The 57,671-nt window shown below is 32.8% G+C and carries 62 protein-coding genes; 37 read left to right on the top strand and 25 right to left on the bottom strand.

The window, feature by feature from the left end; translation table 11 throughout:
• Positions 1-2: 2 nt before the first annotated feature.
• Positions 3-500 carry a BlaI/MecI/CopY family transcriptional regulator gene (locus ACKI42_RS09360; RefSeq protein WP_407404734.1) on the bottom strand — a complete coding sequence of 166 codons (498 nt, stop codon included), beginning with the start codon at positions 498-500 and terminating at the stop codon, positions 3-5.
• Positions 501-512: 12 nt separating this feature from the next.
• Positions 513-770: a phosphatase PAP2 family protein gene (locus ACKI42_RS09355; protein ID WP_407404733.1), complete on the bottom strand. Its 258-nt coding sequence runs from the start codon at positions 768-770 to the stop codon at positions 513-515.
• 468 nt (positions 771-1,238) lie between these two features.
• Between ACKI42_RS09355 and pdhA the strand changes: the two genes are divergently transcribed.
• From pdhA to ACKI42_RS09335, 4 genes are all read left to right on the top strand, one after another.
• On the top strand, positions 1,239-2,240 hold the full coding sequence (pdhA, locus tag ACKI42_RS09350) for a pyruvate dehydrogenase (acetyl-transferring) E1 component subunit alpha (RefSeq protein ID WP_407404731.1): 1,002 nt from the start codon (positions 1,239-1,241) through the stop codon (positions 2,238-2,240).
• A gap of 110 nt (positions 2,241-2,350) precedes the next feature.
• The gene (locus ACKI42_RS09345) at positions 2,351-3,955 is read left to right on the top strand and encodes a 2-oxo acid dehydrogenase subunit E2 (RefSeq protein WP_407404729.1); all 1,605 of its coding nucleotides are present in this window, start codon (positions 2,351-2,353) and stop codon (positions 3,953-3,955) included.
• 131 nt (positions 3,956-4,086) lie between these two features.
• Positions 4,087-4,929, top strand: a complete 843-nt coding sequence (locus ACKI42_RS09340; protein WP_407404727.1) for a GLPGLI family protein — start codon at positions 4,087-4,089, stop codon at positions 4,927-4,929.
• A gap of 61 nt (positions 4,930-4,990) precedes the next feature.
• Positions 4,991-5,842: a GLPGLI family protein gene (locus tag ACKI42_RS09335; protein ID WP_407404725.1), complete on the top strand. Its 852-nt coding sequence runs from the start codon at positions 4,991-4,993 to the stop codon at positions 5,840-5,842.
• A 53-nt stretch (positions 5,843-5,895) separates the two neighbouring features.
• Here the strand turns inward: ACKI42_RS09335 and fsa are convergent, their stop codons facing one another.
• Positions 5,896-6,549 carry a fructose-6-phosphate aldolase gene (gene fsa / locus ACKI42_RS09330; RefSeq protein ID WP_407404723.1) on the bottom strand — a complete coding sequence of 218 codons (654 nt, stop codon included), beginning with the start codon at positions 6,547-6,549 and terminating at the stop codon, positions 5,896-5,898.
• A 210-nt stretch (positions 6,550-6,759) separates the two neighbouring features.
• Between fsa and pepE the strand changes: the two genes are divergently transcribed.
• From pepE to ACKI42_RS09290, 8 genes are all read left to right on the top strand, one after another.
• Positions 6,760-7,452, top strand: coding sequence for a dipeptidase PepE (gene pepE, locus ACKI42_RS09325; RefSeq protein ID WP_407404721.1), 693 nt, complete (start codon positions 6,760-6,762; stop codon positions 7,450-7,452).
• Between the two features lie 14 nt (positions 7,453-7,466).
• A complete protein-coding gene (gene dacB, locus ACKI42_RS09320; protein WP_407404719.1) occupies positions 7,467-8,837 on the top strand; it encodes a D-alanyl-D-alanine carboxypeptidase/D-alanyl-D-alanine-endopeptidase in 1,371 nt (456 codons plus the stop codon).
• A gap of 4 nt (positions 8,838-8,841) precedes the next feature.
• The gene (locus ACKI42_RS09315) at positions 8,842-10,014 is read left to right on the top strand and encodes a sensor histidine kinase (RefSeq protein ID WP_407404717.1); all 1,173 of its coding nucleotides are present in this window, start codon (positions 8,842-8,844) and stop codon (positions 10,012-10,014) included.
• A gap of 55 nt (positions 10,015-10,069) precedes the next feature.
• A complete protein-coding gene (locus tag ACKI42_RS09310; RefSeq protein ID WP_407404715.1) occupies positions 10,070-10,738 on the top strand; it encodes an ABC transporter ATP-binding protein in 669 nt (222 codons plus the stop codon).
• Positions 10,739-10,749: 11 nt separating this feature from the next.
• Positions 10,750-11,322 (top strand): murein L,D-transpeptidase catalytic domain-containing protein, encoded by a 573-nt coding sequence (locus tag ACKI42_RS09305; RefSeq protein ID WP_407404713.1) that lies wholly within the window; start codon positions 10,750-10,752, stop codon positions 11,320-11,322.
• 23 nt (positions 11,323-11,345) lie between these two features.
• Positions 11,346-12,023 carry a DNA repair protein RadC gene (gene radC / locus ACKI42_RS09300; RefSeq protein WP_407404711.1) on the top strand — a complete coding sequence of 226 codons (678 nt, stop codon included), beginning with the start codon at positions 11,346-11,348 and terminating at the stop codon, positions 12,021-12,023.
• On the top strand, positions 12,020-12,940 hold the full coding sequence (locus ACKI42_RS09295) for a hypothetical protein (protein WP_407404709.1): 921 nt from the start codon (positions 12,020-12,022) through the stop codon (positions 12,938-12,940). The genes radC and ACKI42_RS09295 overlap by 4 nt, the downstream gene beginning before the upstream one ends.
• A 68-nt stretch (positions 12,941-13,008) precedes the next feature.
• Complete coding sequence (locus ACKI42_RS09290; RefSeq protein ID WP_407404707.1) at positions 13,009-13,941, top strand: phytanoyl-CoA dioxygenase family protein; 933 nt, start codon at positions 13,009-13,011, stop codon at positions 13,939-13,941.
• A gap of 7 nt (positions 13,942-13,948) precedes the next feature.
• Here ACKI42_RS09290 and ACKI42_RS09285 read toward each other — a convergent pair whose 3' ends face one another.
• Positions 13,949-14,290, bottom strand: a complete 342-nt coding sequence (locus ACKI42_RS09285; RefSeq protein WP_407404705.1) for an alpha/beta fold hydrolase — start codon at positions 14,288-14,290, stop codon at positions 13,949-13,951.
• Between the two features lie 9 nt (positions 14,291-14,299).
• On the bottom strand, positions 14,300-14,872 hold the full coding sequence (locus ACKI42_RS09280; RefSeq protein WP_407404703.1) for an alpha/beta fold hydrolase: 573 nt from the start codon (positions 14,870-14,872) through the stop codon (positions 14,300-14,302).
• Positions 14,873-15,078: 206 nt separating this feature from the next.
• Between ACKI42_RS09280 and ytxJ the strand changes: the two genes are divergently transcribed.
• Both ytxJ and ACKI42_RS09270 read left to right on the top strand, forming a co-directional pair.
• Positions 15,079-15,459: a bacillithiol system redox-active protein YtxJ gene (gene ytxJ / locus ACKI42_RS09275; protein WP_407404701.1), complete on the top strand. Its 381-nt coding sequence runs from the start codon at positions 15,079-15,081 to the stop codon at positions 15,457-15,459.
• Between the two features lie 5 nt (positions 15,460-15,464).
• Entirely contained in the window at positions 15,465-16,055 is a 591-nt protein-coding gene (locus tag ACKI42_RS09270) for a Crp/Fnr family transcriptional regulator (protein WP_407404699.1), read from the top strand.
• 43 nt (positions 16,056-16,098) lie between these two features.
• Here ACKI42_RS09270 and pdeM read toward each other — a convergent pair whose 3' ends face one another.
• The 6 genes from pdeM to ACKI42_RS09240 form a co-directional block, all read right to left on the bottom strand.
• Positions 16,099-16,743 carry a ligase-associated DNA damage response endonuclease PdeM gene (pdeM, locus tag ACKI42_RS09265; RefSeq protein WP_407404697.1) on the bottom strand — a complete coding sequence of 215 codons (645 nt, stop codon included), beginning with the start codon at positions 16,741-16,743 and terminating at the stop codon, positions 16,099-16,101.
• Between the two features lie 21 nt (positions 16,744-16,764).
• Entirely contained in the window at positions 16,765-19,212 is a 2,448-nt protein-coding gene (locus tag ACKI42_RS09260) for a ligase-associated DNA damage response DEXH box helicase (protein ID WP_407404695.1), read from the bottom strand.
• A gap of 2 nt (positions 19,213-19,214) precedes the next feature.
• Positions 19,215-20,795 carry an ATP-dependent DNA ligase gene (locus tag ACKI42_RS09255; protein WP_407404693.1) on the bottom strand — a complete coding sequence of 527 codons (1,581 nt, stop codon included), beginning with the start codon at positions 20,793-20,795 and terminating at the stop codon, positions 19,215-19,217.
• Positions 20,792-21,835: a ligase-associated DNA damage response exonuclease gene (locus ACKI42_RS09250; protein WP_407404691.1), complete on the bottom strand. Its 1,044-nt coding sequence runs from the start codon at positions 21,833-21,835 to the stop codon at positions 20,792-20,794. Before ACKI42_RS09250 ends, ACKI42_RS09255 begins: the two co-directional genes overlap by 4 nt.
• Before the next feature lie 163 nt (positions 21,836-21,998).
• Positions 21,999-22,874, bottom strand: a complete 876-nt coding sequence (locus ACKI42_RS09245; protein ID WP_407404689.1) for a GLPGLI family protein — start codon at positions 22,872-22,874, stop codon at positions 21,999-22,001.
• A 31-nt stretch (positions 22,875-22,905) separates the two neighbouring features.
• On the bottom strand, positions 22,906-23,949 hold the full coding sequence (locus ACKI42_RS09240; protein WP_407404687.1) for a serine hydrolase domain-containing protein: 1,044 nt from the start codon (positions 23,947-23,949) through the stop codon (positions 22,906-22,908).
• Positions 23,950-24,089: 140 nt separating this feature from the next.
• Here ACKI42_RS09240 and ACKI42_RS09235 point away from each other — a divergent pair, with 140 nt between their 5' ends.
• The gene (locus ACKI42_RS09235; protein ID WP_407404685.1) at positions 24,090-24,674 is read left to right on the top strand and encodes a nucleosidase; all 585 of its coding nucleotides are present in this window, start codon (positions 24,090-24,092) and stop codon (positions 24,672-24,674) included.
• Positions 24,675-25,032: 358 nt separating this feature from the next.
• On the opposite strand, the gene ACKI42_RS09230 is transcribed toward ACKI42_RS09235, so the two are convergent.
• On the bottom strand, positions 25,033-26,061 hold the full coding sequence (locus ACKI42_RS09230; protein WP_407404683.1) for a threonine aldolase family protein: 1,029 nt from the start codon (positions 26,059-26,061) through the stop codon (positions 25,033-25,035).
• 83 nt (positions 26,062-26,144) lie between these two features.
• Between ACKI42_RS09230 and ACKI42_RS09225 the strand changes: the two genes are divergently transcribed.
• Positions 26,145-26,798, top strand: a complete 654-nt coding sequence (locus tag ACKI42_RS09225) for a metal-dependent transcriptional regulator (RefSeq protein ID WP_407404681.1) — start codon at positions 26,145-26,147, stop codon at positions 26,796-26,798.
• A gap of 183 nt (positions 26,799-26,981) precedes the next feature.
• Here the strand turns inward: ACKI42_RS09225 and ACKI42_RS09220 are convergent, their stop codons facing one another.
• The 3 genes from ACKI42_RS09220 to ACKI42_RS09210 are packed head-to-tail and all read right to left on the bottom strand — an operon-like array spanning position 26,982 to position 30,050.
• Positions 26,982-28,127 (bottom strand): hypothetical protein, encoded by a 1,146-nt coding sequence (locus tag ACKI42_RS09220; protein ID WP_407404679.1) that lies wholly within the window; start codon positions 28,125-28,127, stop codon positions 26,982-26,984.
• Between the two features lie 31 nt (positions 28,128-28,158).
• Entirely contained in the window at positions 28,159-29,055 is an 897-nt protein-coding gene (locus ACKI42_RS09215) for a TssN family type VI secretion system protein (RefSeq protein WP_407404677.1), read from the bottom strand.
• A gap of 53 nt (positions 29,056-29,108) precedes the next feature.
• Entirely contained in the window at positions 29,109-30,050 is a 942-nt protein-coding gene (locus ACKI42_RS09210) for a type VI secretion system baseplate subunit TssG (RefSeq protein WP_407404675.1), read from the bottom strand.
• A 260-nt stretch (positions 30,051-30,310) separates the two neighbouring features.
• Here ACKI42_RS09210 and ACKI42_RS09205 point away from each other — a divergent pair, with 260 nt between their 5' ends.
• Together ACKI42_RS09205 and ACKI42_RS09200 are read left to right on the top strand one after the other, a co-directional pair.
• Positions 30,311-31,102: a S1/P1 nuclease gene (locus ACKI42_RS09205; RefSeq protein WP_407404673.1), complete on the top strand. Its 792-nt coding sequence runs from the start codon at positions 30,311-30,313 to the stop codon at positions 31,100-31,102.
• Between the two features lie 155 nt (positions 31,103-31,257).
• Entirely contained in the window at positions 31,258-32,124 is an 867-nt protein-coding gene (locus tag ACKI42_RS09200; RefSeq protein ID WP_034757900.1) for an RNA polymerase sigma factor RpoD/SigA, read from the top strand.
• Between the two features lie 73 nt (positions 32,125-32,197).
• Here ACKI42_RS09200 and ACKI42_RS09195 read toward each other — a convergent pair whose 3' ends face one another.
• Both ACKI42_RS09195 and ACKI42_RS09190 read right to left on the bottom strand, forming a co-directional pair.
• Positions 32,198-32,809 (bottom strand): inorganic pyrophosphatase, encoded by a 612-nt coding sequence (locus ACKI42_RS09195; protein WP_407404671.1) that lies wholly within the window; start codon positions 32,807-32,809, stop codon positions 32,198-32,200.
• Positions 32,810-32,827: 18 nt separating this feature from the next.
• A complete protein-coding gene (locus ACKI42_RS09190) occupies positions 32,828-33,340 on the bottom strand; it encodes a hypothetical protein (RefSeq protein ID WP_407404669.1) in 513 nt (170 codons plus the stop codon).
• A 501-nt stretch (positions 33,341-33,841) separates the two neighbouring features.
• Here ACKI42_RS09190 and ACKI42_RS09185 point away from each other — a divergent pair.
• From ACKI42_RS09185 to purF, 4 genes are all read left to right on the top strand, one after another.
• A complete protein-coding gene (locus ACKI42_RS09185; RefSeq protein ID WP_407404667.1) occupies positions 33,842-34,447 on the top strand; it encodes a SatD family protein in 606 nt (201 codons plus the stop codon).
• Position 34,448: 1 nt separating this feature from the next.
• Entirely contained in the window at positions 34,449-35,150 is a 702-nt protein-coding gene (locus tag ACKI42_RS09180; protein ID WP_407404665.1) for a DUF3307 domain-containing protein, read from the top strand.
• A gap of 27 nt (positions 35,151-35,177) precedes the next feature.
• Entirely contained in the window at positions 35,178-35,897 is a 720-nt protein-coding gene (purC, locus tag ACKI42_RS09175; protein ID WP_407404663.1) for a phosphoribosylaminoimidazolesuccinocarboxamide synthase, read from the top strand.
• 143 nt (positions 35,898-36,040) lie between these two features.
• Positions 36,041-37,540, top strand: coding sequence for an amidophosphoribosyltransferase (purF, locus tag ACKI42_RS09170; RefSeq protein ID WP_407404661.1), 1,500 nt, complete (start codon positions 36,041-36,043; stop codon positions 37,538-37,540).
• Positions 37,541-37,613: 73 nt separating this feature from the next.
• On the opposite strand, the gene ACKI42_RS09165 is transcribed toward purF, so the two are convergent.
• The 3 genes from ACKI42_RS09165 to aroB form a co-directional block, all read right to left on the bottom strand.
• A complete protein-coding gene (locus ACKI42_RS09165) occupies positions 37,614-38,321 on the bottom strand; it encodes a porin family protein (RefSeq protein WP_407404659.1) in 708 nt (235 codons plus the stop codon).
• A gap of 208 nt (positions 38,322-38,529) precedes the next feature.
• Positions 38,530-39,171, bottom strand: a complete 642-nt coding sequence (locus tag ACKI42_RS09160) for a porin family protein (protein ID WP_407404657.1) — start codon at positions 39,169-39,171, stop codon at positions 38,530-38,532.
• 245 nt (positions 39,172-39,416) lie between these two features.
• Entirely contained in the window at positions 39,417-40,463 is a 1,047-nt protein-coding gene (gene aroB / locus ACKI42_RS09155) for a 3-dehydroquinate synthase (RefSeq protein WP_407404655.1), read from the bottom strand.
• Between the two features lie 471 nt (positions 40,464-40,934).
• Between aroB and ACKI42_RS09150 the strand changes: the two genes are divergently transcribed.
• Positions 40,935-41,816 (top strand): pseudouridine synthase, encoded by an 882-nt coding sequence (locus ACKI42_RS09150; protein ID WP_407404768.1) that lies wholly within the window; start codon positions 40,935-40,937, stop codon positions 41,814-41,816.
• Positions 41,817-41,894: 78 nt separating this feature from the next.
• Here ACKI42_RS09150 and pncA read toward each other — a convergent pair whose 3' ends face one another.
• Complete coding sequence (gene pncA, locus ACKI42_RS09145) at positions 41,895-42,500, bottom strand: bifunctional nicotinamidase/pyrazinamidase (RefSeq protein ID WP_407404653.1); 606 nt, start codon at positions 42,498-42,500, stop codon at positions 41,895-41,897.
• A gap of 362 nt (positions 42,501-42,862) precedes the next feature.
• On the opposite strand from pncA, the gene ACKI42_RS09140 reads away from it, so the two are divergent.
• From ACKI42_RS09140 to ACKI42_RS09075, 14 genes are all read left to right on the top strand, one after another.
• Complete coding sequence (locus ACKI42_RS09140) at positions 42,863-44,002, top strand: acyl-CoA dehydrogenase family protein (RefSeq protein ID WP_407404651.1); 1,140 nt, start codon at positions 42,863-42,865, stop codon at positions 44,000-44,002.
• A 147-nt stretch (positions 44,003-44,149) separates the two neighbouring features.
• Positions 44,150-44,617, top strand: a complete 468-nt coding sequence (locus ACKI42_RS09135) for a hypothetical protein (protein WP_407404649.1) — start codon at positions 44,150-44,152, stop codon at positions 44,615-44,617.
• Entirely contained in the window at positions 44,618-45,184 is a 567-nt protein-coding gene (locus tag ACKI42_RS09130; RefSeq protein WP_407404647.1) for a thioredoxin family protein, read from the top strand.
• A gap of 2 nt (positions 45,185-45,186) precedes the next feature.
• Positions 45,187-45,792, top strand: a complete 606-nt coding sequence (locus ACKI42_RS09125) for a DUF4230 domain-containing protein (protein ID WP_407404645.1) — start codon at positions 45,187-45,189, stop codon at positions 45,790-45,792.
• 13 nt (positions 45,793-45,805) lie between these two features.
• The gene (locus ACKI42_RS09120; RefSeq protein ID WP_407404643.1) at positions 45,806-45,988 is read left to right on the top strand and encodes a hypothetical protein; all 183 of its coding nucleotides are present in this window, start codon (positions 45,806-45,808) and stop codon (positions 45,986-45,988) included.
• Positions 45,989-46,410: 422 nt separating this feature from the next.
• Entirely contained in the window at positions 46,411-47,103 is a 693-nt protein-coding gene (locus tag ACKI42_RS09115) for a hypothetical protein (protein ID WP_407404641.1), read from the top strand.
• Position 47,104: 1 nt separating this feature from the next.
• Positions 47,105-47,779: a hypothetical protein gene (locus tag ACKI42_RS09110; protein ID WP_407404639.1), complete on the top strand. Its 675-nt coding sequence runs from the start codon at positions 47,105-47,107 to the stop codon at positions 47,777-47,779.
• 4 nt (positions 47,780-47,783) lie between these two features.
• Positions 47,784-48,458 (top strand): hypothetical protein, encoded by a 675-nt coding sequence (locus ACKI42_RS09105; RefSeq protein WP_407404637.1) that lies wholly within the window; start codon positions 47,784-47,786, stop codon positions 48,456-48,458.
• Positions 48,459-48,626: 168 nt separating this feature from the next.
• Positions 48,627-50,546, top strand: coding sequence for a threonine--tRNA ligase (thrS, locus tag ACKI42_RS09100; protein WP_407404635.1), 1,920 nt, complete (start codon positions 48,627-48,629; stop codon positions 50,544-50,546).
• A 100-nt stretch (positions 50,547-50,646) separates the two neighbouring features.
• A complete protein-coding gene (gene infC / locus ACKI42_RS09095) occupies positions 50,647-51,147 on the top strand; it encodes a translation initiation factor IF-3 (protein WP_407404633.1) in 501 nt (166 codons plus the stop codon).
• A gap of 365 nt (positions 51,148-51,512) precedes the next feature.
• The gene (gene rpmI, locus ACKI42_RS09090; RefSeq protein WP_034758008.1) at positions 51,513-51,710 is read left to right on the top strand and encodes a 50S ribosomal protein L35; all 198 of its coding nucleotides are present in this window, start codon (positions 51,513-51,515) and stop codon (positions 51,708-51,710) included.
• Positions 51,711-51,885: 175 nt separating this feature from the next.
• A complete protein-coding gene (gene rplT / locus ACKI42_RS09085) occupies positions 51,886-52,230 on the top strand; it encodes a 50S ribosomal protein L20 (RefSeq protein WP_407404631.1) in 345 nt (114 codons plus the stop codon).
• 87 nt (positions 52,231-52,317) lie between these two features.
• Entirely contained in the window at positions 52,318-53,490 is a 1,173-nt protein-coding gene (locus ACKI42_RS09080; RefSeq protein WP_407404629.1) for a M28 family peptidase, read from the top strand.
• Positions 53,491-53,598: 108 nt separating this feature from the next.
• Positions 53,599-54,390, top strand: a complete 792-nt coding sequence (locus ACKI42_RS09075; RefSeq protein ID WP_407404627.1) for a DUF2490 domain-containing protein — start codon at positions 53,599-53,601, stop codon at positions 54,388-54,390.
• Between the two features lie 271 nt (positions 54,391-54,661).
• On the opposite strand, the gene ACKI42_RS09070 is transcribed toward ACKI42_RS09075, so the two are convergent.
• The 4 genes from ACKI42_RS09070 to ACKI42_RS09055 form a co-directional block, all read right to left on the bottom strand.
• Positions 54,662-55,870, bottom strand: coding sequence for an acyltransferase family protein (locus ACKI42_RS09070; protein ID WP_407404625.1), 1,209 nt, complete (start codon positions 55,868-55,870; stop codon positions 54,662-54,664).
• Positions 55,871-55,947: 77 nt separating this feature from the next.
• Entirely contained in the window at positions 55,948-56,559 is a 612-nt protein-coding gene (hisIE, locus tag ACKI42_RS09065) for a bifunctional phosphoribosyl-AMP cyclohydrolase/phosphoribosyl-ATP diphosphatase HisIE (RefSeq protein ID WP_407404623.1), read from the bottom strand.
• Positions 56,556-57,308, bottom strand: a complete 753-nt coding sequence (gene hisF / locus ACKI42_RS09060; RefSeq protein WP_407404621.1) for an imidazole glycerol phosphate synthase subunit HisF — start codon at positions 57,306-57,308, stop codon at positions 56,556-56,558. The genes hisIE and hisF overlap by 4 nt, the downstream gene beginning before the upstream one ends.
• A 1-nt stretch (position 57,309) precedes the next feature.
• Positions 57,310-57,671, bottom strand: a 362-nt coding sequence (locus ACKI42_RS09055; RefSeq protein ID WP_407404619.1) for a HisA/HisF-related TIM barrel protein, incomplete at its 5' end; no start/stop codon positions are given.

Here is a 57,671-nt window from a genome sequence, read left to right as displayed (position 1 = left end):
ATTTAGTTTTTCTTCTTCTTTTTCTTTTTGTCACCAGTTTTGTCTTTTTCTTTACTCTCTTTAGATTTCTTTATCTTTTTAGGTGCAAGTATCTCTTCCACAATAGAATTTTGTTTGCTTACTTTGGCTTTGGTAGGTAGATCATCAATGCTGATATTGATAAATCCTTTTAGGTTTTCTTGAGTGATCAGTTTCTCATTTAATAAAAATTCCACCATTTCAATCCCAGAATGGTCAAAAAAGTTCCTAGATAATTCGTTTAGTAAAAATCTTTTATATTCTTCAATTGGTAGTACTACTGAGTATCTAAAAATACGTCCTTCTTTTTCTGTAGATAAATATCCTTTTTCAACCAAAATTTTCAAATACGTAGAAACTGTATTTTGATGGGGTTTTGGCTCAGCATGTTTTTCCATAACATCCTTAAGGTAAAAGGAATTCAGATCCCAAAAAAGCTTCATTAGATTTTCTTCTGCGGACGTAAGATGATTAATTTTCATAAGGTCTTATTATTATTGAAATTGTATATTGCAATAAAGATATAGAAAAGAAACCAAAAAAGCGATACCAGCGCCCATAAATACTTCTTTTACGGTGTGTCTTTTCAAAATAATTCTAGTAATACCAACCAAAAGAGCAATTCCCAGCCACGCTATACCATAATAGATATCGTTAGCAAAAAATAGTGCTGCCACCAAAACATTAAATGCAGTATGCATAGAGCTTTTTATATAAAGATTACTCCACTGTAGAGCAAATAATAAAGTCATAATAAATAGCATTACAAAATCCAGATATCCGTGGACATAATAATGATAAATACTGTAAATTATTATGCAAGCTGCAATAAATAGATATAAACTTTTTCTTTGTATGCGGTCGGATACATCCATATTGGTATATCTTCCGGTTTTTACATTCCAATATATCCAAATAATTATGGGTATAGCTGTGAAAATTAAAATAGGAACAAAATATGAAATTGCCTGATGAAATGAATAATTATTTACGCCAATAAATATAAAATAGATAAATAAAGAAACCAAGGGGTTGAAAAAGTTGGAAATAATACTAGATATATAATATAAAAATGAAGTCTTTTTTTCTACCATGTTTAAATTTATGATGTAAATATAATATTATAAATAAAAAAACAATTGCTATCCATACAATAAAAACAAGTTTTTTTTTATAATTTTGCTTCACTATTTCATCATAAATAAGCAAGAAGCTAGCACATGAAAGAATTTTCTAAAGAGATATACCTAAAGTGGTATGAAGATATGACAATGTGGAGAAGGTTTGAAGACAAATGCCGTTCTCTATATCTAAAGCAAAAAATCAGAGGATTTCTGCATTTGTACAATGGTCAGGAAGCGATCCCTGCTGGGTTTACACATGCAATGGATTTATCCAAAGATAGTATGATTACAGCTTATAGATGCCACATTCATCCAATGGCGATGGGGGTAGATCCTAAAAGAATCATGGCAGAACTTTGTGGTAAAGCTACTGGTACCTCTGGAGGTATGGGTGGATCTATGCACATTTTCAGTAAAGAACACCGTTTCTATGGAGGTCATGGTATTGTTGGTGGACAAATCCCATTGGGCGCAGGTATTGCATTCGCTGATAAATATTTCGACAGAAAAGCAGTAAACATTTGTTTCTTTGGTGATGGTGCCTCCAGACAAGGATCTCTTCATGAAACCTTTAATATGGCAATGAACTGGAAGCTTCCTGTAGTATTTGTTGTAGAAAACAACCAATATGCAATGGGAACTTCCGTTAAAAGAACTGCTAACCATGAAGATATCTATAAACTAGGATTAGGATACGAAATGCCTTGTCTTGCTGTAGACGCAATGGATCCTGAGAAAGTAGCTGAAGCTGCTTATGAAGCAATAGAGAGAGCTAGAAGAGGAGACGGACCAACGTTTATTGAAGCGAGAACTTATCGATTTAGAGGTCACTCTATGTCAGATGCTGAACCGTATAGATCTAAGGAAGAAGTTGCAATTCATAAAAAAGATGATCCAATAGAATTAGTAAAAGCGAGAATCTTAGAAAATAATTGGGCTACCGAAACAGAATTGGAAGCTTTGGATAACAAATCTAGAGATTTTGTAGAGGAATGCATAGACTTTATGGAAAATTCTCCTTATCCTACAGCTGAGAAAATCTATGAGTATGTTTATTCTCAAGAAGACTATCCATTCTTAGATAAATTTGAAAACTAAAAAGATAATGAGTCAATTTGAAATTTTGAAATTTTGAAATCGATTGGTTATAATATCTTTTTTATTTTTCAAATTACCAAATTACCAAATTAGCAAATTATAAAAAAATTATGGCAGAAGTAATTACAATGCCCCGACTTTCTGATACTATGACAGAAGGAAAAGTGGCGAAGTGGCATAAAAATGTAGGAGACCAAATAAAAGAAGGTGATATCTTAGCTGAAATCGAAACAGATAAAGCAGTACAAGACTTCGAATCTGAAATAGAAGGTACTTTATTATATATTGGTGTACAAGAAGGTTCTGCAGCAGCTGTAGACTCTACCTTAGCAATCATTGGTAAAGTAGGTGAGGACATCTCTGCTTTACAAGGTGGCAGTGCATCAGCTCCAGCTGAAAAAGCGATTCCTGAAGTGAAAACTGAGGTAAAAGTAGAAGCACCAGCATTATCATCAAGCGAAGCACCTGCTGGTGTAGAAATTATCACAATGCCTAGACTTTCTGATACCATGACGGAAGGAAAAGTAGCAAAATGGCATAAAAATGTGGGTGATGCTGTGAAAGAAGGAGATTTACTAGCAGAAATTGAAACAGATAAAGCAGTACAAGATTTCGAGTCTGAATTCAATGGTATTCTATTGAAGCAAGGTGTTGAAGAAGGTGGAGCTGCGCCTGTAGATTCAGTATTAGCGATGATAGGACCAGAAGGCACCGATGTTTCTAATGTGGGTACTAGCGCTCCAAAAGCAGCTAAAACTGAAGAAACAGCTGCGCCAAAATCAGAAGTAAAAGAAGAGAATAAAGTAGCTGAATCTACACAAGCTTCTTCTACAGATCGATTAGCAATTTCTCCTTTGGCTAAAAAAATGGCTGAGGAAAAAGGAGTGGATCTTAATGCAATTCAGGGTTCTGGAGAGAATGGTAGAATTGTAAAGAAAGATGTGGAAAACTTTACTCCTAAAGCTACTGAGGCAGCTCAAACTGCACCGACTTCTGTGGAGCCTGCTGCACAAGTTGCATTAAGCTTTGTACAAGGTGAAGATACAGAAACTCCAAATTCTCAGGTAAGAAATATTATCGCAAAACGTCTTTCTGAAAGCAAATTCTCTGCGCCACATTATTATTTGATGGTAGAGATCAATATGGATAAAGCCATTGCTGCAAGAAAAGAAATCAACGCATTGCCAGATACAAAAATTTCTTTCAATGATATGATTATTAAAGCTACCGCTATGGCATTAAGAAAACACCCACAAGTGAATTCTTCTTGGGCTGTTGACAAGGTAATTCATAGAGGAAATATCAACATTGGTGTTGCGGTGGCAATTCCAGATGGATTGGTAGTTCCAGTACTGAAAAATACAGACCAAATGACCTATACTCAAATTTCTTCTGGTGTTAAAGATATGGCTTCTAGAGCTAAATCTAAAGGTCTTAAGGCGAACGAGATGGAAGGTTCTACTTTCTCTATCTCAAACCTTGGTATGTTTGGTATCGAAACATTTACAAGTATTATCAACCAACCTAACGCTGCTATCTTGTCAGTGGGAGCAATTGTTGAAAAACCAATTGTAAAAGACGGTCAAATTGTTGTAGGTAATACGATGAAGTTATCATTAGCTTGCGATCACCGTGTGGTAGACGGTGCTACTGGTGCTCAGTTCCTACAAACTTTAAGATCTTATTTAGAAAGTCCATTAACATTGTTACTGTAATTTTTAAGTAAATTAATACTTCAACCTCTCAATTTTTTGAGAGGTTTTTTTTGTTTTAAATTTAATTTTGAGAAAAACATAATAATATGAGTAAAAATTCACATCTTTAAAAAATCAAAAAACAAAATTTAATGCAAAAATTATTATTAATGGCATTGGCAATTACTAGTGCTATGGTGTTTAGCCAGAATCAAAGATTTTCTTACGATTATACATTTATTAGTGATTCTTTAAGTAGAGAAAATTCTCAAACAGAATTGATGTATCTGGATATTTCAAAAAAAGGATCGAAATTTTACAGCAGAAATAAGGCAGTAGCAGATTCTATTATTGATGAAGGAAATAGAAAAAAAGAACCTGTAAATTTTAGTGTAATAAAGTTTGGCTTGGTCTCTTTTGTAATCGAAAAATCGTACTCAGATCAAAAAGTTGTGAGCTTTGATAGATTAGAAATGGATGAATTCAAGGTATCTGATGATAGAAATATCAATTGGAAAATTCTGCCAGAGAAAGAAAAAATAGGCGAATTGATGACTCAAAAAGCTACGACTAATTTTGCAGGACGACTTTGGACAGCATGGTTTACTACAGAAATCCCTCTACAAGATGGTCCGTATAAATTTCGTGGACTTCCTGGTCTTATTGTTAAAATTGAAGATAGGACAAAATCTCATAGTTTCGTTTTAAACGGAATTAAGAACTTGGGAAGTAAAGATTGGATCAGTATTTCGGAAAAGGATCGCTTTCATCCTTTGGTGAATTTACCTATCGATAAGTTTAATAAAATGGTCATTGAATATAGAAAGAATCCCACGAAGGGAATGAGGCAAAAAATAGTAAAAATGGTTGACGAAAAGGGGAATGAACTGGATATGAATGAAATGATGCGAAAAAGGGAAAAGGATGCTGAAAAGAACAATGCCAAAAACAATAATCTGCTAGAACTTGATATTTTGCGATTGAAAACTACATAGTTTGAAATCATCTAATACTATTTTTATTCTATTTTCGTTAAATGATATATTAAACACTTTTATGAAAAATATAATAATTTTGGCACTTTCATTACTTAGTTGTGCCGTTTATTCTCAAAACCAAAGATTTATTTATGAATACAAATTTGTAAGTGATTCTACTGCAAAAGATAAAACTGAATCTGAAACAATGTATCTAGATATTTCAAAAAAAGGTTCGAAGTATTACAGTCACAATAAAGTAGTAGCCGATTCACTCATTAAAGAGATGGACAAAAAAGGGACTCATGATTTTAAAAATATTACGTTTGGAAAGGTTGATCATATTGTAGAAAAGACTTATCCAGATTATAAAATTCAGTTTTTTGACAAAGTAGATATGGATAATTATAAAATTCTGGATGATAGAGTTTTAGATTGGAAAATTTCACCAGAAAAAGAAAAAATAGGAGCGTTCAATGCACAAAAAGCGACTACCAATTTTGCAGGCAGACAATGGGTTGCATGGTTCACCACCGAAATTCCATTTCAAGATGGTCCTTATAAGTTTCGTGGACTTCCTGGTTTAATTATTAAAATTGAAGATAAAAACAAGTCGCATTCTTTTGTTTTAGCTGAAGTTAAAAATTTGAAAGCAACTGAAATTTGGATGAGTGAAAACGAAAGAAAAATGGAATTCAATCGTTCTATAGTAACGGTTGATACAGAAAAATATAAGAAAATTTACATTGATCAAAGAAATAATCCGACAAAGGGTATGAAGCAACTGCTCGCCCAAGGTGGTAAAGTAAGATTTCTTGATGAAAATGGTAAAGAACTCGATGCTACTAAAATGATGAGAGATCAGGAAAGAGCAGCAAAAGAGAAAAATAAAAAAGATAATAATCTACTAGAGTTGGATCTTCTAAAATAAAAATCGCCCGAAACTACAGTTTCGGGCGATTGTATTTAATTACTTAAAAAAATTTAAGCCATTTTCTTAGAATCTTCAATAAATTGAGCTAATCCACTGTCCGTTAATGGGTGTTTTAGTAAGCTCAAGATTGGAGGAAGTGGAGAAGTAATAACGTCTGCACCAATTTTTGCACAGTCGATAATGTGCATAGAGTTACGTATAGAAGCTGCTAAAATTTCAGTATCAAACATATAGTTATCGAATACCAAACGAATATCTTGGATAAGAGCCAAGCTATCAGTAGAGATATCATCTAATCTTCCTAAGAAAGGAGACACATAAGTAGCACCAGCTTTAGCTGCTAATAATGCCTGACCTACAGAGAAGATAAGGGTACAGTTAGTTTTGATTCCTTTATCAGAAAAATATTTTAAAGCCTTGATTCCATCTTTAATCATTGGGATTTTTACCACAATGTTTGGGTGGATAGCAGCCAATTCGTCACCTTCTTTGATCATTTCTTCATATGTTGTAGAAAGAACTTCCGCAGAAATATCTCCATCTACAATTTCGCAGATCGCTTTATAATGATTAAGGATAGCTTCAGAACCTTTAATTCCTTCTTTTGCCATTAACGATGGGTTTGTAGTTACACCATCTAAAATTCCAAGGTCTTTCGCCTCTTTGATTTGCTCTAAATTTGCTGTGTCAATAAAAAATTTCATTTTCTTAAATAGATTTATTACTACAAATATAACGATTACTTCGTGATGACGAAACCTTATAAATAGTGAATTGTATAATTTTTATCATTATTAATATTTTCTTTCTACAAGAACAGTGATGAACAATTAAAAATGTAAATTTGTATAGTTTGAAAATGAAAAATTTTTCTACAAACAACATCAATTTTTAAAATCTAATATCTTATAAAGATGAACATTTTATTAGCATCAACGTCAACGCTTTATGGCGGAAAATTTTTAGAGTATCTAAAAGACGAATTAGTAAAATTATATCAAGGAATAGAAGAAATTGTTTTCATCCCATTTGCTAGACCCGATGGTATGACGCATGAGCAGTATACATTAATGGCAAAAAATGTTTTTGAAACCATCAATATCAAAGTAAAAGGATTACATGAATATGATGATAAGATAAAAGCCATTAATGAAGCAAAAGGCTTTTTTACTGGTGGTGGAAATACTTTTTTGTTGGTAAAAACTTTGCACGAAGAAAATTTAATGTCTGTGCTAAAGGAAAATGTAGAAAAAGGAAAACCTTATTTGGGTTGTAGTGCTGGGAGTAATATCGGAGGACCCAACATGAAGACCACCAATGATATGCCCATTGTGTATCCACCAAGTTTCGATTGTTTAGGACTTGTGCCATTCAATATCAATCCGCATTATTTGGATCCAAATCCAGAGCTTAAACACAATGGTGAAACTAGAGAAACAAGAATTATAGAATTTTTGTCTCAAAATAGAACCAAAGTTGTTGGATTGAGAGAAGGCAACTGGATTAGAAAAATAGGCGACAATACAACTGTTGAGGGGACACGACAAACAAGAATTTTTGAAAACGATAAAGCACCTTATGAAATTGAAGTAGGAACATCATTGTAATTTACGCTTTACTTATGAAAAAATCTTTAATAATTCTTTTTTCTACCCAAATCGTCTTTGCTCAAAGTATCAGCCAAAAATTAGAAACGGGAACTAAGGCATTGATGAATTCTGACGCGGCAATATCGTCTAGTCTATCCTTCTACGTCGCAGATGAATCTGGACAAGTGATTTACGATTACCAAGGAAATAAAGGACTTTCAACTGCTTCTACGCAAAAAATTTTCACAGCTGCAGCCGTATTAGGAACGCTAGGGAAAGATTATACCTATCAGACTAATGGAAGTTATACGGGTACAATAGCAAATGGTACTATCTCTGGTGATTTATACATAAAATCTAATGGTGATCCTTCATTGGGAAGTTGGCGTTATGAGGGTTTTAAACCTGAAAATTTTCAGAAACAATTTTTAGAAGCTGTGAAAAAATTGGGCGTCAAAAAGGTTGTTGGAAATCTAATTATTGATGATTCTTATTACGACCATCAAACGATTCCTGGTGGTTGGCCATGGGATGATCTCGGTAATTATTATGGCGCAGGCGTATGGGGTGTCAATTGGCGAGAAAATCAGTTTGATGTAAATATCTACGGCAAAGACATTAAAAGCTTTTCCTATCCTTTGGCCAATATCTCATGGTTAAACGATCTGAAGGCAGCAGGAAGTTCAGATCAAAGCTTGATATTTACTGCGCCTCATTCTAATGTTGCACTCATTAACGGAAGCTTGCCAGCAGGAAAGTTATCTACAGTTTCTGGTTCTGTATCCAATCCACCATTACAATTGGGTTTGGAAGTTGAAAAATGGCTAAAAAGTGAGGGGATAGAAATTGGTGGTAGATTAGTTTCCAGTTCTATGCTAGAAATTGAAGGAAAACCACTTTCTGATTTTCCAGATAATACTATATTTTTTAGTTATAAATCTCCGACCTTAGATAAAATGGTCTATTGGTTTTTGAGGAAAAGCATCAATATGTATGGAGAAAGTTTTATTAAAACTTTAGCAAAAGAGAAAACAGGAAATCCTAGTTTCAAAAATGGGGTAGAATACCTTAAAAAATATTGGATATCCAAAGGAATCAATAGTAATATGATCAATTTCGCAGACGGTAGCGGATTGTCTCCGCAAAATTATGTATCAGCAAAGGCTGAAGTTCAAGCATTGTTATTTGCTAAAAAGCAATCCTGGTTCACCACCTTTTATGATGGTTTTCCTACGCAAGATAATGGGATGAAGATGAAAAGCGGGACGATGAGAGATACCAAATCTTATGCGGGTTACCACACTTCTAAAGAGGGTAAGAAATATGTATATTCTATTATTATCAATAATTATAAAGGCAGTGGAGGCGCAGAATTGCAGAAGATTTTAACTTTATTAAAATAGAAATTTGAAAAAACGTTCGATATTTACAAGATTTAATAATTGGTTTATATTTTCATTGATGACCCTCGTGGTCGTTACCATCGTTATTGCTTCCACTATGGTGATCAATTATCTATTAAAGGAGGAAATAAAACGAGTAAATATTTTGGTCAATGCAATTAAATTTCAACAAGAAGAAGTTACGCCAAGTTTAGAAGTTCAAGAATTATTATTAAGTATTTATAGTTCTAATAATACCATTCCTGTTATTATTTTAGACGAAAAGGATCATCTTATCGTTTATAAAAATTTACCTGCAGAAATAGGAGACGATGCCGAAAAAATAGTTGTGCTGGCAAAAAAAATGGCAAATAATCATCCACCAATTGAAATTAAATTTTCCAATGGAAATAATCAGTTTGTGTATTATGATAATTCGGTAATTCTGAATAACCTCCGATACTCTCCATTTTTATTAGGATTCATTGTTTTGTGTTACTTTCTATTCTCATTTTGGTTTCTGAGAACTGTCAAAAAAACAGATGAAGGATATCTCTGGGCTGGTTTGGCAAAAGAAACGGCACATCAAATAGGAACTCCATTATCCTCTATGATTGGTTGGATTGAAATCATGAAATTAGAAAACCCAGATTCTGATGGAATTGCAGAAATGGAGAAAGATATAGAACGTTTGAAAACCATCTCCGAGAGATTTTCGAAAATAGGTTCTGTTCCTGAATTGAATGACATGAATTTTAACCAAACTATTTCAGACAATTATAATTATCTAAAAACTCGGATTTCTACCAAGGTTCAGTTTACCTTACTATTACCATCTCATCTTATCCTCCTACCACACAATAAAATACTCCTAAGCTGGGTCATTGAAAATCTTGTAAAAAATGCAGTTGATGCGATGAAAGGAGCTGGAACACTTCAAATGTCTGTTTTAGAAAAAACAAAAACAATCTTGATAGAAGTAAAGGATTCTGGTAGTGGCATGACGAAATATCAAGCACAAAATGCCTTCAAACCAGGATATTCCACCAAAAAACGAGGCTGGGGATTGGGTTTATCCTTAGCACAAAGAGTCATACAAGAATATCATAAGGGTGACATTAGAATTTCGCAAACAGAAATAGGAAAGGGAACAACCTTCAGAATTATTATTAAAAAGAAAGAAACAGATTCTCATTAAATAAAATATTGAGAGAAATAGGAAATATTACAAGCAAATTTGTATTTTTGAAGTCATGATTAGAGCTAAAAATATCCATAAATCATATGGAGACGTAAAGGTATTAAAAGGGGTAGACTTGCATATACAAACTGGCGAAGTAGTATCTATCGTAGGAGAATCTGGTGCGGGAAAATCTACGCTTTTACAAATTTTGGGTACGCTAGATACACCAAGTAATATAAAAGATTATCATACCGAAATTACATTGGCAGGCGAGTCTTTCATCAATATGAATGACAAGCAAATCTCAAAATTTAGAAATCAAAATATTGGTTTTGTATTTCAGTTTCATCAATTGTTGCCAGAATTTACTGCGTTAGAAAACGTGCTTATTCCAACCAAAATTGCAGGTTCTAATGAAAGAGAAGCGATAGAAAAAGCACATAGTCTTTTCGAGGATTTGAAGATTGCACATCGTTTGTATCATAAGCCCAACCAGCTTTCTGGTGGTGAGGCACAAAGGGTAGCTGTGGCTAGAGCATTGATCAATTCTCCAAAGATTATCTACGCTGATGAACCTACTGGGAACTTGGATTCTAAAAATGCTGATGATCTTCACCGTTTGTTTTTTGATCTTAGAGATAAGTATAATCAAACCTTCGTCATTGTAACTCACAACCCTAATTTGGCTGAAATTACGGATAGAAAACTAGTGATGAAAGACGGAATGATTATAGAATAATTGAGGTCATTATGAAAGGTTTCCTTCTGATTTTTGTTTTATTTTTAAATTTTTTGAGTTGTCATTCTCCAAAAGATTCTAAGGAATTGCCAGCTCAGAAAATAGTTGAACTAAAAGAATTTATTAAAAATAAAGAGTACAATCAAGATATTGCCGTTTTTATTAATTTTAAAACTCATTCTGGGAAATATCGATATTTTGTTTATGATTTGAAAAATGATAAGATTCTTCAAAAATCTATAGTTTCTCATGGGTCTGGTTCTGTAATGGACAGCTCCAATAATCTACAATTCTCCAACACAGAGGGTTCTTACCAATCTTCCTTAGGAAAATATGTAATTAGAGAAAAATATATAGGTAAATTTGGCAAGTCTTATAGACTGGACGGATTAGATGAATTAAATAACAATGCAAGAGAAAGAGCCATTGTCATACATGCTTTAGATTGTGTACCAGATGTAGAATCTAGCCAATTGACATGTTTGAGTTTGGGATGTCCTATGCTATCGCCTAAAGCATTAGAAGCAACATCAAAATATATTGATAGATCCGCAAAACCAATCATTTTATATGCTTTCTATTAATTGTAAATAAAAAAAGCCATGCCATGTCCATAAAATTTTTAGCTGACGACGATCGTCCACGAGAAAAATTTTTACTGAAGGGTAAAGGTTCACTTTCGGACTCAGAATTATTGGCCATTATTATGGCGAGTGGAAGTAAAGATGAAACAGCTGTAGAATTGGCGAGGAGAATACTATCCTCAGTAGATCATAGTTGGCATCAGCTGAGTCTTCTCACTACGAAAGAACTCACAAAATTTAAAGGAGTTGGCGAAGTAAAAGCAATTACCATAGCAGCAGCTTTAGAAATTGGAAAAAGAAGAGCTACACAAGAAATACCAGATAAACCAAAAATAGCAGGCAGCAAAGATGCCTATCAAATCTTAAAACTTCATCTCGAAGACTTGCGAACGGAAGAATTTTGGGCGTTGTTTCTCAATCAAAGCAACAAAGTGATTCATATAGAACAGCTTACACAAGGAGGCATCAATCAATCTATTGTGGACATTAGGATTTTGTTTAAGGCCGCATTAGATCATTTTTCTACGGGCATTATTATTTCTCACAATCATCCCTCTGGTAATCTGAAACCTAGCCAAGAGGACATTTCTGTTACCAAAAAAATAAGAGAAGCAGGTACACTTCTTAATATTCAATTGTTGGATCATCTTATAATTACCCAAAATTCTTATTTAAGTTTTGCAGACGAAGGTTTACTATGATAAAGAGCGTAAAATACAAAGACATTGATTTTATAAAATATACAAACTGTTTAGAAAATTCTCAGCAAAGAAAATATTCAGCTACGAAAGAATTTTTAGATATTACAACTCAGAAAAATTGGGAGATCCTCATTTATAATGATTATGAAGCCGTAATGCCCATACCGTATATAAAAAAAATGGGATTCAAAATCGTTCATAATCCAATGCTTTGCCAGCAATTAGGTGTCTTCTCTAGCAATGATTCAATAATAATTAACGATTCTTTTTTTTCATTTTTAGAAGAAAATTATTTAGTTCGTGTATATAATTTTAATGACGAAAATAGTTTAAGCACAGACTTAAAAAAGCGAAAGAATTTTATTATTTATCCTGAAAGCTATGATATAGTATATTCAAAATATTCTCCAAAAAGGAAGAGGAAATTGCGTTTGGATCCTGAAGTAAAAGCGAGAACCAATACCAAGATCATATCGTTTGAGGAAGCAAAGCCTTTTATGAAAGAAAATCTCTTGGGCGCTAATAAAGAGAGGGATGTAGATCTTTTCCTTGATAGATTCGAAATGATGGATCGTCAAGGATTAATTGTTTGTACAGCATTTTATTATACAGGAAAACTCGTTAATCTTATCGCAACCTATGAGGATCAAAAGACAATTGCACTTCTTGGAACATTTAATAATAAGGAGTATGTAAAATTATCCGGCGCCTCTATACTCATCGATCAAACGATAAGAAATTCTATTGCCTCAAAAATTTTTGATTTCGAAGGAAGTGAACTTCCTAACGTAGAGGAGTTTTTCCGAGGATTCCGCCCAGAGTTAAAACCCTACATTGCTTACGATGTCCCAATAAAGGCTTTGATAAAAAAAGTACTCAACATTAAGTTTATTATGAAATATATAGCAAAATTGTAGAGTAGTATACCCACTAATTCTAAATGATTTCTTATTTTTATAAAGATTATAATATCAATTTCAAATCCATGTTTAAAGCCGTCAGAACCTATAAATTACCGTATGTTGTCTATAATTTTTTCAATAAAAAAAAATTAAAACACAATATTCCCATTTATAGAAAATTGGGTTTAAAAAAGCATTATTTTTCTAGCATTTCTAGTAAGGATTTTCAAAATTTACCGAATAATGAGAGAGTAGTCTACAATGAAAAATTATCAGCTACTTCTTTTTTCAAAAATTTGGATACCGAAAATCAGCAAAGTGCATTAGATTTTAAAGAAAATGGGTTTTTGGTCTTAAATAATTTTATCTCTCCAGAAATTGCCGATCAAATCAATGATGAGATTGATGGATTGGTAGCTAATGGAACGCTCAAATTTAGATACGGTGGAAAATTGATGTTCGCAATTCATCATTCAGAAATTGTTAGAAATTTGGGTGATAACAAAGATTTAATAGAGTTTTTATCCGTCTTGATGGATGGACAAGCAAAATTGTTTCAAAGCATCAATTTTATCAATGGAAGTCAGCAAAAAACACATTCTGACAGCATACATATGACCACGTATCCCTTAGGTGGACTTTTAGGCGTATGGATTGCCCTTGAAGATGTAGACGAAAATAATGGTGCGCTTCACTATATTCCTGGCAGTCAGAAGTTACCATATTTTCTCAATTCTGATTATGATAACCAAGGGAATGCTTTGAAAATTGGTAAAAAAAGCTATGCAGCCTATGAGGAATTTTTAGAACAGAAGGTAAAAGATTTAGGCTTAAAAAAAGAAATATTCCGTGCTAAAAAAGGAGATTTACTAATCTGGCATGCAAATATTTTGCATGGAGGCGAACCGCATCTAGACCAATCTAGAACCCGCAAAAGCCTTGTCTATCATTATTTTGATGAAAACAGTGTTTGCTATCATGAAGTAACCCAAAGACCAGCTTTATTCGAGTTTTAAAATAACCTTATTTCAACCATTTTTCTAGAGTTGAGATAAATTCTTCTTGTTGATCTACAAAAGGATAATGAGAACAGTTATCGATCAATTTAAAATGATTTGTAGGGACTATATCTTGTAAATCCTCAAGTTGCCTAGAGGAGAAAATCTTATCTTGCTTACCATATATGGCATAAATGGAAAGTTTTTTTGATATTTTTTTTAAAATAGGAATCGTACTAATATTGTTACTCTTTTCGTTTTTATAAAATAAGATTGGAGCATTATCATTTCTGATATTGTTTTTTCCAAAGTCGCTTTTTTCATATTCTTTTCTTAGCGCAATGGATTCTTCTGTTGGTTTGGGCATAGAAAAATACTAATTTTCACTCGCTATCTCATAACATTGTTTTCTATATTCTGCAGAATTTCTTGGAAGCTGTTCTACATCATTTATCCAATGTAATATTTTCAAATCGTGCTTTTCAGCAGCTATTTTTTTACTGCTTTCAAGAATATGTGTATACGTATCTTGCTGAGAGAATAAACCTCCTACCAATATGAGACTTTCTACTTTATACGGTTTTTTTTGCGCGAAAAGTGTTCCTACAAGTCCTCCAAAGCTATGGGAGATAAGATGAGCTTTTTGTAGATCATATTTTTTGTATATTTTAGTAAGATCTTTTATAGATTCTTTATAAGTTAACGTAGCAGCAGTGTCTGCGGATCTTCCCTCACCAAGTCTGTCATATACAATTACATAATATCCCTTTTCTGCAAGCGCCTTCGCGGTAGTTTCTTCAAATAAAGTAGAATTTCCTCTGGGGCCGCCATGAAGATAAATAAGTGCGGTATTATCTTTATTCCCATAAGCCTTAGAGTATATATTTTGAGCCTTAAAGGTCGTCATCAGTAGAAAAAAAAATATTGCAATTGAATTTTTTTTTGGCATATCAATTTGTTGATTAAGATTGTCAATTTAATGAATAATTTCATATCAATAAAAAATACATTTTTTCGTTTACATGTAGTTATTAAAAAAGGAATTCTTATTTTTGAAATAGATTATAGGGTAGTGATTATGAAAATTTTAATCTACTGTAATCTTCTATTCATTGTATATAGAGAACGGTTTTCAACTAAAAATAAGATAAAAAAATGAGTTTTTTTAATAAAATATTCGGCGACAAAAATGAGGAAAGTTCATCACAAAAATCATTCTGGAAACCCATCAATACAGAAGAAGATCTAGCCAATGCTATAGAGTTATCAAACCAAAGGAAAATAGCTATCTTCAAACATTCTACCTCATGTTTTATCAGTAAAACTGTACTGAAAAACTTTGAAAAAGAAGTAGAAGTGGGCAACGAAGAAAATTACACTTTGTTTTATCTAGACCTATTGGCACATAGAAATCTATCTAATGCCATTGCGGAACAACTGGGGATACGTCATGAGAGTCCTCAACTACTCGTTATTGAAAATGGCAAAGTGGTTTCACATGCTTCGCATCAAGATATTTCTCTCGATTTAATATAAGTTTTATGAGCGTTATCAATAATTATTTATCAAAAGTTCTTAATGTCCCTACAGAGAAAATAAATCTATGTAGCTTAGAATATGAAATAAAAAAAGTACCTAAGAATACCTTTCTTTTGCAGAGTGGCGAGATTTGTAAAAATGTCTTTTTTGTTGAAAAGGGGCTTTTGAGAATGTATTCTATCGATAAAAATGGGAAGGAACATATTATACAATTTGCTCCTGAAAGTTGGCTAATATCAGATAGAAGTAGTTTGTATTTTAATGAAAAATCTATTTACTATATAGAAGCAGTAGAGGAATCGGAAGTGATCTATCTTAATTTGGATTTCTTTAATAAACTTGTTGAGCAATATCCAGACTCTATAGAGCGAAGTGATATTTTGGTCCAAAAGCATGTAAAAAGTTTACAAGATAGAATCAACTCCTTATTGGGAGAAACTGCAGAAGAAAGATATTTGAAATTCGTAAAAATGTTTCCAGATTTACTTCTTAGAGTTCCCCAATGGATGGTTGCCTCATTTCTTGGGATTACTCCAGAAAGCTTGAGTAGAGTAAGAAAAGAATTAGCTAGAAAAAATTTTATCATCGACTAGGAACACACAATACACTTCTCCCTAATGAGGTGTATTGTTTACGTTAGACTTCGTAAATATCTGTATCTGTAAATATATAAAATTGTCCCTTTTTCGGAATATTTCTTGTGTCTAATCCTGTAAAATCACTAAATGCCGGTAATAATAGTTGATGATCTGTTTTTACAAAACAAGGTAATTTTATATTTTTAATCGGAGATTTTAAGCTGTAACCTGGATGAATATGACCCGTAATTTGGAAATCCTTATTTTTTTTATCAAAATCATGAACGAAGGAAATGTCCCTAATATTGGCTATTTCTGCTTTAAAATCTAGATTTAATTTTTTTTCTAAATTTTTTGAGATTCTATCGTGGTTTCCTTCTATCAGTTTAAATTGTATATCAGGATATTGGTCTTTCCAATGGCAAAATTCATCAACATCAGAATTATTCCCAGCATGTAAAAGATCGCCAACAATAATCAGCTGCTCAGGTTTAAAAAATTCAATTAAAATAGAAAGTCTATCCAAATCATTCTTCATAATATGACTCGCCAATGCAATGCCATTTTTCCTAAAATGAGCAGTTTTGCCAATATGTAAATCCGATAAAATCAAGGCTTTTTCTTGTTTCCAAAATGCAGCACGCTGGTTTGTAAGTGTAATTATTTCTTCTAAAATTATAAGGTCTTTGGTCGCTATTTTCAAGTAATTCTATTTTTTTATCAATTATTTTTTCTTTAATGATTGCTCCATTATCTTTTTTATTCTTGCATCTAAGGTTTCACTAGATAAAGTTTGTCTTAAACTATCCACCTTTATCGGGAAGCTCAGAGGCGTGAAGGTAGTAGATCTTCTGAGTATAATTTTCGAATTTTCAATTCTTCTAAAAGCTTCAACTAACCTCTGCTCTTGCAACTGCATATTGAACACTTCTGTATAGGCTTGCCTTACCAAAAAGTGATTGGGTTCGTAATCTTCTAATACCTTAAATATAAGTCCTGCAGAACTTTGTAAGGATTTATTGGATCTCTGTTTTCCAGGAAAATTTTGGACAACCATACCAGATATAACCGCAATATCTCTAAACTTTCTTCTCGCCATTTCTGCAGAATTAATACTTGCCACCACATCAAGCATTAGATTTTCTCTTGATAATATTTGGGTGATATTCTCTTCAGTTAGTGGAATTTCTTTATCACTAAATATCTCAAATCCATAATCATTCATCGCCATAGAGAATGATATAGGTATGAGTTTAGATATTCTAAAAGCCACAAGAGCCGCCATCACTTCATGTACTAATCGTCCTTCAAAAGGATACATAAAAAGATGGTAACCTTCACGGTTTTTGATAATTTCTACCAAAAATTCATTTTCCTTGGGAATGTGAGACTTTTCACTTTGACTTAATACCAAAGGATGCAAGAATTTCAACTCTTTCTCTGTAGATTTTGGGTTGCTTGCTCCTGCTAATTTTTCCCTTAAAAAATGTCCTAAATTAGAACTTAATGGTAATCTTCCGCCCAAATAACTTGGTGCAAAAGCTTTCCCTTTAGATAGTCTCACAAAAACCGTCATTTCCTTAACCATAGCCACTTCCAACACTCGTCCAGCCAATATGAATTTATCTTCTTTTTTAAGTTTAGAGATGAAATATTCTTCCACCATACCAATATATCCACCAGACAAAAATTTAACTTTCAGCATAGCATCACTTACTATGGCGCCCATATTCATACGATGTAACATGGCAATTTTGCGCGATGTCACTTTGTGTAAACCGTCATCTTGGATTACAATTTTATGATATTCTTCATAATTCTTTAGTGCACTGCCACCCACCGTTAGAAAACTGATCATATGATTCCAATCTTCCCATGTAATTTCTTGGTATGTATAGATTTTCTTTATCCTCTCGAAAACTTCATTTGGATAGAAACCATCTCCAACAGCTAACGTCATCAAAAACTGAACTAAAACGTCAAAACAAAGTGCTAAAGGCTCTCTGGGTTCAATCACTTTTTGCTTTACGGCTTCTTTTAAAGCAGCAACTTCTATTAATTCAAGAGAATGTGTAGGTACGCAATATATTTTCGAAGTCTCAAAAGGTGAGTGGCCACTACGTCCAGCTCTTTGCAAAAACCTTGCAACTCCTTTGGCAGAGCCAATTTGTATAACAGTGTCTACAGGTTTAAAATCTATTCCTAAATCCAATGAAGATGTAGAAACCACCGCTTTTAATTTTCCTGAACTCAAATTCTCTTCAATCCAAATTCTCAGGTGCGCATCTATGGAGCTGTGGTGGATGGCTATCTGACCTGCAAATTCCGGATAAGCATCAAGCAGAATTTGATACCACATTTCACTCTGACTTCTCGTATTGGTAAAAACAATTGTAGATTTTGAATTGAGAATAATGGGTACTACTTTATCTGCTAATTTTTTACCTAAATGACCTGACCAAGGCAAGATTTCTACTTCTTCAGGAAAGACAGAGATAATTTCTATTTTCTTTTTTTCTACTGCTTTAATTTTTGTTTTTTTCACATCGTAAGGAATCAACACTTCTAAAGCTTCATCTAAATTACCAATGGTTGCCGTAATTCCCCAAATTTTTAATTTTGGCACATAATATAGGAGCTGTGCAATAGCCAATTCTACCATTACGCCACGCTTTGATCCCAAAAGTTCATGCCACTCATCCACCGCTATACAATGCATTGGTACGAAGAATCTTTGGTTGTTTTTCTGAGCGAGTAGCAAGTGTAAACTTTCTGGAGTCACCACCAAAATATCGGGCATATTTCTTACCTGCTTCTGACGAACTTTAGGGTCTGTATCGCCATTTCTTACGCCAACTTCCCAATCGAGTCCAATCTCATCAATGGCTTCTTGCATGGCTTTTGCAATATCTTTTGCCAAGGAACGAAGTGGAGTTATCCAAAGCATTTTCAATCCTTTTTTATATTTGTCAGGCTGCGTAAGAAAATCTGAAAGAAGTGCCAAAAATACCGAAAATGTTTTTCCAAATCCCGTAGGAGCAATCACCATTCCACTATAACCATTACCAAATTTTCTCCAAGTCTCTACCTGGAAATCAAAAGGAGTATTTCCTTTTTCTGCCATCCAATTTTTGATGATTGCGTACCCTTCAGATTGATCGTATGCTTTCAATACTATTGTATTAGTTTTTTTATTTCTTCCAATTCATCGATATCACCCACTGTTTTATCTTTTCTCCATCTTAAAATTCTTGGAAATCTTAGGGCAACACCACTTTTATGTCTGCTGCTAAAACCTATTCCTTCAAAAGCTATTTCAAAAACCAATTCAGGTTTTACCGTACGAACAGGACCGAATTTTTCGATTGCATTTTTATTCACAAACTTACTTACTTCCATAATTTCTTTATCCGTAAGTCCCGAATAAGCTTTAGCAATCGTAACCAAAGCATCTCCATTTTTTACAGCAAAGCTATAGTCGGTGTAATATGCACTTCGTCTGCCACTTCCTTTTTGAGCATAAATTAATACCGCATCAATCGTCAGAGGATCTAATTTCCATTTCCACCAATCTCCTTTTTTTCTACCTGCATGATAATGAGAATTCTTTTGTTTTAGCATAAGACCTTCACTATTTAGTTCTCTAGATTTTTCTCTGATTTTACCCAGATCTTCCCAATTTTCAAAAGAAATTATCTCAGAAAGTTTTATTCTTTGAGGATTATTTTTTAAAATCAATTCCTCTAGCAGTTTTCTTCGCTGGGAAATGGGTTGCTCACGTAAATCTTCACCTTCCAGTTCCAGCATATCGTAGGCAAAAACTTCTACAGGAATCTCTGACAGCATTTTTTTGGTTAAATTTTTTCTATTTAATCTTTTTTGAAGTTCATTAAAATTTAAAACTTCATAGTCTTTTACAGCTAAAATTTCTCCATCAATCACGAAATTTCCTGTCATGGCTTGCACTGTTTCTTTAATTTCTGGAAATTGTTCGGTAACCAATTCTTCACCACGCGACCAAATGAAAACTTCATCATTTCTTCTAATTATTTGCCCTCGAATTCCGTCCCATTTATGTTCAATTTGCCACTCATTAGGTAAGCCTAAATCTTCTAAATCCTTTTCCAAAGGGTAAGCCAAACAAAAAGGATAAGGACGAGAATTGTCTGTATTTACTTTTTCTGCAGCAATAAGTTCCTGAAAGGTAATATATCCAGGAACCCATTTTCCCATCAGACTATGCATCAGCGCACTCGCTTCTTGTCCAGAATATTTGGTAAGTGCATTGATTAATGTTTTAGAAGAAACACCAATTCTAAAACTACCTCCTAATAATTTATTAAAAATCAGCCGTTCAGTATAATCTAATCCATCCCAACAATGTAAAACAAATTCTTTTTTTTCCGTATCCGACTTTATTTTTAAGCCGATAATTTCCTCCATCCATTCGGAAAGCGATTTTTCGATACTATGAGAAGGAGGCGGTAGAATGAGGGATAGTGTTTCGCCCAAATCTCCAACTGCCGAATAGCTTTCTTGAAACAACCAAAATGGAAGACCCGTAATATCCAAAGCCCATTCTTTCATATGAACAGTGTTAACATTTCTTTTAGGCTTTTTACCAGTGAAAAGTGCTATAAACCATACTTTATCATCTTCAGGCGCGCTTTCCAAATAATCTAAAATAGCATCAATCTTAGCGGTAGTTTTATTACTACTTTCAATAGCATTGATGAGTTCGGCAAAGTGTTTCATAAGCTTTCATCATTTGTGGTTATTTCTTTTTGAGTATCATTATTGGTATCAATGTCATCATCGTCATTACCATATAGAGTTTCTACCACATCAGATTGTATTCCCAACTCATTTAGATATTTAGAAAAAACTTCCGTTTGCCCATGCGTCACATGTACCAATTCTGCTTCTGTAGCTTTCACGGTTTGTAATAAACCTTTCCAATCTGCATGGTCACTCATCGGAAACCCAGCATCAGCACTTCGCCATCGTTTTGCACCGCGAATTTGCATCCAACCTGAGCAAATTGCAATAGCAGCATCGGGTATTTTTTTAATCATATTACTTTCAAACAACGCAGGTGGTAAAATGACAATCTCTTTATGAAGAGGCTTCAAACTTTCCTTAAAATCGGGTATATGATAATCTGGCAATACAATTCCTACTTCCTCAAAGGCTTTATTTAATTTACCAATAGAATAATGAACATTTAATTTGCCTAAACCCTCTATAGCTTTCATAATTCTCTGAGCTTTACCCAAAGAATATCCTATGAATACAGAAGTTTTATTATTTTCAATATTTTTGAGCACCCAATTTTGCAATTTATTATTAAGATCAGGAACTTCTAACCAATTATAAATAGGCAATCCAAATGTACTTTCTGTAACAAATTCATTACATCTTACCAACTCAAAAGGCGTACTGAGGCCGTCATACTGCACTTTATAATCACCAGAAATAACTGCTATATAGCCTTTGTATTCTAGTTTTATTTGCGCTGAACCAATAATGTGTCCTGCAGGATGAAAGGATACTTTTACACCATTCATATTAATTATTTCACCATATTCTACACTCTGACATTCAATATCAGGAGAAATCCTTTGGTACAAAATAGGCTTCGTGAAATGATGGCATAAATATTTTTTCATGCCCCAACGTGCATGATCGGCGTGTCCATGCGTGATTACGGCGAGATCAACAGGTTTCCAAGGGTCAACATAAAATTTTCCCATGGGACAATAAATCCCTTTGTTAGTAAATGTAATGAGTTTCAATAGTTTAGATTTTGTGTAGGATAGTGTATTCAAAAATCTAACCAAATTACAAAGTGGGAAAATGGCTATGTTGTAGATTAGTAAAACCCACCAAATAGCAGGTTTAATTATATTAAAATCTAATTTTTAAAGATTGTCTAAAATACCCAATTGCGATAAAAAATTATTTGTAAAGATTAAGGAACATAAAGTTATTATATTTTACAATATCATCTCTTCTCTCTTTATCGATTGCTTTTATCATTTCGACTTCTGAGTATGTCTTTCCACCAAATGACATTGATGTAGTTACTGCCACATCACCAGTTGAGTATTCCGAGTTCTTAGCACGCATATTTTTTGTAGGATCTTGCTTATATTCTCTCCATAATTTATTAAATTTCTCTTCAGATACAACGATTTGATTATTTCTAATTTTATCATCCAAAATCGCCTCAGAAGGCAAGTTTTTAGTACTTACCAATGTGAAAGCATGGTCACCAACAGTATCTTCAATTTTAAGAATAAGTCCTGGTAATCCATAAAAAAGGCTAGGACCGTCTTGAACAGGAATATCTGAAGCAAACCACGCAACCCATTTTCTACCATACAACGTAGTTGAAGCTTTTTGAACATTATAGTTTAAAATCATATCTTTTTCTGGAAAAATTTTCCAATCTATCTTATTGTTATTTTCTAAAACTAAGGGCTGAGATGATATTTTAGTAAGGAGTTTTGTGCTATAAGATGGGTAAGATTTTAGCACTTTGTCAGAAATTTTACCATCTTTTATATCACCCACCATAATATTTGTGCTGCCTTTTGCAATTGCTGCTTTTATAATGGCAGATCTTGTAGAATCTGCATTAGCTTTTTGTTTACTATAAAATTTAGATCCATTATTGAAAGAATCCAAAACCATCAATTCACTATCAATTAAATTTCGATTGAGAGAATCTGATTTATATTTATAATCATAATAAAACTGATTGTTTTGAGAATAGGCACTAGAGCTTAAAAAGGTAAATAATAAAGCAGTAATTGGGAATAATTTTTTCATAAAATTTGAATTTATTGTCGAAAATAAGCATTTAATCAATCAATTCACTTTGTAAAATCATATTTTTAATAGCAGTTTCGTAATAGTAATATAATTTACTATTCTCTATCATCACATTTTGTAAGATAACAACATTCACCTTGCTTTTAGGAAAATATATACTCAGAGCAGAAAATCCATCACCCAAACCAGTGTGTCCTATATAATTGATTTTGTTTTCTACGATATTCCTAATGTTATAGCCATAACCTTGTTTTGCCTTACCAAAAACATCGTGCTGTGATTGTGCAGAACTTTTAATCATCAGTTGATACATTTTTTTGCTTAAAATTTTACCTGAATGAAGTTTATCATTCCAAAATAAAAGATCTTCAGCATTGGTAACAATTCCATCTGCAGCCAAATTTCCTTCATTTATAAGTGTTTTAGAAGGAATTTTTATGGTATTTTCGTCTACTAAATGCGCAGCAACTAAATCCTTATTATTTCCACTTTGATAACAATAGGTATTTTTCAATCCGTTTTTTTCAAATAATTGTTCTGCCAATTGTCTGTACGTTTCATGAGTAACTTTCTCTAAAATTTGCTGCAGCAGTACGTTTGAAAGATTTCCATATTTAAAATCCGTTCCAGGTTTAAAAGATAATGGCTTGTCTAAACTTTCAATGCCATGAGTATGATTGAGCAATTGATGTACAGTTACCGTATCTGCCCAAGACCTAGATAGATTGGGTAAATATGTTTTAATTGTCGCATTTAGATTGATTTTACTCTTTTCAACCTCATTTAAAATTAAAACTGAACAAACTTGTTTGGAGAGCGACATAATTTCGAAACGATCACTCAATTGCAAAGTTTTATCCTTCGTTTCTAAATTCCTAAATCCAACAGCTTTTCTATAAATAGATTTATTATCTTTCGTAATAGAAATAACTCCATTAAAAAATGTAGGATCTTTTGAAGCTACTAAACTATCTATTTTAGGCGATAGAGAGGCATTTTTTTGTCCAAATGTACAGGAAATAGGGAAGAGGTATATCAGAAATAACAGAAATACGGACTTGAATTTTTGCATATTTTTTTGTTAATTTGTGTGCATTATAATGGCTAAAAAGAAATGATTTAGCGGTTACAATAATACCTAAAAATTTTCAATATATTAGGCATTTCACTGTATTTTATCCAGCTTATTTTATTAAAAAATCAACTATTTTCATGTTAGAAATCAACAACTTACAACAATATACTTTAGATAATATTTTATTCGTATTTGCCTTAGACTCAGAGGCTGGTGACAATTTCAATCATGTAAATAAACTGATAACTGGTATAGGAAAAGTAAATGCAACAGTGGCTTTAACCAAAGAAATTAGTAGAAAAAAGCCTGATCTTATTATCAACTTAGGATCAGCTGGAGGATATGGTTTTAGCAAAGGCGAAGTGATTTGTTGTACGCAGTTTATCCAAAGAGATATGGATGCGCAAGGTTTGGGTTTCAAAAAATTCGAAACGCCATTATCAGGAATTCCAACAGTTATAGAACATGGTGTAGAATTCTCAGGTCTTAAGAAAGGTATTTGTGGCAGTGGTGATAGTTTTGAAACCAACCATGTCAATACAGAATACAATGTGATTGATATGGAAGCTTATCCGTTAGCTTTAATCGCAATGAATGAGAAAATTCCATTTTTATGTTTAAAGTATATTTCTGATGATGCTGGAAGCGACGCTGCGAACGATTGGGCAGAACAAGTAATTTTGGCGGCCAAGGCATTCGAGCAGATATTATTTAATAACTAAAAGAACGAAGAAAAAGAGAAAGTTTGAATTGTTGAAATATACTCTATTTAACATAATATAAATTATAGGACTTTTTAGAATTTGTAGTTTTGCTAGGTTTTATATCTTAAATTCATCTTTTGTATGAATAATTATTCAAGTTGAAGAAATACAGGCGATTCTCAGTTATTAGGATTTCGACTGTTTTTTAGAAATTATAGTATCTCCTTATTTAAAATTTCATTTTGAATTTATTTTTCTAACTTTTTTCATTTGAAACTTTTTCTTCAATTTTAAAATAAAAAAATATCCGCAGAAATGTCAACGGATATTTTCAATTAAACAAAATTTAAAAAACTGATCTGAACTTATATTTTATTTAAATATATTTTTTCATAGCTTCTATAAAATCTTCAACAGCTTGATCTGAAGTATTCCATGAAGTAATCAAACGAATTGCTGATTGTTCATCATTGATTTTTTTCCAAATATAAAATTCGAAATTTTCAGCTAATGCATCAATCAACGAATTATCTAAAATGGGAAAAACCTGATTGGTAACCGTTTCAGCCAAGAATTGAATATTATATGTTTTAAGAAAATCACTTAATTTTAAAGCTTGCACATTTGCATTTTTAGCCAATTCAAAATACAAATCATTTTTCATCAATTCTAAAAACTGAATTCCTAGCAATCTGCCTTTGGCTAATAATCCACCTTTTTGCTTGATACTGAATGCGAAATCTTCAAATAATATCTCATTGTTGATAACAATTGCCTCTCCTAGTAATGCTCCGTTTTTGGTACCTCCAAGATAAAAAACATCGGTCAAATTACCTATATCAAACAAAGATAATTCACTAATGTGTGATGATAATCCGTGCCCTAATCTTGCTCCATCCATATACAAAATAAGCCCATTATTCCTACAAAAATGGCTTAATTCTGTAAGCTCAGATTTGCTGTATATCGTTCCCAACTCTGTTGAATTTGAGATATATACCAGTTTTGGCATCACTTGATGTGGTTTATTTTGATGATTTTCTAAAACAGCTATAATATGCTCCGCTTTTAGTTTACCATCTTCTGTTTCTACACTTATTATTTTGTGTCCTGTAGCTTCAATGGCACCAGTTTCATTGTTCAAAATATGTCCTGTAGCAGCTGATATTACACATTGATAAGGCTTTAGTAACGCTGATATTACAATAAGATTGGCCTGCGTCCCTCCAGAAACAAAATAAATCTGAGAATCTCGCTGCAACTTTTTATTAACCAATTTTTTAGCTTCCTTAGAATATACATCTTCACCATAACCCAACTGCTGATCCAAATTGTGTTTCATTAGTGCTTCCAAAATTGCAGGATGGTATCCTTCAGAATAATCGTTTTTAAAAGAATATTTCATATCACAAATTTATAAAACTTAAACTTCCAAAATTAATTTTAAATAATAATTTGTTAGATTTGTAATGAAAATCATCTAACATTTTGAAAACAACATTAACAGAAGAAAATTATCTAAAAGCTTTGTTTCATTTAGCTGACAATGAAAATAAAGTTACTGTTAACGAACTCAGCAAGTTCTTGAACGTGAAAATGCCGAGCGTTAACAATATGATGAAGAAGTTCGCTGATAAAAATTGGATTATCTACGAGACCTACAAGCCCATCATAGTTACGGACAAAGGGAAAAGAGAAGCTGCATTGGTAGTAAGAAAACATAGGCTAACTGAAATGTTTCTTGTAAAGAAAATGAATTTTGGATGGGAATCTGTACACGAAATAGCAGAGCAGTTAGAACATGTACATTCTGCATTGTTTTTTGATAAGATGGATGAGATCTTAGAATATCCTAGGATAGACCCCCATGGAGAACCTATACCAGATAAGGATGGCAATATTATATCACAAAATCTACAAAAACTTACAGGATGTAAGGTGAATGAAGAAGTGGTTTTTGCCTCTGTAACATTATCAGATGATGCCTTTTTAAATTATCTGACAGAGCGGAAGATACTTCTTAACACCAAGCTAAAAATTATAAAGATAGAGGACTTTGATAAATCGATTACAGTGGAAATTGATGGGAAGAAAGAAGTGCTCAGTAAAAAAGCAACGGACAAAATTTTGGTAAAAAGGTAGCAGCTCCTCTCCTTTTCATTTAACTATATTTTTTTTAAGACATAAAAAACGCGATTTTGATAGCTCAAAATCGCGTTTGTACAGATGTTTTTAAAGCCCATTTAGCCCATTATTTCTCTGTAAGTACCGTTAAATCGAGAAAGTGAAAGATGATTGATAATTCACCATTTAGTGATATACGTTTTAATCTAGTACACTCCACCCTCTTTTTGTATTGTTATTATTGGATACTTCTTGTTCTGTAACAATTATATTCTCCTTCTTCTGTCCTATATAATCCAATTCACTTAATTTAGAAAAAATGACGTCTAGACTTCTCAACATCTGTTGTATATGTAGCAAGTGTTCTCCAGTATTATGGTGATCATAATTAATTTCTGAAACAGTAGAAAGCTGGTTCAGTAAAGTGTGTGGAGCAATCTCACTCCATTCCAAACTATAATTTAGCATTTCTTCTAATTCTGCAGGTACTATAACCTGTGTAGCATTATAAAGACGCAAAGCCAATTTTGCAAAGCTATCAATAAGAAAAATCGGTGGTTGGTGAGGAATAATATTTCTAAATTGGAAATACATATCTCCAAACGTTTCAATCATTACTGAACATAAAGATCTTACGTTCAGCGCTAAAGCTGTATTTTGGTTTTTGTGAGCCGATTTTTGAATTATTTTAAATGCATATTGCTGTAGATTTCCAACTGTTTTCGCAAAATTATTATAATTTTCTACTAACGCTGGATGACTTTGCACCGATGTACATGGAGGTATAAAATTTGAATTTACCTGCGTAATGTTTCCCTTAAAATCCACTTTTCCAATCACCAAATAATTTCCACCAGAAAAATTACTGTTAAGAGTGCTTACTGGCAAAAGTTCTATGTGATAATTGGCATGAGAGTTTGGATGTCTTGGTGGAATTTCTTCAGGATCAATATCACCAAAAGCTACTTTATCAAAGGGATTTACAGAAACCAAGATGTAATATTCTCCATCTATTTGGTTTTCTTCCACTTGTAGCGATTTAGCCAATGATTTTACACTAACTCTCCTATCGTTAAGCTCTATTCTGTATCCTGCTAAGGTTACTGCGCTACAATGTTTGATTACTAATTGCACATCATTGGTTGCAGTGTTATGTACCTCAAAAATAGTTTTATCTGTGTACTCATTTGGGATTGGCAACAAACCATAGTTAAAGTTAGTTATTGCTAAAGAATTTGCATCTCTAATAGTATCTATTAAAAAATTATCCTGATCATTCAGATGTTGCTGGGAAACTTTCATCCCGTCTACCCAATTGATTGCGAAATGTTTGATTGGTTGTATCATATCAAATACTTTTTATAAAATTTGTGTTTGTTTATTTCTTTTTACCCTCTTCGTCATGTTGTACTACCCTTTTGCAGATGACAATTTCATTTTCAGAGATTCCATTGGTGTTGATATCTTGATCAAAATCTATATATTTTCTAAAACTAAAAAAAGACTTTTTGGTATAGAAAATCCAGTAATAAGATTCTTTAGATTCATCAGTAAGATTAATGATAGATTGCGGATTTTTGTGGTTATAGTCATCCACTACACGATAAAACCAATCTCCAAAATTAATCCCTGTGGGAAGTGTTTTAGCTTTAATCCTAAATCGGTTTGCGTCTTCAAGATTTTTGCTTAGTTCTACATTTAAAACCATTAGCTTATCAAAATCAACCCCGTCAAAATCTGGTAGTTTCTGATCTGGAGAGTAATGCCATGTTTTATAGATATCTACTGGTATACTGATGAATTGTATATAGCAATAGTAAAATGCCATAGGAACAAAGAATATCAGAGAACTTGTAGCTGACATCTCAGGATAACCCTGATCTTTACTTAAAGCTCTAAAAATAATGATGAATAGGTAACTTCCTAAAAGAACGCATGTAATAGAGAGAATTGACTCGAATAATACACTTTTCCCAAATGATGGAATATGTTTCTTAAAATATTTGTGTAGAAGATTGACGTGTATGATTCCTAGTAAGAAATAGAATATCATAGAAATAAGATACCAATATGGATTAAACAAATTGCCAGAGAACCCAAATAATCCGGGTATTGCCAAACAGAGACTACACAATAATATGTAGATAATGATTACTTTTATTTTTATTGCGGGTTGGCTACGTCTTATAAATCCTAATATAGACATCATAATCACAGCCAGCAGTGGCACGAATATATACCTAAAAAATATACCCTTTATTGAAGCAATTTCCATGTTAATAATTAATTTTTTATTTGTGTTTTATATTTTATATATTTTCTAATGTATTAAATGAATGTAGTAAATCCCAATCTATTAGTGCTGTTACTTTCACTATCCAATACAAATGATGATTGTTTTTTTTCAGTGATAAAATTTTCTTTTACATCCACATGTAAGGGTATGCAATATTCATATAGGGCTTGTAATACTTTCCTGAATGGATGTCCTGGGATAAATTTCACCATATCTTTATAAGGGATTGGACCTATATTCACAATCCAATTTCTTTCCCCATCCATATGTTTTCCACTAGGTATCATTGTAATGCCCAATCGAGAATTACCAAGCAACATCGAATCGTCATTTTCTTCAATTCTATCTACGATATTAGCAGTAAAAGTAATTCTAACAGGAATTTGTAGAAAGGATGTCATACACCTTTCAAACCAATTTTTATCGCCTCGTATTTGATGAAAGAATGGCAAAATATACATAAAGATATATACATTCTCTTTATCCAGCATTTTCAAAATCGGCCAAAGTTCGCCGAAAATAGTAAGTAAAGAATCTGTGTCACTCGTAAGATCAAAATCATACTCTTTCAATAAAGCACTGATTTCTGTGAAAAATATTTCTAACTCAAAAGGGCGAAAAAAATTTCTCGCATCCTCTTCTACTTTCTTCTGTTTTCTAATTTCATTTACTACACTTTCTACATTTTTTCTTGATGTATTAAGTGATGGCGGATGAAATAAACCTTCTGGTAGATAATCGTAGATGCCTTCTCTATAAGTCCTAATGCTTAGAACCTCTTCATCAAATCCCAAATATTGACTAGAGATGCTTTTGATATCTTTGAGGTAGGCTCTGTCATTAATGCCAATTCTTTCTATAAATATATTACTTACAGACTTATGGTATTTCAGCAAATTTACAGCCACAGACTCTGCACGGAAATCAGTCTGTAATTTATTATAATGCATATCCAGTATGCTATTGTCGTACATATTCATCATTTGTGTTCGAAAAATATCTAGGTAAAGATACTATTTATCCTCATTTAAAGAAAATAAAATTGACTTAAAACCTATATTGCATATTACAATTTACTCATTTTTTCAAAACTACAAATATTATATCAATTAGAAGTTTATAATAAGTGAAAAATCACCAATAATAATGAATAGAAATTTATATATAAAAACGATAATTTTTATTTTATTTAAAATGGGTAGAGTATCTTTGCATCTCAAAAAAATTTATAGAAATGAAAAGTATTTATTCAAAAATTCTACTTTTATTGTTGGTCTCAGTGTCAGCATATTCTTATGCTTGGGGACTTACGGGACACCGTATAATAGCAGAGATTGGTGAAAACCATTTGTCTGGTAAAGCAAAAAGGGAGATCAAAAAAATCTTTGGTAATGAACGTTTGGCATATTGGGCAAACTGGCCAGATTTTATTAAATCTGATACTACAGGTGTTTGGAAAAAAACGGCAGATTGGCATTATGTAAATATAGATCCTCAGACAGATTTCAAATCTTTTGAAGAGAAATTAATTGCTCAGGCTGGTACAAGTTTATACACACAGATCAAAACTTTATCTTCTCAAATTAAAGATGTAAAAACATCTGCAAAAGACAGAAAAATTGCACTTATTTTTGTGATTCACATGATGGGAGATCTTGCTCAGCCAATGCACACTGGGAGATCTGAAGATTTAGGAGGCAACAAAATTAATCTCACCTATTTTGGTGAAAAAACAAATTTGCACTCTCTTTGGGACGGAAAATTGATTGATTCGCAAAAATATAGCTATACAGAATATGCTAAGATATTAGATATAAAAAGTAAGGATGAAGTAAAGCATATTCAATCTGGCACCTTAGAAAATTGGTTATACGATTCTCACCAAATTGCTAATAAAATCTATGCTCAAACTCCAGCAGATTCAAAATTAGCTTACGATTATCAATACAAATTCAATGCAACTGTGGAAAGACAACTTTTATATGGAGGATTGAGATTGGCAAAATTATTGAATGATCTTTTTTAACCGCTACAAAACAGCAAAATAGTAAGTACATTTTCTCTTACAGTGAAGGCAAAACTTAGGTTTTGTCTTTTTAATTAATAAAATATTCAAATTCTGTAACCTTTTTGTGTATCCTATCGTATAATATAATGTAACTCTAGCTTGAGGAAAAATAAATGAGACAATTAAAAATTACTAAGCAGGTAACCAATAGGGAAACTGCTTCATTAGACAAATATTTGCAAGAAATTGGTAAAGTAGAATTGATTACTGCAGATGAGGAAGTAGATTTAGCACAAAAAATTCGTGCTGGTGATAGAGTTGCACTAGAAAAATTGATTAAGGCCAATCTTCGATTCGTAGTTTCTGTATCCAAACAATACCAAAATCAAGGTCTTTCACTTCCAGATTTAATTAATGAAGGAAATTTGGGATTGATGAAAGCAGCAAAAAGATATGATGAGACAAGAGGTTTTAAATTTATCTCATATGCAGTATGGTGGATTCGTCAATCTATTCTGCAAGCTTTAGCAGAACAATCTAGAATTGTTAGATTACCACTGAATAAAATTGGTTCTATCAATAAAATCAACAAAGCATATGCACACTTAGAGCAAGAAAACGAAAGACCACCTTCTCCTGAAGAATTGGCTGAAGTTCTTGATATGAGTGAAGAAGATATCAAAGAGTCTATGAAAAACTCTGGTAGACATTTGTCCATGGATGCACCACTTGTTGAAGGTGAAGATTCTAACCTATATGACGTTTTACGTTCTGGTGAATCTCCAAGTCCAGATAAAGATCTAATGCTAGAATCTCTTCAGATTGAGATAGAAAGAGCTCTGAATACACTTACTCCTAGAGAAGCAGATTTGGTAAGATTATATTTTGGTCTAAATGGGAAGCATCCAATGACTCTAGAAGAAATTGGTGAAACTTTTGATCTTACAAGAGAAAGGGTTCGTCAGATTAAAGAAAAAGCAATCAAGAGACTAAAACACAATACCAGAAGTAAGATTTTGAAGTCTTATTTAGGTAAATAATTTCTAGTCTAAAGATAAAAATAGCTGAAGTTGAATTTTCAATTTCAGCTATTTTTTTTATACGAAAAAGGTATTATCCTCCGTAATTATCCGCATAATCTTTCTGAGAGGCCAAAATTACTTTCTTCGCTTGCTCTGCACCGTAGATAAGATCTATCTGTACTTTTGCTGGCTCAGTAGGTAAGTTTTTGTAGCTTAAGAAATAGTGTAATAATCTGTTTACTTCTGCTTTTGGTAGTTCTGAGATATCAGTGATGTGACCATATACTTGGTCTTCTACCAATACTGCGATAATTTTGTCATCAGCTTCACCCTTATCAATCATTTGGAAACCACCAATTGGGATTGCTTTTAGCATGATATTACCTGTAGTGATATTGTGAGAACTAAGTACACAAATATCCAAAGGATCATGATCTCCTTCAGTTACATTTACCGCACCTGTAGCTACCGCCAAGTTTTTCACTTCCTCTTCACAGTAGGTTCTTGGAATAAAACCATACATAGCAGGGATAATATTCGAGAATTTTTGTGGTCTGTCTACTTTCAAGTATCCAGTTTCTTTATCTACTTCATATTTTATCGTGTCAGAAGGTACAATCTCTACAAAAACGTTTACTACATTTGGTGCATTTTCACCTGCAGAGATACCGTGCCATGGGTGTGCTTTAAAATTTGGAATCATTATTTTTTTGTTATTTTATTAAGCGATAATTAAAATTTCTCTTCTTAGATCTTCTATAGTTGCTCCAATATAATCATCCTCACTCATGTAATTCATGATAAATACGGTTTTAAACTCTCCAATATCAGGAGAACTACTGAAGCTTTCGTAAGTTTTATGAAGCAAATCGATGATGGCAATTTTAGAATCTACTATATTTTGCCAAGAGCTTTTTGTTAGATAAAGTTGTTGAGAAGAATTATATTCAAATTCTTCGTTAATTGTTTTTTCCGTTAAAAATAAAAATTCGTGTGCTGCCAAATCTTTATCAAACTTAAGGATTAGGTTGGAAGGCTTTATTCTTTCCAAAAACAAAGTCATTCTCTCGTAAGAATGGGTTTTATTTTCAGAATTAGATTTTACGGAGAGCATTTTTAATTCTTGATTTTTCAATTTGACATAGGAGTATACAAAATGTCTTAGCAGTACCAAAAAAGGTATCGCAATGATTAACGCAAAAGCGTAAGGTAAAAACGGGATTAATTCTGTCATAATTTGAGGACGCAAAATTACGATTCTTTTGCAATTTTAGAAAGTATTTAGCCAAATCTTTTCACTCAAAATGACTTGAATTGGCAATTCAGCTTAAATTTAATATTTTAATAATAATGAGTCGTAATTCTTTAACAGTGGTAAATTTAATTAATGGCAATTATTTAATAATTATTAAAAATGACATTTTGTAGTAAAGATGTTTCATTCTATTCTGTTTTTATTAAATTTTAGTCTCACACTAATAAATCTCTCGATTTTCAAAATTAATGACTTCAATAGACAATATTGGTTATAAAATTGGTAAATTGTTATCCAATTATATTATTTAAAATTTAAATACATTCAAATCATAAAAGTTGATATTATTATCATCAACATCCCGATGAATAGATAATTTTAACATTATTTAAAATATAAGCGTATTAGCTAATATTAGCAATCTATAAGAGATTTTACTTATATTTCTTGTTTATAAGTATATTTACTTATATTTGCTACATGATAGCGGTAATTACCGGAGATATAATAAATTCGCAACAAGCAGATACTGAAGTTTGGATTACCAAGCTAAAGCGACTTCTTGAGGTTTGGGGACCTACTCCACAATCCTGGGAAATCTACAGAGGCGACGAATTTCAGTTCAAATGCAAAATTGATGATGTATTTTGGAGATTTTTAGCGATAAAATCACTGATAAAAAGTCAGGAAAACCTTGATGTCAGAATTGCAATAGGAATTGGTGATGAAAATTTTTGTTCAGAAAAAATTACTGAATCCAACGGAACTGCTTATGTCAATTCTGGTAGACTTCTAAACGACCTAAAGAATGATGGACATACCGTAGCCATCAAAACATCTAACACTTCTATTGATAGAGACCTAAATATCTTACTAAAGTGGTCTTCCAAGGATTTCGATAAGTGGACGATGGCAACATCCGAAATTATTCATGAGATGATCATGAATAACGACATGACACAAGAAGATTTGGCAAAGAAATTCACCATTTCGCAATCTTCCATCAGCCAGAGATTGAAACGCGCCAACTACGATCTTATCGTGGAGACCGACCATTATTTTAGAAAGAAAATTTCAGAGCTATAAAATGATTTTCACTCAACTCATATTGGTACATATTATTGGAGATTTTATTCTTCAGCCAAATTCATGGGTTTCTGATAAAGAAAATAAAAAACTGAAGAGCAAATATCTGTATCTTCATATATTACTCCATATATTACTCACAATGGCAGTTCTTTGGGATCTGAAAATGTGGTGGATTGCCCTGTTCGTTGGGTTTTCTCATTACTGCATTGATGCTGCAAAACTCTTGTTCCAAAATTATAGGACTAGGAAAAAATGGTTTTTCATAGATCAATTGCTCCATGTTATCATTATTTTGGGAATTGCCTATTATTATAAAGATTTCAATTTTGAGTTTTTACAAAACAAACAATTTTTAAATATACTCGTTGCGGTATTATTTCTCACTACCCCAACCTCAATCATGATCAAAACCTTATTGTCTGCTTGGTCACCCATAACAGAGGCAAGTACATCGTTACAAACAGAATCATTATCAAATGCAGGGAAATATATAGGAATCTTAGAAAGGTTACTAGTGTTTACATTTATTATGATGAGTCACTGGGAAGGTGTAGGTTTTATGATCGCGGCAAAATCTGTTTTCAGATTTAGTGATTTAGCACAGGCAAAACAGAGAAAATTGACAGAATATGTGCTGATAGGCACATTACTAAGTTTTGGTGTCGCTATATTATTAGGAATTTTAATAAAAAATATATAATCTAACTAAAAAGTAAATATTCTAGAAATGGAAAAGAAAGAAATGTTATACGAAGGTAAAGCTAAACAAGTTTTTGCAACCGATAACCCAGATCAAGTAGTAGTACGTTTCAAAGACGATGCAACAGCTTTTAATGCACAAAAAAGAGGATCTGTAGATTTGAAAGGAGAAATGAATAACGCGATTACAACGCTTATTTTTGAATACCTAAACGAAAAAGGTGTGAAAACTCACTTTATCAAGCAGCTAGACGAAAGAGAACAATTGGTAACTAAAGTTTCTATTATTCCAATAGAAATGGTGGTAAGAAACTACTCTGCTGGTAGCATGGCTCAAAGATTAGGTGTAGAAGAAGGTATAAAATCTCCTGTAACTATCTTTGATATTTGCTACAAAAAAGACGAATTAGGAGATCCACTAATTAATGATCACCACGCTGTTTTCTTGGGTGCTGCTACGTATGAAGAGCTAGACCAAATGTACAAATTGACTACAGTAATCAATGATATATTGATCGATTTATTCGATAAAATAAACATCATATTGGTAGATTTCAAAATAGAATTAGGGAAGACTTCTACTGGCGAAATTATTTTGGCAGACGAAATATCTCCAGATACTTGTAGACTTTGGGATAAGGATACTATGAAAAAATTGGATAAAGACCGTTTCAGAAGAGATCTTGGAGAAGTAACAGAAGCTTACGTAGAAATCTACAATAGATTGAAAACTTTACTAGCTAAGTAATTTATTAAGTTAGAGATCCTTTAAAAGAGCTTTCGACTGAGATACAGAAAATGATTGATTCATTAAAGACAAGTTTAAAAATATAATTGAAGTTGATTTAGACTGAATTCTAACATCTAACTTCTAATTTAGAAAAAATAAAAATGGAAAGTTTAGACATTCATAAAAGTGAATATTTAAAACAGTTTGAAACTGAGATCTATGGTAGAAATCTTTTCAGAACCCAAGAAGAAGAAAGACTAGATGCTCCAAATGAGGAGTGCGGAATTTTTGGGATGTATTCTGATAATGATTTGGACACTTTTTCTCTTTCACAATTTGGTCTTTTTGCCCTTCAACATAGAGGTCAAGAAGCTTGTGGTATTTCGGTCCTAAAGGATGGAAAAATCAACAATATGAAAGATGAAGGTCTTGTTTTGGATGTTTATAAAGAAATAAAAGATCCAGAAACTTTTATGGGTAATTCTGCTATTGGGCATACACGCTATACCACAGCAGGAGATAAAAAGAAATATAATTTTCAGCCTTTTTTCGCCAAAAACGAATATGACCAAATTATACTTTCTATTGCTCATAATGGAAATCTAACCAACGCTAAAGAACTCAAAACAGAATTGGAAGCAGAAGGCGTAGTGTTCCGCGCCACTTCGGACTCTGAGGTGATCTTAAGATTAATCCAAAAAAACTTAGATCTTGGTCTTCGCGGTGCTATTAAGGCAACAATGCAAAAGATTGAAGGAGCTTATTCTGTTGTGGGTATGACGAGAAACAAATTTTTTGCTTTCAGAGATTTTAATGGAATTAGACCTTTAGTTTTAGGAGCAATTAATGAAAATACCTATGTAGTAGCATCAGAATCAGTAGCTCTCGATGCAGTAGGCGCACAATATGTAAGAGATATTTTACCAGGAGAGATCATTTATACCAATGAAAACGAGCCTGGAAAGTTGAATTCTTATATGGTAAATGAAGGAAAAGGTAGACAAAGGATTTGCTCATTCGAGTATATTTATTTTGCAAGACCTGATTCTACATTAGAAAACATCAATGTATATGAAATAAGAGAAAGATCTGGCGAAAAGATTTGGGAGCAAGCACCTGTAGAAGCAGATATTGTTATCGGAGTGCCAGATTCTGGTGTTCCGGCGGCAATTGGTTTTTCTAAAGCTTCAGGAATTCCATTCAGACCAGTACTGATAAAAAATAGATACATCGGAAGAAGTTTTATAGTTCCAACTCAAGAGATGAGAGAACGTGTTGTAAATCTAAAATTAAACCCAATTATTTCTGAAATAAAAGGAAAAAGAGTGGTTATTATTGATGATTCTATCGTACGTGGTACGACTTCTATGCGTTTGGTGAAAATCTTAAAGGACGCAGGCGTGAAGGAAATTCACTTTAGAAGTGTTTCTCCTCCAATTATTGCTCCTTGCTATCTGGGAATTGACACTCCATCAAAAGATGATTTGATTTCTGCAAATATGTCTACAGAGCAACTGAGAGAATATCTTGGTGTAGATTCTTTAGAGTTTTTGAGTACTGATAATTTAAAAGAAATTTTAGGCTCTTCAAATCATTGTTTTGGCTGCTTCACAGAAGAGTATCCTGTTGCAAAAGGTGAAGAAATAGAATTGTTTTCTTAACTCATTCTTAGCAATAATAAAGGTCAGATTTAATATTAAATCTGACCTATTTATATTTTAAATTCTATTTAAATTAGAATTTATAATTTAATCCCAATTGGAACACTCTATGATTTTGTGGATCTGTACCTTCTGGCTTTTGATTTCTCATATCTGTAAGGCTATTGATATATCTTACGTTAATACCCAAGTTCGGAACAAAGTAATATCCAAGACCTAAACCAAGACCTAAATTAAACTTATTTACCGCATCTTTATTGATATCCTGCTCGGTAGAAGATACAACAGAAGTTGCCGGAGATCCTGTAGTGGTAGTTTTTACAGTAGTTTCTCCTTTATTCTTACCATTAAGGTAATAACTAAATTCTGGACCAGCTTCTATATAGAAATTCTTAGCAGGTTTCATGTGTAACATTAATGGAACTGAAATGTAATTCATGGTTGTAGAAAAATCTGTCTGCGTATTTACAGTGGTAGCTCCTGTGGTCACTTCTGATGAAGATAATACACTTTTTGCACCAAACTGATTGTAAACAACCTCTGGTTGAATTGCAAATTTTTGAGATAATGGAATATTAACAAATACCCCTGCATTGAATCCTAATTTTTGGTTTTTAGCGCTTAATTGTTGAGTACTAAAATAACTGCTATTACCTCCCGCCTTGATACCAAATGTTATGTTTTCTTTTTCTTGATTAATAGGTGAAACAGCAGTTGGTTCTTCTTGAGCGAATGCCAATGATCCTGAAACTAACGCTAATCCTAATATTAATTTGTTCATAATTTTGTTAATTTTAATTAAATGTTTGTTTGGTTTTAACTCCTACAGTACTAACTTTACAAAACCCTTGCCAAACCAAAACAATTTTTTAGAAAATTGCTATTATTAAGAATATTTTTAAATTAAATTATCTCATTTATTCAAAATAAAAAGGTTAGACCTATTGGTAGGTCTAACCTGTTATATTGAAAAAAAGATTGTTATATTATTAGAATTTATATGCTAATCCAACTTGGAAAACATTGTTTCTAACTGCATCAGAATTATTAGGTCTATCTTTAGCGATATCTGTAACACCTGCTACATATCTAGCAGTAACACCAATATTATCTGTGAAATAATACCCAGCTCCAATACCAATTCCTACATTGAAAGTATTAAATCTATCTTTGTAGTTACCAGATTCAGCAATTACATTATTGTTTGTTTCATTCTTAGATTTGTTTTTAGCACTTACCATGAAACCAAATTCAGGACCTGCTTCTACATAGAAGTTAGGAACGAAATTATATTGGAACATTACTGGTACTGTAATATAATCTAAATGATTTGCATATGAATAAGTGGTACCTGCAATCTTTGTATCATATTTGTCACCATACTGAGAGTATAATACCTCAGGTTGAATGTTGAATGAAGCTGCAACTGGAATTGTAGCAAACACACCTGCATTAAATCCAATCTTAGAACCTTGATCCTCTAGCGTTCCATCATTAGATAAAGAAGACACATTCATTCCTGCTTTAATACCAAATCTGACATCCGAAGAGGAAGAAGTAGTAGTTTTTGTAGTTTGAGCAAATGCTAATGAACTTGCAGTAACTGCTAATCCTAAAATTAATTTTTTCATAACTTTTAATTTTTTAATATTTTTAATATTTGTTTTCAATTTTAAAATCAAATTTTTAAATTCGATAATCCGTATCTCGCAAATAGTTTGCCAAAGTTTTCTCAAATATTTATTTTTTTACAATTTTGTCAAAAACCACAGATAAAAAATTCATAAATCATTCATTTTCAACAACAAAAGCAAATACAAATGAATCATGTATTGCATATTTTTATTTAAAAAATTTAGGACATTTTTTTAAATAATTAATTATTACAAAGATTTCTGTAATAATTTAGCGATTTTACAATGTTTTCTGTTTGACATTGATGGTTAAAAACTGCTGCACCTATGCAGTGGAGTAAAGAAAAATTGATATTAGAATTACTGTTCTTTTTATCATTTACTAGTATAGCAACTATTGCCTCATTACTGTACTTACTAATATCAATTGTAGAAAATTTACTTCTTATCCCCTTAATAATAGTTTCAGATTGTTCTTCTGAAATTAAATTTTCAAGCTTAGAAAGATAGGTTTCACAAATCATACCTAGTGCAACCGCTTCACCATGTAGAATTGGAGTGTTGTCTTCCAAAAAAAGACTTTCCAGAGAGTGACCAATTGTATGTCCAAAATTCAATGTTTTTCGAATATTCTCTTCATGAAAATCTTTATCCACCACATTTTGTTTTATTTCCATAGACCTTTTAACATGAGGAATTATATTCTCTGCATCGAGATCTGATATTTGAGTCAAGCTATTCCAATGATTTTTATCGGCGATAAGCCCATGCTTTAGCATTTCAGCAAAACCACTTAGCAATTGATCTGAAGGTAATGTAGAGAGAAAACTTGGATATACAAATATATGTTCAGGCAGACTGAATGTACCTACCATATTTTTGTAATGCATCAAATCTATCCCTGTTTTACCTCCAATGGAAGCATCACACATCGCAAGAAGTGTTGTAGGAACGTTAATGAAAGAAATTCCTCTCTTATAGGTTGCTGCTACGAATCCTCCCATATCGGTAACTACTCCACCGCCAAGATTTACTATCAATGCTTTTCTGTCTGCATGCATTTCAGTGAGAATCTCCCAAAGGTGAATTGCCGTTTGGATGTTTTTCATCTCCTCTCCTGCTTCAATTTCTAGTATTTCTATTTCAGTGCTAGTTTCTAGATTGCCTAAAAGTATTGGTAAACAATTTTCGTGGGTATTTTCGTCGACCAAAATAAAAATTCTACTGTATGTATCTTTGGTCAGAAAATGATTAAGTTGGGAGAAATTTTGATCTAAAAATTGGATCATATTTTATTTTGTATTAAAATTTATTGCTATTGTATAGTACAAAGTTATGATTCTTAATTTTTAACTCGTAACTAAATTAGTATCTTTGCAAAAATATTTAGAATGAGCAGAGACAACAATAATTCAAGAAAGCCCAACAAACCAAGATCTTCAACAAGAAACTCGGTGGGTTCTCGCGCTCCTAAGTCTGGAAATTCTTCAGCTTCAAAATCGTTCAAAAAGCCATTTTCTAAGAGTGGCGATAGAAATTTTGACCAAAAAGATAGTAATGAAAACGGCCAATCAAGATTCGAGAAAAAGCCTTTCAGTAAAAGTGATAGAAACTTCGATAGCAGTTCTAGACCTTTCAAACAACCTGATTCTAGGAGAGGTGACGCAAACTTTGATAGCCCAAATGAAGATAAAAAGCCGAAATTTGAGAAGCAACCTTACGTAACTAATGGTGGTGAGGAAAAAAGATCATTTGGTCCGATGCAAAAACAGAGAGGAGGCAATAGAAGTACCGACGTTAGAGGAAAGTATGAAAGAGCTAGTCTGAAATATGGTAGAAAACCCGGAGCGCCTACAACAGACAGAGATGATGACAGAGCGAAATCATTTGTACAGAAACGTAGATTAAATAAAATAGAGAAGGATATCCACAAAGACACCATTCGTCTTAATAAGTATATCGCTAATTCTGGAATATGCAGCCGTAGAGAAGCGGATGAACTGATCACTCAAGGTTTAGTTCTTGTGAATGGAAAAGTGGTACAGGAAATGGGTTATCAGGTTGAAAAGACCGATAAAGTTGTTTTCGATGGTCAGAATATTACGCCAGAAAAGCCAGTTTATATCTTATTGAACAAGCCAAAAGGTTATATTTCTACAACTAAAGATGACAAGGCTAGAAAAACAGTAATGGATTTGGTATCCAACGCTTCACCTTACAGAGTTTTTCCGGTAGGAAGATTAGATCGTTCTACTACAGGTGTTATCCTTTTAACAAATGATGGTCATATGACTAAGAAATTGACGCATCCTTCTTTCGACTCTAAGAAGATTTATCACGTTACGCTTGATAAAAAACTTACGAATGAAGATATGAGATTAATCGTGGAAGGTATTCGTTTGGAAGAAGGTATCGCAACAATAGATCAAATTTCTTTCATCGAAGGTAAGCCTAAAAATGAAATTGGAATGGAAATTTCTATTGGCTGGAATCGTGTGATCAGAAGAATTTTCCAAAGATTAGGCTATGAAGTAGAAGCTTTAGACAGAGTAATGTTTGCAGGAATGACGAAGAAAAACATTAAAAGAGGACACTGGAGAATCCTTACAGATTTGGAAGTAAATACTTTAAAAATGCTTTAAAATATATTTGGTAAGCACTTTTATAATAAAAAAGCATGATCGAGTAATGTAGATCATGCTTTTTTTTAATGTTTAGAATTATCCTAATATCGTGATTCCTTTTTGTAACATTTCATAGATCGCATCTTTGCCATTGTCTGGTTTCACGTTTACGGCACGCGTTCCATTGAAATGAAGGCATGTAAGATATCCGTTAGCTACAGAATCTGTACAAGTAAATTTCACACAATAATCCGTTGCCAACCCTACCACTTCTACAAGTTGGATATCATGATACTTTAAATAATCGTCAAGACCAGTTTTCATAAAATGATTATTATCCTGAAAACCGCTGTAGCTATCAATCTCTGTATTTTTGCCTTTCTGTATAATATGAGTGACTTTTTCACGGTTTAGATCTTTATGAAACTCTGCGCCAAAAGTACCTTGTACACAGTGATCTGGCCACATAAACTGAGGAACTCCATTTAGAATAATCTGTTCGCCTACTTTCCTATCATTGTTACTTGCAAAGCTTTTATGACTAGCAGGATGCCAATCTTGAGTAAGTATGATCTGATCATATTCGTTTTTCTCCATCAAAAGGTTAATATAAGGTATGATTTCATTTGCATTGGGTACAGCTAATGCACCACCTTCACAAAAATCATTTTGTACATCTACTATTAGTAAGGCTTTTTTCATAAGATAAAAATATTAATTTTCTTGTTAAATTACAAAAATACCTACTCAAATCAGTATCCATATTTTGGTTTTCAGACAAATAGGCATATCTATAATCATCAATTTTAAAATTATTATTATTTTTAATATTCAAATCACTGATTTTTAATACGGTTTTTTTCTCTTATGATTCAATAATTGCTCCCCAAAATTATTATTCATACCTCATTTTGGATAGGATATAATAGCCTCTATTTTGAGATACAATTACTTCAAAAGAACCTATTTTAAATTGTCGATTTTCTAGTCGGAATAATTTTTTTTTTAATTTATTTTAGTATTTCTGTAAATTAAGTATCTTTGGGCACTAACTTTTATCTAATATGAATATAGAAACTATTAACAACATTAAAATGATAGCTGAGACAGCAAAAGAATTTGCTGAAAAAAATATCAGACCCAATATTATGGAATGGGACGAAAGCCAAACTTTCCCTAAGGAATTATTTCACCAATTAGGAGAAATGGGTTTTATGGGAATAGTAATTCCTGAGCAATATGGTGGTTCTGGCCTAGGTTATCACGAGTATGTTACAATTTTAGATGAAATTTCTCAAGTAGATCCTTCAATAGGATTATCTATCGCTGCACACAACTCTCTTTGTACAAACCATATCTACGAATTCGGAAATGAAGAACAAAGAATGAAATGGCTGCCACAATTGGCTTCTGGTAAAGTAATCGGAGCTTGGGGACTTACAGAACACAATACAGGTTCTGATTCTGGTGGTATGTCTACAACTGCTGTGAAAGATGGCGACGAATGGGTAATCAATGGAGCAAAAAACTTTATTACTCATGCAATTTCTGGTGATATTGCTGTGGTAATGACAAGAACTGGAGAAGTGGGAGCTAGAAATAACTCTACTGCTTTCGTTTTGGAAAAAGGAATGGCTGGTTTTTCGTCAGGAAAAAAAGAAAATAAATTAGGCATGCGTGCTTCTGAGACTGCAGAGTTGATTTTTGATAATGTGCGTGTACCAGATTCTCATCGTTTAGGTGAAGTCGGTGAAGGCTTCAAACAAGCGATGAAAATATTAGATGGTGGACGTATCTCTATCGCAGCTTTAAGTTTGGGAACTGCGCGTGGTGCTTACAAAGCTGCTTTAAAATATGCTCAGGAGAGAAAACAATTTGGGAAAGCCATCTCAGAATTCCAAGCAATCAACTTTATGTTGGCAGATATGGCAACAGAGATCGATGCATCAGAATTATTGATCCAAAGAGCGTCTACATTGAAAAATGCCAAACAAAAAATGACTAAAGAAGGAGCAATGGCTAAATTATATGCTTCTGAAGCTTGTGTTAGGATTTCTAATAATGCAGTACAGATTTTTGGTGGATATGGATATACAAAAGATTTCCCTGCAGAGAAATTCTACAGAGATTCTAAATTGTGTACAATTGGTGAAGGAACATCAGAGATCCAAAGAATGGTAATCGGAAGAGATATTACTTCTTAATTACATTCAAGCTCAACACTAAATAATAGCATACAGATTTTGTATGCTATTTTCTTTGTTTAAACTTATTTTTAAAATTCTGGCTGTGATTATTTTTTACAGTTTCGTTTTTTTATATTTGCTTAAACTTAAAAATATATAATAAAAATGGATAAAATTGACAGTTTGAACCAAGTAGCAGAATTCCATACTACCTTTAAAGCACCCATATTAGATACTCCACAGATACCTTCTTCCGATAGATGTAATTTGAGAGTGGAACTTTTACAAGAAGAACTGAATGAACTTAAGCAAGCAATTGCGGATAACAATCTAGTTGAAATTGCAGATGCACTGTGTGATTTGCAATATGTATTGAGTGGTGCAGTGCTAGAATTCGGACTTGGCAACAAATTTGTAGAGTTATTCGATGAGGTACAACGTTCTAATATGTCGAAAGCATGTGATACCGAACTTGAGGCTCAAGAAACTGTAGAATTTTACAAAGAAAAAGAGGTGGAATCTTTTTATGAAAAATCTGGAGAGAAATATAATGTTTACAGAAAAACTGACCTTAAAGTACTGAAAAATAAATATTACTCACCTGCAGACCTAAAACCTATTATAGAAAAATAAATGAAAAAAATTCTTACCAATATATTGATCTTATCTACCTTATTGTGCGCTATGCAGCATTTCAAAGCTCAGAAAGTGGTTGTAAATCGAGAAGTGGATACTCAAAACGATGGTAAAATGCTATTGGGAGATCAATTAAAAGATCAATTCCTGAAAGAACCTTATTCCGAATGGTATGTAAAAGAACATGCTGAATATGCAGTAGATAACAAAGCGATTAGCGAGCTCAAAAAAGCGAAAATTAATTCTTATAATATTGTTGTATTCCTCGGAACTTGGTGCGAAGATAGCCATCGTGATTTTCCTAGATTTATGAAAATCTTGGATGAAGTACATTATCCTGAAGGTAAACTAAAATTAATTGCTGTAAACAGAAAGAAAGAATCTCCCTCTGGAGATGAAAGCAGGTATAATATTTCCAAAGTACCCACTATCATTGTAAAGAAGTATGGTAAAGAAATTGGTAGAATAACAGAAATGCCTACTACAGGATATATTGAGAGAGACCTTGTTGATATTTTGAAGAAAGATGATCAATCTGTAATTAAGGAAATATTCAAAAAATAGTGTTGAAAAATAGTAAAGTAATTGTAGCATTCATAGCAGGAATAGCTTTAATGCTACTTATATATTTCAGTTTCAAACCATATCTAAACCCTGTGCAAAAAACTGAAAAGTCAGATTATTATCTGTTGATGAATCAGATTTCCAAGATGAATAAAATGGTAGTTGTGGAGCAAGATTTGTCTGCAATGCAGAAAACTAAACTTGCTTATGAAGTTTTTGGGAAAGAGGTTACCAGTAGCAATATCATTACTTATACCAAAACCAATGCTCAAGTTTCATATGATTTGAATAAGATGAAAATTAAAGTTGACTCTATTGGAAAGAAATTAATCATTACAGATTTACCAAATGCAGATATTAGAATCACACCAAGCGTGGAAATTCAATCACTAGACGATTCATTTGTTAATAGAATTACAGAAAAAGACATAAAAAACGTCACAGAAAAAGCAAAGGCTACAGCGATACAATCTATCGATCAAAATAAACTTCGTGATGAGGGCAGAGAACAATTATTACAAAATCTTAATTCAATATTTGTATTAGCCAAAGCTTTAAATTACTCAATTGAAGATAAAAGTGGAAAAATAGGAGTTTTAGGAATTTAAAATAGTAAGTATTATGGAGAATAAAAAAAATAGTAAAAAGGTAGAGCACGCGAATTCTGCGGAAAATAAGAAACAGAATCAGGATTTTCCTAATATTCCTGCTGCTACAAGTTCTACAAATCCACCAGATATTAATAAAGAGGATATACAAAAGGCTTCAAAATCCAAAACTGGAAAAACAGATAATACTAAGTGAAAACTTAGTATTTTTTTTACGTATAAGCTGAGTAAAAGATGAAAATTTATAACAGCAATATTTGTTTTTTTTTCACATTTTTAATAATAAAACCTCCCAGCCTACCTTTTTGGGTAAAATATTTTTAAACAAATTGTATGAAAATATAGAATTACAGCGTGTTTTATAAATTTGGAATAAGTTCAAATAGCGTTAAACATCCGTAACAGATTTACCTTTAACAACAATGAACCCATCTAGTAATCAAGATATTTATACGAATAAGAAATTGTAGATAAAATTAAACATGCATCAAGTTTATTCAGATAAATACTCTATTAGAACTATCACTTAGTAGCATAATTATATTGCGATATAAAAAAGTAGTAAATTTGCACGCACAAAAATTTGAAGGAAAATTAAAATTCTAAATTTTAATTTTTATGAACAAATCAGTAATTCTACTTACTACCCTTGCCTCTACTTTGTATTTTTCGCAAGTTGGTAATGTGGGTATTAAGACTACTACACCTAGTCGAACGCTAGATGTCAACGGATCGCTTAGAGTAAGACAAACGGCTGATAAATCTGAAGACGGTGAATATACAAGAATTCTAATATCCAATAACAACGGTGATGTAGATTATATTACAAGAGCAGATCTATTACCAGCAAAAGAACAATATTCATCAGATAAGCAAGTAATAAACAATTTGTATTCTAACACCGCTAATGCTGGAGACCCTTCCAAAATTATAAAATGTGGTAAATTCAAATTTGCGTTTGGTAATACCTCCGAAACAAAAATTCAATTTGCTTTGGCTGATAAACCAACCACAGATGTAGAAATCTTCATGAACAGGGAACAAAATTGGAGCTCTAATGGTTTCCAATTCTTTCAGGGAACCTCAGGCGGTGATGCGAGTCCATTTATTTTTACTACCGCTAATTTTGGAAATTTGAGAGAGTTTGCTGCAGCAAATTTAGCTGATAGAGAGCAAAATGTAATGCATTTTCAGTATCCTAACGACCCAAATTTATATAGACTTACGGTATATAAGGTATTTCAAAGTTTGAAGATTGGAGCTGCTGACTCTACTAGTTATGATTTTGTTACAACTTGCGAAAAATTTTAATATGCGTTTATCTCTAATTACTGCTATTCTTATAGCATCGATGTGTTCTATACAAGCTCAAGTGGGTATTAACACGACAGATCCCAAAAGAATGTTGGATGTAAATGGCAATTTAAAAATTGTAAACCTATCTGATAAAAAACCTGAAGTTTCTTATAGAAAGATTTTGGCAGCAGATGAGAATAATGGTAATGTAGATTACATTTCGTTTCCATCAATCAACCAAAATGAAACTAAAAATGTGGAAATTGCACGATCAATTTATTTGGGGATAGCACCAGATAACACCAAAGTGTGTTCTTGTGGTGAGATTTCTTTTTATCTAAATTCTGATAGAAATGCATATTTCAAATTGAATTCTACTAAAGTGTTTACTAGCAATGAGAATGCAACATCTATTACATTAGCGTATGGATCAAAACGTTGGGAAGGCCAAGCTTATACTTACAAAGATATTATTGGGAAAACTTTTTCAAATACCAATTTTGGAACGTATCAAATTATGGATAGTACCAGTTTCACACTTGATAATACCACGAGTATATACACAATCGTATTACCTAAACAGAATAACATGTACAGATTAACAATATCTGCTCTGAAAAATTCTAATAATGCAACTAATACAAACATCTATAGCTTGATCTGCGAAAAGTTCTATACTCAAAGTTTATAATACTATGAAAATTAAAATATTAATTGCATTAATTACTGGGATAAATGTTTTTTCTCAAGTTGGAATCAACACGCAGCAACCCACAAAAACCTTAGACATAAATGGTGATCTAAGAATAAGGACTTTAGAGAAAAAATCTGTAGACCCAGATTACAATAAAGTATTGGTAACCAACGACAATGGTGATATAGAATTTTGGGATAAAGCTGCAATACAAACTGAAATGAAAGGCACTGAAGTTGAAAATAAAATTATGTATTTTTCCTCTAGTCCTAGTGGCGATTTGGTAGTTCCATGTGGTAAATTTAAATTAAGATATTCTATCAATACAGAACCACAAATACAATTGGTAACTGCACCCACAGTTACTCAAACTATCTTTTTTTCTAGAATTCGGAAAGTGAATTCTAGTGATAGTACTTTTGGAGCTGCAAACAGTAAAAGATCAATCAGGACAAACGAAACAGTTTCAATAGCTACCAATAATAATTGGGTAAATATCGGTTCGGTATCTAATCTTACCGATGCAAATGGTGGAAAATATGCTATAGATTATTTAGATGAGTATTATATGAGTTTTCCTGGCGAAAACTATCTCTACAGAATCACATTTTTAGCTAGAAAAATGGCCACGACACCCGCTGCTAATAGTTATAGCATGCTATGTGAAAAATTTTAAATTAATTTATAAAAGCATTCTTGAAAAATCTAGAATGCTTTTTTTTTTTGAAAATTATTATAATTCCTATTTTAAAAGTTCTAAACATAGTAATTTTTTGAAAAAACATAGATTTTTAAATATAGAAATCTTCCAATTTTTAGTAAATTTGTGCATTAATTTTTAAATATGTTAAAAATAACACTTCCAGACAATAGCGTCAAAGAATTTGAAGGAGTAGTAATTCCTTTAGATGTGGCAAAATCTATAAGCGAGGGATTGGCTAGAAATACCATCTCTGCAGTTGTAAACGGTCAACAAGTAGAGACTACCACTCCTATCACCACAGATTCTACAGTACAGTTATTGACCTGGAATGATGACCTTGGTAAAAAAGCATTCTGGCACTCTTCTGCTCACTTGTTAGCGCAGGCTATTTTAGAATTTTATCCTCAAGCTAAATTAACAATAGGACCAGCAATTGAAAGCGGTTTCTACTATGATGTAGATTTTGGTGATGAAGTACTTTCTGAAAAAGACTTTGATAAGATAGAAAAGAAAGTAATAGAAAATGCTAAAAAAGGTTCTACATTCTCGTTATATCCTGTATCTAAAGAAGAAGCACTAAAAACTTACGCTGATAATCCTTATAAAGTAGAGTTAATTTCAAACCTTAATGATGGTGAAATTACTTTTGTTACTCACGATAATTTTACAGACCTTTGTAGAGGTGGGCACATCCCTAATACAGGTATTGTAAAGGCAGTAAAAATTCTTAATGCTGCTGGAGCTTATTGGAGAGGAAACGAGAAAAATCCACAGCTTACAAGAGTATATGGTATATCTTTTCCTAAACAAAAAGAACTTACAGAATATCTAGAATTACTGGAAGAAGCAAAGAGAAGAGATCATAGAAAACTAGGTAAAGAATTAGGCATTTATGCTTTTTCTGAAAAAGTAGGAGCTGGTTTACCATTGTGGTTACCAAAAGGTACTGCTCTTAGAAAAAAATTAGAAAATTTCTTGAGTGTTGCTCAGAAAAAAGGTGGTTACGAGTTTGTAATGTCTCCGCATATTGGTTCTAAAGAATTGTATGTAACTTCAGGACACTGGGACAAATATGGTGCTGATAGTTTTCAGCCCATTAAGACACCAAACGAAGGTGAAGAGTTTATGCTAAAACCAATGAACTGCCCTCACCACTGTGAAATCTACAAGACGTCACAATGGAGTTATAGAGATTTGCCAAAGAGATATGCAGAATTTGGGACAGTATACCGTTATGAGCAATCTGGTGAATTACATGGTCTTACAAGAGTAAGAGGATTTACTCAGGATGATGCGCATTTATTTTGTACGCCAGACCAATTAAATGAAGAATTTGAAAAGGTAATTGATTTAACACTTTATGTATTTAAATCGTTAGGATTTGAAGACTTCGTTACTCAGATTTCATTGAGAGATCCTGAGAACAAAGAAAAATATATCGGTTCTGATGAAAATTGGGAGAAAGCCGAAAATGCAATTATAAATGCTGCGGAGAAAAAAGGTCTTAAGACGGTTGTTGAATATGGTGAAGCCGCATTCTATGGTCCGAAGTTAGACTTTATGGTAAAAGATGCTTTAGGCAGAAGATGGCAATTGGGTACTATCCAAGTAGACTATAATCTTCCAGAAAGGTTTGATCTTACCTACGTAGGTAGCGATAATGAAAAGCACAGACCGGTAATGATCCACAGAGCGCCATTTGGATCTATGGAAAGATTCATTGCGATATTATTAGAAAATACTGCCGGTGATTTCCCATTATGGCTAAGCCCAGATCAATTTATTATTTTGCCTATCAGTGAAAAATATGTAGATTATGCTAAAAAAGTTTCAGAATTTTTAGAAAATCACGATATTAGCGGATTAATTGACGATAGAAACGAGAAGACAGGAAAGAAAATTCGTGATGCAGAATTAAAAAAGATACCATTTATGTTCGTTGTTGGAGAGAATGAAGAGCAAGAAGGCACGATTTCTGTAAGAAGACGTGGAGAAGGTGATCTTGGAACAATGAAGATGGAAGACTTCGTGAATTATTTTAAAAAAGAAGCAACAGTATAAGTACTGTAAAATAGAAAATTAACCAATAAAATTTAATACAATAGCACAACGATTTAACAACAGAGGCCCACAGAGACGTCCACCACAGGAGGACGCACACATGATTAACGATAAGATCCGAGTAAGGGAGCTACGTTTGGTGGGCGATAACGTAGAACCAGGAATTTTCCAGATCGATAAAGCAAGACTACTTGCTAAAGAACAGGAACTAGATTTGGTTGTAATTTCAGATAAAGCTGAACCTTTTATTGCAAGAATACTAGACTACAAAAAGTTTTTGTATGAGCAAAAGAAGAAGCAAAAAGAACTGAAGGCAAAGCAAATAAAAGTGGTTGTAAAAGAAATTCGTTTCGGACCACAAACTGATGATCATGATTATGATTTTAAGAAAAAGCACGCTGAGAAATTTTTGGAAGAAGGCTCTAAACTGAAAACTTACGTATTTTTTAAAGGGCGTTCTATTATCTTCAAAGACCAAGGAGAGATTTTACTTCTAAAACTTGCTCAAGAATTAGAGCATGTAGGTAAAGTAGATCAACTTCCTAAATTGGAGGGTAAGAGAATGATTATGATGATGAGTCCTAAAAAACCCGCTAAATAATTTAAGATGACTCTTCTCTAAGGATGTTTATTAATGTCATTATTGATGGAGATTACCAATACAAAAAGAGATTTTCTATTGAAAGTCTCTTTTTGTATTAATATTTTTTGTAATTTTGCAAACCAAATATGAGCGTGAAGGATGTAAGTGGAAAGCCCACAGTAGAATGGCAATGAAGTTGGAACGAGGACTTGAAACGTGCAGCCTGACCGAGATGAATGAGTGAAGCGAAGCGAAATGAATGAAGGAGGGACACGCCCAAAATGATGTAGCAATCTAACAATTTAGAGGATTATATCTGATGAAATGATAAATTGCTACATTTTTAAGAGATATTGATAACAAAAACATAAAAAAGCAAGACAATGCCAAAATTAAAAACGAAATCAGGTGCTAAGAAGCGTTTTAAACTTACTGGAACAGGTAAGATTAAAAGAAAAGGTGCTTTCAAAAGCCACATTTTGACAAAAAAGGAGACTAAGCAAAAGAGAAATCTTACTCAAACTTCTTATGTTGCAAAAGTGGACGAGAAAAGCGTTAAGCGTCAATTAGCAATTAAGTAGTTTTTATAAATCTTTTTCGGTTTATAAGAATAACAATTCAACATTTTAACCCTGAAACGGTGCACCCAAGAGAGTTTGAGTTTGAGTATTTGAAAAATTAGAGAGAAAATTTCTCGTTAATTATCATTACAACTTTAATTTGGATTCCGCCCTTTTCAAAAAAACAATTTAAATTATGCCTAGATCAGTAAATGCAGTAGCTTCAAGAGCTCGCAGAAAAAAAATAATCAAACAAGCTAAAGGTTTTTTCGGTAGAAGAAAGAACGTTTGGACTGTAGCTAAAAACGCGGTACAAAAAGCAATGCAATATGCTTACCGTGGTAGAAAAGAGAAAAAGAGAAATTTCAGATCACTTTGGATCATGCGTATTAACGCAGGAGCTAGAGAGCACGGAATGTCTTACTCTCAGTTTATGGGAGCTCTAAAAAAGAACAACATTGAGCTTAACAGAAAAGTATTGGCAGATTTAGCAATGAATCACCCAGAAGCTTTCAAAGCAGTTGTAGATCAAATTAAATAATGTAAATTTTTTGTTATCAATATAAATCCCGAGTTTTTTGCTCGGGATTTTTTTATTATTTACATTTGTTTTTTAATCAATACCTCTATGTGCCTTAAAAATATATCCGCTATCCTACTTCTTACAGTAGCCTCTTACCATATACAAGCTCAGAGTTTTATACAAGCTTACCAAAACCGAGCAAATATGGTGTCACAAAGCAATGTGACTACCAATCTACAAGAATTTGGAAATTTGGGCATAAAAACTACGGGTAGTACGGCAAATACGAACACTTTGAATTGGCTGAAAAATAAATACACTTCTTTTGGCTACTCGGCAAGTCAGATTGTAGAAGATCCTTTTACCTTTGGTAGTACTAGTTCTAAAAACTTGGTGATTACCAAATCGGGGACTGTTTATCCAAATACTTATGTAATTATCTGTGGACATTTTGATACCATTAATGGTCCTGGTGTAAATGATAATGGTAGTGGGACATCTACAATCCTTGAGGCGGCACGAATATTAAAAGACATCCCAACAGAGTATTCCATAAAATTTATACATTTTTCTGGGGAAGAACAGGGACTACACGGAAGTACGCATTTTGCTAATAATATAGCGTATTCTAACGGGGTAAGACAAATGAATATAAGATTGGTTTTCAATCTAGACCAAGTTGGTGGTAGAATTGGTAATATCAATAATACGATTAAATGCGAAAGCGACCAGTCTGGGCTTAGCAGCAACAATGCTGCTTCTTTGGCAATGACACAACAATTGGCAACATGTACTACGCTGTATTCTTCGTTACTCACCAATATGTCTAATGCTTATAGTTCAGATTATGTACCATTCGAGCAAAAAGGAGAAATCATAACGGGATTTTATGAGAACACGGCGAGTAATGTAGAGCATACCAATCTAGATACTTTTGCCAATGTAGACCCCAACTATGTCTATAATGTAGGGAAAGCGGCTGTGGGCGCATTGCAACATTTTGCGGTTGCTACTCAAACTTTGGGTGTTGCAGAAAACAAAAATGACATTGATGAATTCGTAAAAATCTATCCAAATCCTGCAAAAGATGTTTTAAATATTAAAATATCAGATAAAAACAAGGATTTCCAATTTGAGCTTATAGATATGCTAGGTCATGTTTTGTTGAAAGAAGAAAATAAAACTCAAATTTCAGTTTCTCAGTTTCCGAAGGGCATTTATTTTGGAACTTTTAAAATAAATGATAAAAACATCAGTAAAAAAATAATTATCGAGTAAACAAATTCTCATAAAATAATTGAGAAATTATCATTCCTAATTCGTTACAGAATTGCGTAGTACATTTGTTTAATAATTCCACTAAACATTAGCTTCCACGCTATTCTCATGAAAAACTATTTTCTAACTTTACTTATTTTTATCTCCACAACATCAAGTTTTTTCGCTCAGCTTTCGCCTCCCGGTTTAGGTGATACCAACACGGCAAGTTGGTTTGCAGTTGGTGTTAGACAAGACTTAGGAAACTCCAAAAAAATGGAATCTCTAACTTACCTAGGTTTGGGCATAAAAAGCAATGATGATAATGACAATTTTATAGAGAAACCCGCTATTATTGTGCTTAATCAAGAATTTTATCATCGTCTTAATTCACATTTTAATATTTCTTACGCTGCAAGCTATCGACGACAGTTGCAATATTCACTAGACGAATATTTCAATGATCAAAAAAGTGAAACCGAACAAGAGCTAAGATTGTACGGAAGATTAGCATATTCTACAGAGATTGGGAAGGTAAAATTAACCCAAACAATTCGTCAGGAATTTAGAAAATTTATTGATGAAAAAGGGCACAATGCTGACGAACCATTTCAGCTAAGATCACGTTTCAAGTCACAAGCTGCTTACGAATTGGATCAAAAAAATCAACATACAATTATGGCAGGTGCAGAGGTTTTATTTTCTACAGCTAAAAATAATGCCACTAAAGATTGGAGTAAATTCGGATATCAAGAATCAAGATTTACCCTTTTTTATACTTATAGACCACAAAAAATACCTATCGCAATAAGCATTGGATATATGAATAATCTAATACAAAAAAACAAAACCCATTCTGTGCATTATGCTTCATTAGATTTGGTTTGGGAAAACCCTTTCTCCTCCCCTTCCAAAAAATAGTAGATCGAAACAAATACTATTATTCATACATTTTATTAGAATTTTCAAACCATGAAATTATACCATCAAATTTTTAAGTCTTATATTTAAGAAAATAATTGATATTAAATCTTTACTTAGATTTTTGGCGTTTCCCTTTGGGTCGGGCTTTTCGTTGCAATCTTTTTTTGGATCGCTTCGACTTCGCTCGGCAACCCAAAAAAAAGGATTTCCACTGCAATCCCTAACGCAATTAGGGTAACAATTATTACTTGTAGTCTCTTATATTGTTTCAAACTTTTATATAAATTTTCTTTTTATCTAAAAGATACGCTAAAGCCCAAAAGAAGGCCAAAAACACCAAAGAATAGACAAAAGAACCAATTTCTGGAATACCCGGAATTTGCGCACAGATATTTTCATAAAACCATGTAAGTGGAGAAATAAACTTCGTTTTTCCTTCGGAAGTAAATCCACTTTCAATTCTTATTAAACCCAACAGACGCGGAAATAATCCGCTAAATGCAAAAATAAATAACGAGTTTTTACCAAATACATCAAAGAATTTCATCAATCCATTTTTAATATTTAGAACTTCTATAAACCAAATCATAGTAGAGATAGCCAGCAAGCACAATCCGGTGGTATGTATCACGTAAGAACTGCTCCATATTTTTTTGTTGTAAGGAAATTCTAATTGCCAAAAATAACCAATGACAAGCGCTAAAGTCCCCAAAACAAATAATCCTGCTACCAATCTAAAATTGGGTTCATTGGTTTCCGGCAAAGTTTTATTCAACCATTTCACATTGCCTTGCTTATTTATAAAAATACCTGCCAAATACCCTAAAAGCACCTGTGGAACGGCATTGAAGGTACTGAAAATTCCTTCTGGATCAAACGGAATTGCTTCCCCTTTGTAGATATGAGCCATCCCAAGAACGTCCAAATCAAAAGAAGTTCCAATAAATCCTTGCATGGAATAAGGATCAGCACCACCAAGAAAATAAGTGGCTCCCCAATATACAAGCAATAAAGCAGCAGTAATCCAAAGAACCATTTTCTCTTTGAAGTAAAAAGCAATCACAGAAGCAAAGAAATACGCAATTGCAATCCGCTGCAAAACACCCATAATTCTAATCCCATTGCCCTCGGCATCTTTCCAAGCTTTAAAAATCAACTCATTATTATCCCATTTGAAAAACGGAAACCAGTTGATAAATAAACCAATAAGAAATATTAAGATTGATCTTCTGATTACTTTCTTCCAAAAATTTGATGTAGAACCTAGTTTAAATCTTGGGATTACAAACGCCATCGCATTTCCAACGGCGAATAGGAAGAATGGAAATACCAAATCAGTAGGTGTACAGCCATTCCACTCTGCATGTTCTAACGGGGAAAACATGGCTGACCAAGTCCCAGGATTATTAACCAATATCATCAGAGCGACAGTGGCGCCTCGGAATACATCGAGAGAATAATAACGTTGTGGTTTCATGAATAAATATTAAAGCTCTAAAATAAAGAAACCGCACTAAAAAATTGTACGGTTTAAGAAATATATTACGTCGCAGATTAGTCAGGTCTTCTCGGACCATTCTCTCTTGATTTTAATACGTGTTCCACGTCTTCTAATTTAAATCCTTTGGCTTTCAACAAAATCAAATAGTGATACATTAAATCGGCAGCTTCCCCTAGGAATAAATCATCGTTGTTGTCTTTGGCTTCGATGACAATTTCAACCGCTTCTTCACCAACTTTCTGCGCTATTTTATTGATTCCTTTGTTGTATAATTTATAGGTGTATGAATCTTTATCTTCGGCTAAATCGATTCTATCGTTAATCGTTTGTTCTAATTCGTAAACAAAACCACGATTTGATACTTCTTGGAAACACGTTGTAGAACCTGTATGACACGTTGGTCCGTAAGGTTTTGCTTTAATCAGAATTGTATCATTATCGCAATCAATCGCAATCGATTTAACTTCTAAAAAGTTTCCCGATTCTTCGCCTTTGGTCCATAATCTATTTTTTGAACGCGAATAGAAGGTTACTTTTCCTAAATCTTGGGTTTTCTTAAACGCTTCTTCGTTCATATAACCTAACATCAACACTTGATTGTTAAGGTAATTTTGAATAACAACGGGAACTAACCCATCGTTACTTTTTTTGAAATCGATTTTCATCGTATCGGAATGTTTTGTTCTTTTAAATAATTTTTAAGCGTCGGAATTGGAATTTCACCAAAGTGAAAAATACTTGCAGCTAACCCTCCACTTGCTTTTGTTTCGGTAAATACTTCTGTAAAATGTTCCATTGTTCCTGCACCTCCAGATGCAATCACCGGAAGATTTACTGCATCAGCAACCGCTTTCGTAATATCAATTTTAAAACCCGCTTTTGTTCCATCTCCATCCATTGAGGTTAATAGAATTTCGCCTGCTCCTAATTCTTCTACTTTCTTTACCCAATCTAACGTTTCCCACTCAGTTTCAATTTTTCCGCCGCTGACAAACACTTTTTGCGTTCCGTTGATGTCGCGAGTATCCACAGCGACCACCACACATTGCGATCCAAAACGAGCCGATAAATCAGCTACTAACTGAGGATTTTTTACCGCAGAAGAATTTACAGATACTTTATCAGCACCTGCTTGAATTACTGCCGAAGCATCTTCTACCGAATAAATTCCGCCACCAACTGTAAATGGAATATTAATCGCTGCCGCAATTTTCTCAACCATTTCGACTAAGGTTTTACGTTTTTCAATTGTCGCAGTAATATCCAAAAACACTAATTCATCAGCGCCTTCTTCAACATATTTCTTGGCTAATTCCACCGGATCTCCGGCGTCGCGTAATCCTTCGAAATTAACTCCTTTTACTGTTCTCCCATCTTTGATGTCGAGACAGGGGATGATTCTTTTCTTTAGCATTTTAGTACAATTGCTTTAAGTCTTTTAATTGAATACGACCTTCGTAAATCGCTTTTCCTAAAATTGCTCCTTCACAACCTAATTCTTTTACTTTAATTAAATCATCAATTGAAGAAACGCCTCCAGAAGCAATTAATTTTATGTCTGCAGCAGCTAAAATTTCTGCATACAATTCGTTCGATGTTCCTTGCAACATACCATCTTTAGCGATGTCTGTACAAATCACATAATCAATTCCTTTTGCTTTGTATTCTTGGATAAAATCAATTACATCTAATTCAGAAGTTTCTAACCAACCGTGTGTCGCAATTTTACGATCTTTGGCATCAGCTCCTAAAATGATTTTTTCGCTTCCGTATTGCG

Origin of the sequence: Chryseobacterium sp., from assembly GCF_045629545.1 — a bacterium.
Lineage (GTDB): Bacteria > Bacteroidota > Bacteroidia > Flavobacteriales > Weeksellaceae > Chryseobacterium.
The sequence above is the reverse complement of the archived record's forward strand: the minus strand, read 5'-3'. Positions and strand labels throughout refer to the sequence as shown.

Bases quoted from the DNA above. Each gene is read 5' to 3' on its own strand.
- ACKI42_RS09360 (WP_407404734.1), bottom strand. From the start codon at position 500: ATGAAAATTAATCATCTTACGTCCGCAGAAGAAAATCTAATGAAGCTT.
- ACKI42_RS09355 (WP_407404733.1), bottom strand. From the start codon at position 770: ATGACTTTATTATTTGCTCTACAGTGGAGTAATCTTTATATAAAAAGC.
- pdhA (WP_407404731.1), top strand. From the start codon at position 1,239: ATGAAAGAATTTTCTAAAGAGATATACCTAAAGTGGTATGAAGATATG.
- ACKI42_RS09345 (WP_407404729.1), top strand. From the start codon at position 2,351: ATGGCAGAAGTAATTACAATGCCCCGACTTTCTGATACTATGACAGAA.
- ACKI42_RS09340 (WP_407404727.1), top strand. From the start codon at position 4,087: ATGCAAAAATTATTATTAATGGCATTGGCAATTACTAGTGCTATGGTG.
- ACKI42_RS09335 (WP_407404725.1), top strand. From the start codon at position 4,991: ATGAAAAATATAATAATTTTGGCACTTTCATTACTTAGTTGTGCCGTT.
- fsa (WP_407404723.1), bottom strand. From the start codon at position 6,549: ATGAAATTTTTTATTGACACAGCAAATTTAGAGCAAATCAAAGAGGCG.
- pepE (WP_407404721.1), top strand. From the start codon at position 6,760: ATGAACATTTTATTAGCATCAACGTCAACGCTTTATGGCGGAAAATTT.
- dacB (WP_407404719.1), top strand. From the start codon at position 7,467: ATGAAAAAATCTTTAATAATTCTTTTTTCTACCCAAATCGTCTTTGCT.
- ACKI42_RS09310 (WP_407404715.1), top strand. From the start codon at position 10,070: ATGATTAGAGCTAAAAATATCCATAAATCATATGGAGACGTAAAGGTA.
- ACKI42_RS09305 (WP_407404713.1), top strand. From the start codon at position 10,750: ATGAAAGGTTTCCTTCTGATTTTTGTTTTATTTTTAAATTTTTTGAGT.
- radC (WP_407404711.1), top strand. From the start codon at position 11,346: ATGTCCATAAAATTTTTAGCTGACGACGATCGTCCACGAGAAAAATTT.
- ACKI42_RS09295 (WP_407404709.1), top strand. From the start codon at position 12,020: ATGATAAAGAGCGTAAAATACAAAGACATTGATTTTATAAAATATACA.
- ACKI42_RS09290 (WP_407404707.1), top strand. From the start codon at position 13,009: ATGTTTAAAGCCGTCAGAACCTATAAATTACCGTATGTTGTCTATAAT.
- ACKI42_RS09285 (WP_407404705.1), bottom strand. From the start codon at position 14,290: ATGCCCAAACCAACAGAAGAATCCATTGCGCTAAGAAAAGAATATGAA.
- ACKI42_RS09280 (WP_407404703.1), bottom strand. From the start codon at position 14,872: ATGCCAAAAAAAAATTCAATTGCAATATTTTTTTTTCTACTGATGACG.
- ytxJ (WP_407404701.1), top strand. From the start codon at position 15,079: ATGAGTTTTTTTAATAAAATATTCGGCGACAAAAATGAGGAAAGTTCA.
- ACKI42_RS09270 (WP_407404699.1), top strand. From the start codon at position 15,465: ATGAGCGTTATCAATAATTATTTATCAAAAGTTCTTAATGTCCCTACA.
- ACKI42_RS09255 (WP_407404693.1), bottom strand. From the start codon at position 20,795: ATGAAACACTTTGCCGAACTCATCAATGCTATTGAAAGTAGTAATAAA.
- ACKI42_RS09245 (WP_407404689.1), bottom strand. From the start codon at position 22,874: ATGAAAAAATTATTCCCAATTACTGCTTTATTATTTACCTTTTTAAGC.
- ACKI42_RS09240 (WP_407404687.1), bottom strand. From the start codon at position 23,949: ATGCAAAAATTCAAGTCCGTATTTCTGTTATTTCTGATATACCTCTTC.
- ACKI42_RS09235 (WP_407404685.1), top strand. From the start codon at position 24,090: ATGTTAGAAATCAACAACTTACAACAATATACTTTAGATAATATTTTA.
- ACKI42_RS09230 (WP_407404683.1), bottom strand. From the start codon at position 26,061: ATGAAATATTCTTTTAAAAACGATTATTCTGAAGGATACCATCCTGCA.
- ACKI42_RS09220 (WP_407404679.1), bottom strand. From the start codon at position 28,127: ATGATACAACCAATCAAACATTTCGCAATCAATTGGGTAGACGGGATG.
- ACKI42_RS09215 (WP_407404677.1), bottom strand. From the start codon at position 29,055: ATGGAAATTGCTTCAATAAAGGGTATATTTTTTAGGTATATATTCGTG.
- ACKI42_RS09210 (WP_407404675.1), bottom strand. From the start codon at position 30,050: ATGTACGACAATAGCATACTGGATATGCATTATAATAAATTACAGACT.
- ACKI42_RS09205 (WP_407404673.1), top strand. From the start codon at position 30,311: ATGAAAAGTATTTATTCAAAAATTCTACTTTTATTGTTGGTCTCAGTG.
- ACKI42_RS09200 (WP_034757900.1), top strand. From the start codon at position 31,258: ATGAGACAATTAAAAATTACTAAGCAGGTAACCAATAGGGAAACTGCT.
- ACKI42_RS09195 (WP_407404671.1), bottom strand. From the start codon at position 32,809: ATGATTCCAAATTTTAAAGCACACCCATGGCACGGTATCTCTGCAGGT.
- ACKI42_RS09190 (WP_407404669.1), bottom strand. From the start codon at position 33,340: ATGACAGAATTAATCCCGTTTTTACCTTACGCTTTTGCGTTAATCATT.
- ACKI42_RS09185 (WP_407404667.1), top strand. From the start codon at position 33,842: ATGATAGCGGTAATTACCGGAGATATAATAAATTCGCAACAAGCAGAT.
- ACKI42_RS09180 (WP_407404665.1), top strand. From the start codon at position 34,449: ATGATTTTCACTCAACTCATATTGGTACATATTATTGGAGATTTTATT.
- purC (WP_407404663.1), top strand. From the start codon at position 35,178: ATGGAAAAGAAAGAAATGTTATACGAAGGTAAAGCTAAACAAGTTTTT.
- purF (WP_407404661.1), top strand. From the start codon at position 36,041: ATGGAAAGTTTAGACATTCATAAAAGTGAATATTTAAAACAGTTTGAA.
- ACKI42_RS09165 (WP_407404659.1), bottom strand. From the start codon at position 38,321: ATGAACAAATTAATATTAGGATTAGCGTTAGTTTCAGGATCATTGGCA.
- ACKI42_RS09160 (WP_407404657.1), bottom strand. From the start codon at position 39,171: ATGAAAAAATTAATTTTAGGATTAGCAGTTACTGCAAGTTCATTAGCA.
- aroB (WP_407404655.1), bottom strand. From the start codon at position 40,463: ATGATCCAATTTTTAGATCAAAATTTCTCCCAACTTAATCATTTTCTG.
- ACKI42_RS09150 (WP_407404768.1), top strand. From the start codon at position 40,935: ATGCAAAAACAGAGAGGAGGCAATAGAAGTACCGACGTTAGAGGAAAG.
- pncA (WP_407404653.1), bottom strand. From the start codon at position 42,500: ATGAAAAAAGCCTTACTAATAGTAGATGTACAAAATGATTTTTGTGAA.
- ACKI42_RS09140 (WP_407404651.1), top strand. From the start codon at position 42,863: ATGAATATAGAAACTATTAACAACATTAAAATGATAGCTGAGACAGCA.
- ACKI42_RS09135 (WP_407404649.1), top strand. From the start codon at position 44,150: ATGGATAAAATTGACAGTTTGAACCAAGTAGCAGAATTCCATACTACC.
- ACKI42_RS09130 (WP_407404647.1), top strand. From the start codon at position 44,618: ATGAAAAAAATTCTTACCAATATATTGATCTTATCTACCTTATTGTGC.
- ACKI42_RS09120 (WP_407404643.1), top strand. From the start codon at position 45,806: ATGGAGAATAAAAAAAATAGTAAAAAGGTAGAGCACGCGAATTCTGCG.
- ACKI42_RS09115 (WP_407404641.1), top strand. From the start codon at position 46,411: ATGAACAAATCAGTAATTCTACTTACTACCCTTGCCTCTACTTTGTAT.
- ACKI42_RS09110 (WP_407404639.1), top strand. From the start codon at position 47,105: ATGCGTTTATCTCTAATTACTGCTATTCTTATAGCATCGATGTGTTCT.
- ACKI42_RS09105 (WP_407404637.1), top strand. From the start codon at position 47,784: ATGAAAATTAAAATATTAATTGCATTAATTACTGGGATAAATGTTTTT.
- thrS (WP_407404635.1), top strand. From the start codon at position 48,627: ATGTTAAAAATAACACTTCCAGACAATAGCGTCAAAGAATTTGAAGGA.
- infC (WP_407404633.1), top strand. From the start codon at position 50,647: ATGATTAACGATAAGATCCGAGTAAGGGAGCTACGTTTGGTGGGCGAT.
- rpmI (WP_034758008.1), top strand. From the start codon at position 51,513: ATGCCAAAATTAAAAACGAAATCAGGTGCTAAGAAGCGTTTTAAACTT.
- rplT (WP_407404631.1), top strand. From the start codon at position 51,886: ATGCCTAGATCAGTAAATGCAGTAGCTTCAAGAGCTCGCAGAAAAAAA.
- ACKI42_RS09080 (WP_407404629.1), top strand. From the start codon at position 52,318: ATGTGCCTTAAAAATATATCCGCTATCCTACTTCTTACAGTAGCCTCT.
- ACKI42_RS09075 (WP_407404627.1), top strand. From the start codon at position 53,599: ATGAAAAACTATTTTCTAACTTTACTTATTTTTATCTCCACAACATCA.
- ACKI42_RS09070 (WP_407404625.1), bottom strand. From the start codon at position 55,870: ATGAAACCACAACGTTATTATTCTCTCGATGTATTCCGAGGCGCCACT.
- hisIE (WP_407404623.1), bottom strand. From the start codon at position 56,559: ATGAAAATCGATTTCAAAAAAAGTAACGATGGGTTAGTTCCCGTTGTT.
- hisF (WP_407404621.1), bottom strand. From the start codon at position 57,308: ATGCTAAAGAAAAGAATCATCCCCTGTCTCGACATCAAAGATGGGAGA.